53 protein-coding genes, 3 tRNA genes and 1 pseudogene are annotated in these 57,671 nt (G+C 62.7%); 31 read left to right on the plus strand and 26 right to left on the minus strand.

All coding sequences use genetic code 11. From position 1 onward, the window contains the following. Window positions 1-42: 42 nt before the first annotated feature. The gene (locus AC1DVN_RS07610; RefSeq protein ID WP_019746196.1) at window positions 43-759 is read left to right on the plus strand and encodes a hypothetical protein; all 717 of its coding nucleotides are present in this window, start codon (window positions 43-45) and stop codon (window positions 757-759) included. Window positions 760-768: 9 nt separating this feature from the next. On the opposite strand, the gene AC1DVN_RS07615 is transcribed toward AC1DVN_RS07610, so the two are convergent. After that, window positions 769-1,335 (minus strand): helix-turn-helix domain-containing protein, encoded by a 567-nt coding sequence (locus AC1DVN_RS07615; RefSeq protein WP_019746197.1) that lies wholly within the window; start codon window positions 1,333-1,335, stop codon window positions 769-771. A 98-nt stretch (window positions 1,336-1,433) separates the two neighbouring features. On the opposite strand from AC1DVN_RS07615, the gene nox reads away from it, so the two are divergent. The 4 genes from nox to AC1DVN_RS07635 all read left to right on the plus strand — a co-directional run bounded on the left by nox (window position 1,434) and on the right by AC1DVN_RS07635 (window position 5,465). Next, a complete protein-coding gene (gene nox, locus AC1DVN_RS07620) occupies window positions 1,434-2,645 on the plus strand; it encodes a 4,4'-dithiodibutanoate disulfide reductase (protein WP_019746198.1) in 1,212 nt (403 codons plus the stop codon). A gap of 131 nt (window positions 2,646-2,776) precedes the next feature. Then, a complete protein-coding gene (gene trxB / locus AC1DVN_RS07625) occupies window positions 2,777-3,784 on the plus strand; it encodes a thioredoxin-disulfide reductase (RefSeq protein ID WP_019746199.1) in 1,008 nt (335 codons plus the stop codon). 38 nt (window positions 3,785-3,822) lie between these two features. Then, window positions 3,823-4,146, plus strand: a complete 324-nt coding sequence (gene trxA / locus AC1DVN_RS07630) for a thioredoxin (RefSeq protein WP_003942530.1) — start codon at window positions 3,823-3,825, stop codon at window positions 4,144-4,146. A 128-nt stretch (window positions 4,147-4,274) separates the two neighbouring features. After that, window positions 4,275-5,465, plus strand: a complete 1,191-nt coding sequence (locus AC1DVN_RS07635) for an N-acetylmuramoyl-L-alanine amidase (RefSeq protein ID WP_020909860.1) — start codon at window positions 4,275-4,277, stop codon at window positions 5,463-5,465. A 20-nt stretch (window positions 5,466-5,485) separates the two neighbouring features. On the opposite strand, the gene AC1DVN_RS07640 is transcribed toward AC1DVN_RS07635, so the two are convergent. The 4 genes from AC1DVN_RS07640 to rsmG all read right to left on the minus strand — a co-directional run bounded on the left by AC1DVN_RS07640 (window position 5,486) and on the right by rsmG (window position 9,233). Next, window positions 5,486-6,169 carry a hypothetical protein gene (locus tag AC1DVN_RS07640; protein ID WP_019746201.1) on the minus strand — a complete coding sequence of 228 codons (684 nt, stop codon included), beginning with the start codon at window positions 6,167-6,169 and terminating at the stop codon, window positions 5,486-5,488. 255 nt (window positions 6,170-6,424) lie between these two features. Next, entirely contained in the window at window positions 6,425-7,465 is a 1,041-nt protein-coding gene (locus AC1DVN_RS07645; RefSeq protein WP_019746202.1) for a ParB/RepB/Spo0J family partition protein, read from the minus strand. Between the two features lies 1 nt (window position 7,466). Further along, window positions 7,467-8,471 carry a ParA family protein gene (locus AC1DVN_RS07650; protein ID WP_020909862.1) on the minus strand — a complete coding sequence of 335 codons (1,005 nt, stop codon included), beginning with the start codon at window positions 8,469-8,471 and terminating at the stop codon, window positions 7,467-7,469. An 81-nt stretch (window positions 8,472-8,552) separates the two neighbouring features. Continuing rightward, entirely contained in the window at window positions 8,553-9,233 is a 681-nt protein-coding gene (gene rsmG, locus AC1DVN_RS07655; RefSeq protein ID WP_019746204.1) for a 16S rRNA (guanine(527)-N(7))-methyltransferase RsmG, read from the minus strand. A gap of 716 nt (window positions 9,234-9,949) precedes the next feature. Here rsmG and AC1DVN_RS07660 point away from each other — a divergent pair. After that, complete coding sequence (locus AC1DVN_RS07660; RefSeq protein ID WP_019746205.1) at window positions 9,950-10,216, plus strand: hypothetical protein; 267 nt, start codon at window positions 9,950-9,952, stop codon at window positions 10,214-10,216. A gap of 176 nt (window positions 10,217-10,392) precedes the next feature. Here AC1DVN_RS07660 and AC1DVN_RS07665 read toward each other — a convergent pair whose 3' ends face one another. From AC1DVN_RS07665 to AC1DVN_RS07700, 8 genes are all read right to left on the minus strand, one after another. Then, window positions 10,393-10,884 carry a DUF6301 family protein gene (locus AC1DVN_RS07665; RefSeq protein ID WP_019746206.1) on the minus strand — a complete coding sequence of 164 codons (492 nt, stop codon included), beginning with the start codon at window positions 10,882-10,884 and terminating at the stop codon, window positions 10,393-10,395. A gap of 258 nt (window positions 10,885-11,142) precedes the next feature. After that, complete coding sequence (locus AC1DVN_RS07670) at window positions 11,143-11,469, minus strand: hypothetical protein (RefSeq protein WP_020971491.1); 327 nt, start codon at window positions 11,467-11,469, stop codon at window positions 11,143-11,145. 122 nt (window positions 11,470-11,591) lie between these two features. Continuing rightward, window positions 11,592-12,155, minus strand: coding sequence for a Jag family protein (locus AC1DVN_RS07675; RefSeq protein ID WP_003942504.1), 564 nt, complete (start codon window positions 12,153-12,155; stop codon window positions 11,592-11,594). A 20-nt stretch (window positions 12,156-12,175) separates the two neighbouring features. Further along, window positions 12,176-13,282, minus strand: coding sequence for a membrane protein insertase YidC (yidC, locus tag AC1DVN_RS07680; RefSeq protein ID WP_019746208.1), 1,107 nt, complete (start codon window positions 13,280-13,282; stop codon window positions 12,176-12,178). Window positions 13,283-13,286: 4 nt separating this feature from the next. Next, entirely contained in the window at window positions 13,287-13,667 is a 381-nt protein-coding gene (yidD, locus tag AC1DVN_RS07685) for a membrane protein insertion efficiency factor YidD (protein WP_007729147.1), read from the minus strand. Further along, window positions 13,664-14,044: a ribonuclease P protein component gene (gene rnpA, locus AC1DVN_RS07690; RefSeq protein ID WP_019746209.1), complete on the minus strand. Its 381-nt coding sequence runs from the start codon at window positions 14,042-14,044 to the stop codon at window positions 13,664-13,666. The genes yidD and rnpA overlap by 4 nt, the downstream gene beginning before the upstream one ends. Window positions 14,045-14,070: 26 nt before the next feature. Then, window positions 14,071-14,214 (minus strand): 50S ribosomal protein L34, encoded by a 144-nt coding sequence (rpmH, locus tag AC1DVN_RS07695; protein WP_003942540.1) that lies wholly within the window; start codon window positions 14,212-14,214, stop codon window positions 14,071-14,073. Between the two features lie 206 nt (window positions 14,215-14,420). Next, window positions 14,421-14,690, minus strand: coding sequence for a hypothetical protein (locus AC1DVN_RS07700; protein ID WP_128636487.1), 270 nt, complete (start codon window positions 14,688-14,690; stop codon window positions 14,421-14,423). Between the two features lie 304 nt (window positions 14,691-14,994). Between AC1DVN_RS07700 and dnaA the strand changes: the two genes are divergently transcribed. From dnaA to AC1DVN_RS07780, 16 genes are all read left to right on the plus strand, one after another. After that, on the plus strand, window positions 14,995-16,557 hold the full coding sequence (gene dnaA / locus AC1DVN_RS07705) for a chromosomal replication initiator protein DnaA (RefSeq protein WP_003942491.1): 1,563 nt from the start codon (window positions 14,995-14,997) through the stop codon (window positions 16,555-16,557). A gap of 585 nt (window positions 16,558-17,142) precedes the next feature. Beyond that, entirely contained in the window at window positions 17,143-18,327 is a 1,185-nt protein-coding gene (dnaN, locus tag AC1DVN_RS07710) for a DNA polymerase III subunit beta (RefSeq protein WP_007729165.1), read from the plus strand. A 44-nt stretch (window positions 18,328-18,371) separates the two neighbouring features. Then, the gene (gene gnd, locus AC1DVN_RS07715; RefSeq protein ID WP_019746211.1) at window positions 18,372-19,280 is read left to right on the plus strand and encodes a phosphogluconate dehydrogenase (NAD(+)-dependent, decarboxylating); all 909 of its coding nucleotides are present in this window, start codon (window positions 18,372-18,374) and stop codon (window positions 19,278-19,280) included. Next, entirely contained in the window at window positions 19,281-20,510 is a 1,230-nt protein-coding gene (recF, locus tag AC1DVN_RS07720) for a DNA replication/repair protein RecF (protein ID WP_019746212.1), read from the plus strand. Continuing rightward, window positions 20,503-21,048: a DUF721 family protein gene (locus AC1DVN_RS07725; RefSeq protein WP_003942471.1), complete on the plus strand. Its 546-nt coding sequence runs from the start codon at window positions 20,503-20,505 to the stop codon at window positions 21,046-21,048. Before recF ends, AC1DVN_RS07725 begins: the two co-directional genes overlap by 8 nt. Window positions 21,049-21,172: 124 nt before the next feature. Continuing rightward, window positions 21,173-22,084: a metal-dependent hydrolase gene (locus AC1DVN_RS07730; RefSeq protein WP_007729174.1), complete on the plus strand. Its 912-nt coding sequence runs from the start codon at window positions 21,173-21,175 to the stop codon at window positions 22,082-22,084. Beyond that, window positions 22,084-23,205: a PDR/VanB family oxidoreductase gene (locus tag AC1DVN_RS07735; protein ID WP_029537300.1), complete on the plus strand. Its 1,122-nt coding sequence runs from the start codon at window positions 22,084-22,086 to the stop codon at window positions 23,203-23,205. The genes AC1DVN_RS07730 and AC1DVN_RS07735 overlap by 1 nt, the downstream gene beginning before the upstream one ends. A 26-nt stretch (window positions 23,206-23,231) precedes the next feature. Next, on the plus strand, window positions 23,232-24,155 hold the full coding sequence (locus tag AC1DVN_RS07740; protein ID WP_020967979.1) for an alpha/beta fold hydrolase: 924 nt from the start codon (window positions 23,232-23,234) through the stop codon (window positions 24,153-24,155). Between the two features lie 197 nt (window positions 24,156-24,352). Continuing rightward, window positions 24,353-26,389 carry a DNA topoisomerase (ATP-hydrolyzing) subunit B gene (gene gyrB / locus AC1DVN_RS07745; protein WP_003942515.1) on the plus strand — a complete coding sequence of 679 codons (2,037 nt, stop codon included), beginning with the start codon at window positions 24,353-24,355 and terminating at the stop codon, window positions 26,387-26,389. Window positions 26,390-26,475: 86 nt separating this feature from the next. After that, complete coding sequence (gene gyrA, locus AC1DVN_RS07750; protein WP_019746215.1) at window positions 26,476-29,007, plus strand: DNA gyrase subunit A; 2,532 nt, start codon at window positions 26,476-26,478, stop codon at window positions 29,005-29,007. Further along, complete coding sequence (locus AC1DVN_RS07755; protein WP_019746216.1) at window positions 29,007-30,407, plus strand: DUF3566 domain-containing protein; 1,401 nt, start codon at window positions 29,007-29,009, stop codon at window positions 30,405-30,407. The genes gyrA and AC1DVN_RS07755 overlap by 1 nt, the downstream gene beginning before the upstream one ends. A gap of 75 nt (window positions 30,408-30,482) precedes the next feature. Next, window positions 30,483-30,556: transfer RNA gene (locus AC1DVN_RS07760), tRNA-Ile, on the plus strand. Between the two features lie 176 nt (window positions 30,557-30,732). Then, window positions 30,733-30,805: transfer RNA gene (locus tag AC1DVN_RS07765), tRNA-Ala, on the plus strand. A gap of 271 nt (window positions 30,806-31,076) precedes the next feature. Further along, on the plus strand, window positions 31,077-32,186 hold the full coding sequence (locus AC1DVN_RS07770) for a baeRF11 domain-containing protein (RefSeq protein WP_021332615.1): 1,110 nt from the start codon (window positions 31,077-31,079) through the stop codon (window positions 32,184-32,186). Window positions 32,187-32,248: 62 nt separating this feature from the next. Continuing rightward, complete coding sequence (locus tag AC1DVN_RS07775; RefSeq protein WP_477993668.1) at window positions 32,249-33,913, plus strand: alpha/beta hydrolase; 1,665 nt, start codon at window positions 32,249-32,251, stop codon at window positions 33,911-33,913. A 127-nt stretch (window positions 33,914-34,040) separates the two neighbouring features. Next, a complete protein-coding gene (locus AC1DVN_RS07780) occupies window positions 34,041-35,318 on the plus strand; it encodes a lipase family protein (RefSeq protein WP_019746220.1) in 1,278 nt (425 codons plus the stop codon). Between the two features lie 57 nt (window positions 35,319-35,375). On the opposite strand, the gene AC1DVN_RS07785 is transcribed toward AC1DVN_RS07780, so the two are convergent. Further along, a complete protein-coding gene (locus tag AC1DVN_RS07785) occupies window positions 35,376-35,828 on the minus strand; it encodes a hypothetical protein (RefSeq protein WP_019746221.1) in 453 nt (150 codons plus the stop codon). 90 nt (window positions 35,829-35,918) lie between these two features. On the opposite strand from AC1DVN_RS07785, the gene AC1DVN_RS07790 reads away from it, so the two are divergent. Together AC1DVN_RS07790 and AC1DVN_RS07795 are read left to right on the plus strand one after the other, a co-directional pair. After that, window positions 35,919-36,446 carry a peptidylprolyl isomerase gene (locus AC1DVN_RS07790; protein ID WP_007729190.1) on the plus strand — a complete coding sequence of 176 codons (528 nt, stop codon included), beginning with the start codon at window positions 35,919-35,921 and terminating at the stop codon, window positions 36,444-36,446. 17 nt (window positions 36,447-36,463) lie between these two features. Then, window positions 36,464-37,408: a rhomboid family intramembrane serine protease gene (locus AC1DVN_RS07795; protein ID WP_029256820.1), complete on the plus strand. Its 945-nt coding sequence runs from the start codon at window positions 36,464-36,466 to the stop codon at window positions 37,406-37,408. 27 nt (window positions 37,409-37,435) lie between these two features. Here the strand turns inward: AC1DVN_RS07795 and AC1DVN_RS07800 are convergent, their stop codons facing one another. Further along, window positions 37,436-37,963 carry a lipoprotein LpqH gene (locus AC1DVN_RS07800; RefSeq protein ID WP_019746224.1) on the minus strand — a complete coding sequence of 176 codons (528 nt, stop codon included), beginning with the start codon at window positions 37,961-37,963 and terminating at the stop codon, window positions 37,436-37,438. Between the two features lie 304 nt (window positions 37,964-38,267). On the opposite strand from AC1DVN_RS07800, the gene AC1DVN_RS07805 reads away from it, so the two are divergent. Next, window positions 38,268-39,611 carry an MFS transporter gene (locus tag AC1DVN_RS07805; protein WP_003942551.1) on the plus strand — a complete coding sequence of 448 codons (1,344 nt, stop codon included), beginning with the start codon at window positions 38,268-38,270 and terminating at the stop codon, window positions 39,609-39,611. Here the strand turns inward: AC1DVN_RS07805 and AC1DVN_RS07810 are convergent. Continuing rightward, a complete protein-coding gene (locus AC1DVN_RS07810; RefSeq protein WP_472795797.1) occupies window positions 39,602-41,467 on the minus strand; it encodes a helix-turn-helix domain-containing protein in 1,866 nt (621 codons plus the stop codon). The genes AC1DVN_RS07805 and AC1DVN_RS07810 overlap by 10 nt on opposite strands. 126 nt (window positions 41,468-41,593) lie before the next feature. Here AC1DVN_RS07810 and AC1DVN_RS07815 point away from each other — a divergent pair, with 126 nt between their 5' ends. Together AC1DVN_RS07815 and AC1DVN_RS07820 are read left to right on the plus strand one after the other, a co-directional pair. Then, window positions 41,594-42,961 (plus strand): FAD-binding oxidoreductase, encoded by a 1,368-nt coding sequence (locus AC1DVN_RS07815; protein WP_269577372.1) that lies wholly within the window; start codon window positions 41,594-41,596, stop codon window positions 42,959-42,961. Window positions 42,962-43,083: 122 nt separating this feature from the next. After that, window positions 43,084-43,932 carry a TauD/TfdA family dioxygenase gene (locus AC1DVN_RS07820; RefSeq protein WP_477993669.1) on the plus strand — a complete coding sequence of 283 codons (849 nt, stop codon included), beginning with the start codon at window positions 43,084-43,086 and terminating at the stop codon, window positions 43,930-43,932. Between the two features lie 7 nt (window positions 43,933-43,939). Here the strand turns inward: AC1DVN_RS07820 and AC1DVN_RS07825 are convergent, their stop codons facing one another. Both AC1DVN_RS07825 and crgA read right to left on the minus strand, forming a co-directional pair. Further along, complete coding sequence (locus AC1DVN_RS07825) at window positions 43,940-44,431, minus strand: PH domain-containing protein (protein WP_020905623.1); 492 nt, start codon at window positions 44,429-44,431, stop codon at window positions 43,940-43,942. 107 nt (window positions 44,432-44,538) lie between these two features. Beyond that, window positions 44,539-44,802, minus strand: a complete 264-nt coding sequence (crgA, locus tag AC1DVN_RS07830; protein ID WP_019746229.1) for a cell division protein CrgA — start codon at window positions 44,800-44,802, stop codon at window positions 44,539-44,541. Window positions 44,803-44,904: 102 nt separating this feature from the next. Here crgA and AC1DVN_RS07835 point away from each other — a divergent pair, with 102 nt between their 5' ends. After that, on the plus strand, window positions 44,905-45,618 hold the full coding sequence (locus AC1DVN_RS07835; RefSeq protein WP_020967993.1) for a DUF881 domain-containing protein: 714 nt from the start codon (window positions 44,905-44,907) through the stop codon (window positions 45,616-45,618). A 22-nt stretch (window positions 45,619-45,640) separates the two neighbouring features. Further along, the gene (locus AC1DVN_RS07840; protein ID WP_477993670.1) at window positions 45,641-46,306 is read left to right on the plus strand and encodes an aminodeoxychorismate/anthranilate synthase component II; all 666 of its coding nucleotides are present in this window, start codon (window positions 45,641-45,643) and stop codon (window positions 46,304-46,306) included. Window positions 46,307-46,363: 57 nt separating this feature from the next. On the opposite strand, the gene pknB is transcribed toward AC1DVN_RS07840, so the two are convergent. The 7 genes from pknB to AC1DVN_RS07875 all read right to left on the minus strand — a co-directional run bounded on the left by pknB (window position 46,364) and on the right by AC1DVN_RS07875 (window position 56,046). Further along, on the minus strand, window positions 46,364-48,289 hold the full coding sequence (gene pknB, locus AC1DVN_RS07845; RefSeq protein ID WP_019746231.1) for a Stk1 family PASTA domain-containing Ser/Thr kinase: 1,926 nt from the start codon (window positions 48,287-48,289) through the stop codon (window positions 46,364-46,366). Then, window positions 48,286-49,644: a protein kinase domain-containing protein gene (locus tag AC1DVN_RS07850; protein ID WP_019746232.1), complete on the minus strand. Its 1,359-nt coding sequence runs from the start codon at window positions 49,642-49,644 to the stop codon at window positions 48,286-48,288. The genes pknB and AC1DVN_RS07850 overlap by 4 nt, the downstream gene beginning before the upstream one ends. A gap of 3 nt (window positions 49,645-49,647) precedes the next feature. Continuing rightward, window positions 49,648-51,114 carry a peptidoglycan D,D-transpeptidase FtsI family protein gene (locus tag AC1DVN_RS07855; RefSeq protein ID WP_007735774.1) on the minus strand — a complete coding sequence of 489 codons (1,467 nt, stop codon included), beginning with the start codon at window positions 51,112-51,114 and terminating at the stop codon, window positions 49,648-49,650. Then, window positions 51,111-52,562: an FtsW/RodA/SpoVE family cell cycle protein gene (locus tag AC1DVN_RS07860; protein WP_003943414.1), complete on the minus strand. Its 1,452-nt coding sequence runs from the start codon at window positions 52,560-52,562 to the stop codon at window positions 51,111-51,113. Before AC1DVN_RS07860 ends, AC1DVN_RS07855 begins: the two co-directional genes overlap by 4 nt. Beyond that, a complete protein-coding gene (locus AC1DVN_RS07865) occupies window positions 52,562-53,980 on the minus strand; it encodes a PP2C family protein-serine/threonine phosphatase (protein ID WP_084325578.1) in 1,419 nt (472 codons plus the stop codon). The genes AC1DVN_RS07860 and AC1DVN_RS07865 overlap by 1 nt, the downstream gene beginning before the upstream one ends. After that, entirely contained in the window at window positions 53,977-54,441 is a 465-nt protein-coding gene (locus AC1DVN_RS07870) for an FHA domain-containing protein FhaB/FipA (protein WP_003943418.1), read from the minus strand. Before AC1DVN_RS07870 ends, AC1DVN_RS07865 begins: the two co-directional genes overlap by 4 nt. A gap of 186 nt (window positions 54,442-54,627) precedes the next feature. After that, window positions 54,628-56,046, minus strand: coding sequence for a DUF3662 and FHA domain-containing protein (locus AC1DVN_RS07875; protein WP_021332622.1), 1,419 nt, complete (start codon window positions 56,044-56,046; stop codon window positions 54,628-54,630). 254 nt (window positions 56,047-56,300) lie between these two features. Between AC1DVN_RS07875 and AC1DVN_RS07880 the strand changes: the two genes are divergently transcribed. Further along, window positions 56,301-56,386 (plus strand) — tRNA-Leu (locus AC1DVN_RS07880). Window positions 56,387-56,439: 53 nt separating this feature from the next. Here the strand turns inward: AC1DVN_RS07880 and AC1DVN_RS07885 are convergent. Next, window positions 56,440-56,781 carry a hypothetical protein gene (locus tag AC1DVN_RS07885; RefSeq protein WP_477993671.1) on the minus strand — a complete coding sequence of 114 codons (342 nt, stop codon included), beginning with the start codon at window positions 56,779-56,781 and terminating at the stop codon, window positions 56,440-56,442. Between the two features lie 281 nt (window positions 56,782-57,062). Here AC1DVN_RS07885 and AC1DVN_RS07890 point away from each other — a divergent pair. After that, a pseudogene (locus tag AC1DVN_RS07890) lies at window positions 57,063-57,536 on the plus strand (DUF2637 domain-containing protein); the annotation flags it as partial. Window positions 57,537-57,671 lie beyond the last annotated feature (135 nt).

A 57,671-nucleotide genomic window follows, 5' to 3' on the forward strand; every position in this document is an offset into this window, starting at 1 on the left:
CCTATCTTGTAAGCGTCCACACCGACTGCCGAGGGAGGGTTCATGACAGATCCGTCTGTTCGCGTTCCGTCGCCTCCGTTTTCGGAGGACCTCTTAGCGGATCTTCACGCCGGGGTTCTCGATCCCGAAACCAGTGCAGCTCTGTGGCCGCTGGTACACGCAGACGCCGACGCCCACGCATTTGTCACTACTCTAGACAGCGTCACAGCATCACTCGCGACACTGAACTCGCGCGAGGCCTCTCACGAACGGATTCCGAATTCGCTTGCCGAGCGAATCAATTCGGCACTGGATCTACAGTCCGGTCAGGTCGAGCCGTCAGCAGAGACAACCGTCGTGCCGTTCCGGCGACGCCCACAAGCGTGGGTGCTCGGTGCCGCAGCAGCCGTGTTGGTGGCCTTCGTGATCGTTGTGATCGGAACCCGAGATTCCGAACCTGCCGAAAGCGTTGTCGCTCAACCAAGCATACCGGTGACATCTGCTGTCGACGATCCGGATTCGGCGTCTCTGCTTTCACTCATCGGATCCAAAAACCTTGGACCGCTGGATGATCCGTCCAAGCTTGCCGGCTGCCTGAGCGCCAATGGCATCGACAAGGGCAGGCCTGTGCTCGGTTCGGGTGAGGTTCGCATCGACGGTGCACCGGCGATAGTCCTACTCTTCACAGGATCGCAGCCGCGTCAGATCACTGCACTCACTGTTGGCATCAACTGCAGCGACGGGAATCCGAATACGTTGTCGGTCAAGAACATCGGCTGACGTCGACGGTCAGCGCGGTGTTGCCGCGGGTAGCAGGAGCTCGAGAATCCTCCCACGCAATGCATCCGTATCGTCCTCGACCGCTATCAGACTCGAAAACATCGCTGCCCCGGCCGCCAATACCAGCACGGCCTTGGCATCGAGCCGTGCCGATTCGGGATCTTCGGCATTCTGAAGGAAGAGTTGCGTGCTCGGCCCACTGAAACCGCGCCACAATTCGTTGCGTAGGTCGTCATGGTCGCGCAGCGCAGCCAGCAGTCCCGGCGACGCAGCACGAACCTCGGGCCGCGAGAAGAGCTGAGCACTTCCCTCCACCACCCATCGGATCCAGCCGTCGCGATCGGTGCCCTCGAACGGTGTCAGGTCAGGTGTTGCACCCAGGATCGATCCGAGAACTAGATGTGCCTTCGACGGCCATCGTCGTGACATCGAGGCTCGGCTGACCCCTGCCCGTGCCGCGATCGCCCGGAGGCTGAGTTGCTCCCATCCGACCTCGAGCAGCATCGCTCGGGTGACCTCGAGGACTGTGTCGTCGATGCGTGGGTCTCGTGGGCGACCTGATCCTGTGGCGTTCATCGTGTCGAATTGTCGGACAGATTGGGAGTAGGCGCTATATCGTCGTAGTTACGAGTCCACTGGCATCGTAAAGATCAGGCCGTCGCAGGAAGTTGAAAATGACCACAGCGCCCACACCGTCGATATTCGAACCCGCACGTCTCGGCCCTCTGACCTTGCGCAACCGCATCGTCAAAGCTGCAACGTTCGAGGGCGTCATGCCCCGGGGAGCGGTCTCGGACGATCTGATCAACTTCCACGCCGAAGTCGCCCGGGGCGGGGCCGCAATGACCACCGTCGCCTACTGCGCCGTCTCACCAGGTGGACGAGTCCACCGCGACACCCTTGTCATGGACGAGCGCGCACTGCCGGGACTACGCAGACTGACCGACGCCGTCCACTCAGAAGGCGCGCTTGCCGCGGCGCAGATCGGCCACGCGGGACTGGTTGCCAACACGCTTTCCAACAAGACGAAGACCCTGGCGCCGTCGACCCGGCTGAGTCCGCCCGCAATGGGCCTCGTCAAAGGCGCGACACTTGCCGAACTCGACGGTGTTGTCTCCGACTTCGAACGGGCCGCCCGCGTCGCAGTGGACGCAGGATTCGACGCCATCGAGGTCCATCTCGGTCACAACTATCTACTCAGTTCGTTCATGAGCCCCAATCTGAACAAACGCCACGACCGATACGGTGGCAGCGTCGCCAAGCGCGCCGAGTATCCGCGTCGAGTCATCGAAGCGGTGCGAGTGGCCGCTGGATCCAGCGTGGCGGTCACCGCGAAATTCAACATGTCCGATGGGGTGCCGAAAGGTCTGTGGCTCGACCAGAGCCTGCCGATAGCCCAGATTCTCGAAGCCGACGGCCACCTGGACGCGATGCAATTGACCGGTGGCAGTTCACTTCTCAACGGAATGTACTTCTTCCGCGGCGAGGTCCCACTGGCTGAGTTTGTCGCCTCCCAACCCAAACTCGTCGGGTACGGGCTGAAGTTCTACGGTCCCAAAATCTTTCCGACGTACCCGTTCGAGGAGGGTTTCTTCCTGCCCTTCGCCCGTCAGTTCCGACAGGCGCTGAGGATGCCACTGATCCTGCTCGGCGGCATCAACCGCGTCGACACCATCGAGCACGCACTGGATGAAGGATTCGAGTTCGTCGCCATGGCGCGCGCACTGCTCAGGGACCCACAACTGGTCAACAAATTTCAGGCCGAGAGCGTCGACGAGGGTCTGTGTATCCACTGCAACAAGTGCATGCCCACCATCTACACCGGCACGCGCTGTGTGGTTCGGGACGCGCTGGTGGTTCGGGAGGCACCGCGCCCCGCCCAGTGAGTCCCGCGCTGTGAGCTGCCGGCTGTGAGCCACTTTCCAGCGGAGTGCGGGAACAACACCCCTTATCCTGGTGTTGATCGGTACGGCTCTCCAAGAAGCGGAGGGTCTGCACTCACTATTGGAAGGCTCGCATGACCACCCAGCTGGAAACCACGCCCGCGGTCCATGACGTCATCATTGTCGGTTCCGGACCGGCCGGCTACACCGCTGGTGTCTACACCGCGCGCGCTGAGCTCCAGCCCCTGCTCTTCGAGGGAACCCAGTTCGGTGGCGCCCTCATGACCACCACCGAGGTCGAGAACTTCCCCGGATTCCGCGAAGGAATCATGGGCCCCGATCTGATGGAACAGATGCGCGAGCAGGCACTGCGCTTCGACACCGACATCCGCACCGAGGACGTCGAGGAGATCGATCTCAGCGGCCCGATCAAGACGGTCGTCGCGAACGGCGAAACCTACGCCGCGCACGCGATCATCCTCGCCATGGGCGCAGCAGCCCGCTACCTGGGCATTCCCGGTGAAGAACGCCTCCTCGGCCGTGGCGTCAGCGCCTGCGCCACCTGCGACGGCTTCTTCTTCCGTGACCAGGACATCGTCGTGGTCGGCGGCGGCGACTCCGCGATGGAAGAAGCAACCTTCCTCACCCGCTTCGCTCGCTCGGTCACCCTGGTGCACCGCCGCGAGGAGTTCCGCGCCTCACGGATCATGCTCGAGCGCGCCAAGGCCAACGAGAAGATCCGCTTCCTGACCAATGCCGAGCCCGTCGAGGTGCTCGGTGAGAACAGCGTCACCGGCCTCGTCGTGCGCGACACCGTCACCGGTGAAACTTCCACACTCGAGATCACCGGCATGTTCGTCGCCATCGGCCACGACCCGCGCAGTGAACTCGTCAAGGGCCAGGTCGATCTCGACGACGCCGGATACGTGCGCGTCGCTCCCGGTTCCACCGCGACCTCCGTCGACGGCGTCTTCGCTGCCGGTGACCTGGTCGATCACACGTACCGTCAGGCGATCACCGCTGCCGGCACCGGATGCTCCGCAGCAATCGACGCCGAACGCTGGCTGGCCGACCGCGGCGACATCACCGCCAACACGCTCGACGCAGCCGGCCACACGGTCGACGTCGTCGGCGCTCCCTGATTCACCAAGCTGTCGTACCCAACCCTCGAGGAGTAACAGTGTCGAATACCGTCACCATCACCGACGATTCCTTCAAGCAGGACGTCCTGGGCAGCGACAAGCCCGTTCTGGTCGATTTCTGGGCAACCTGGTGCGGCCCGTGCAAGATGGTCGCCCCGGTCCTCGAGGAGATCGCCGGCGAGAACAGCGAGAAGCTGACCGTCGCCAAGCTCGACATCGATGCCAACCCCGCGGCCGCGCGCGATTTCCAGGTCATGTCGATCCCGACGATGATCCTGTTCAAGGACGGCAAGCCGATCAAGACGATCGTCGGCGCCAAGGGCAAGGCCGCGCTGCTCAAGGACCTCGCAGACGTTCTCTGACGGCTGGGTGAGCATCGTGGATTCTCGCAATCCACAGAATTTCTGAGATAATCGATCGATGTGCCTGATCGGGTCTACGACCAGGCACATCGATCGAATTCGTTAACCGATCCGAGAGGCTTTCACGCATGCACAGACTCCGACACGGCGATCACGGCCCGGCCGTCGCCGAGATTCGGGGCACATTGACGAAGCTGGGATACCTCCATCACGGAACTTCCGGCATTCGACGTGAAAGCGCCGACGGTGCCCACTGGGTTGCACCCGACGCCATCTTCGATCATCAACTCGACAGCGCCGTTCGTGCCTTCCAGCAGCAGCGTGGGCTTCTTGTCGACGGCATTGTGGGCCCGGCGACCTATCGGTCACTTCGTGAGGCCTCGTACCGCCTGGGTGCCCGTACGTTGATCTACCAGTTGTCCGCGCCGCTGTACGGCGACGACGTCGCAGCGCTGCAGGCAAAACTGCAAGATCTGGGCTTCTACGCAGGCCGGGTCGACGGTTTCTTCGGTCCGCAAACCCACGAATCTCTCTCGTCTTTCCAGCGTGAAATCGGGATCGCCGCCGACGGTATCTGCGGCCCGCAGACACTCCGTTCGCTGGAACTTCTGGGAACCCGCGTCACCGGTGGTTCCCCACATGCGATCAGCGAAGAGGAACTGGTGCGGCGCAAGGGCCCGCAACTGGGCGGTAAGCGCATCGTCATCGATCCCGGCCTCGGCGGGCCGTCGACGGGCAACATCGTCAACGGCATCTCCGAAGCTGACATCCTCTGGGATCTGGCCATGCGACTCGAGGGGCGGATGGCCGCAACCGGGATGGAAACTTTCCTCTCCCGCCCGCACAACGCCGATCCCACCGAGGCCGAGCGCGCACTGACATCCAATGCGTTCGACGCGGATCTGATGATCTCCCTGCGTTGCGACAGCAACTCGAGCCCGTCGGCAAACGGCGTCGCGAGCTTCCACTTCGGAAATTCGCACGGTTCGGTCTCGATGATCGGGCAGGTGTTGACCGGTTTCGTTCAGCGCGAGATCGTTGCGCGAACTCCGTTGCGGGACTGCAGAACTCACGGTCGGACGTGGGAGTTGTTGCGCCTCACCAACATGCCGACGGTGCAGATCGATCTCGGCTACCTGTCCAACGCGTCCGACGTTGCGGTACTGACGAATCCGCGGATGCGGGACACCATTGCCGAAGCCATCTTGATCTCGGTCAAGCGGCTGTACCTGCTGGGTCAAGACGATCAGCCGACCGGCACCTTCACCTTCGCCGAGCTTCTCGCTGAAGAACTTTCGGTAGCCGACCGCATTTCGTAGGTCCTGCGGTCGGCACCTGCTCACACTCTGGCGAGCTCGCTGATCTCCACCATTTCGAGAGCTGCGGCCTTCAGTAGACGGTCGAGGGCTTCTTCGACGTCGACTTTCCATTCGTGATCTCGATTGAGTTCGAGACGAAGCCGCGGATAGCGATGGTGCGGTGCCACGACCTCGAAACCGTAGTCCTCGAGGAACTCGGCACTGATCATGCATTCTGCGGGTGAACATTCCAGAGCGGCCGTTGCGCTGGCCACGTCGGAAGCAGGTCCCAAGTCGTCGCTACGGATACCGAATGCCTCGAGCGCACGAACTCCGCGTCGAACCAGATCTGTCACGACAGCGGCCATCAGGCTTGGTCCTAGTTCTTCCTCTATGCCCGAGGGCTCGAGGCGAAGGCTTGTCAGAAGCACTGCGTCCGAGCTGACCGGGCTGGTCGGAAACAGTTGCGCGCGCGGGATCATGCGGGGAGGGGCGTACAACGCACTTCCGAGCGGCTTTCCGTCGCGGACGGCGACCTGTCCGCACGAACCCCACTCGAGCATGACCATCGACAGCCAGGCTTCCTTCTCGAATTCCTGATCGCAGAATCCTCGGGCGTCGTGAAGCGCGCCCGGGTCCATCTCCCAGAACACGCATCGACGCGCATGGGCRGAAAGCTGATCGAGGCTGTCGAGCGTGAGAGAGGTGATGACGTGAGTCGACACTGACTAACTCACTCTCCGTAGGTCCCCGAAGCGGTTTTGATGTTCGCCCGCCGCTTTTTTCTTCTCCAGGATAGGCCAGCTGTACCGAGTCGGCAGTGGCGCGAGAGTTGATCGCTCTAATGTATTGCTGTTCAACATCTTTCGTCCCGGTTCAAGATTTCGAGAAGCTCGGACCACCTAAATTCGTCACAGTGACGAAAATAGGTGGTGTGCCCGGTCATCGTAATTACGTCACCAAACGGGCATCCGAGTTCACTACGTCGATTTCTGCGCTTCCATCATTCCGACGATGCGTTGTAGGTCGTCGACCGAGCCGAATTCGACCACAATCTTTCCCTTCCGCTTGCCCAGACTGACAGTCACCCGGGTGTCGAACGAGTCCGACAACCGCTCGGCTACATCCTGCAGACCCGGCATCACGATGGGCTTGCGCTTCTGCGGGGGAGCGATCTCGTTGTCCGCCCGGTTGGCAAGAGTGACGGCTTCCTCCGTCGCGCGAACCGACATTCCTTCGGCGACGATGCGTGCCGCCATGACTTCCTGAGCGTCGGCACCCGCCTCGAGGGACAGCAGTGCGCGAGCATGGCCGGCCGAAAGTACTCCAGCCGCAACGCGGCGCTGAACCGCCACCGGCAGCTTCAGCAGACGAATCATGTTGGTCACGACGGGACGCGAACGTCCGATCCGATTGGCCAATTCTTCGTGGGTTACTTCGAACTCCTCGAGCAACTGCTGATACGCCGCTGCCTCCTCGAGGGGGTTCAACTGCACTCGATGGATGTTCTCGAGGAGCGCGTCGCGCAACATCGAGTCGTCATCGGTTTCACGAATGATCGCCGGAATCTTCTCCAGCCCGGCTTCCTGGCTCGCGCGCCAGCGACGCTCACCCATGACAAGTTGGTACTTGTCACCGTGACGACGGACCACGATCGGCTGCATCAAACCGAATTCACGGATCGAGTGAACCAACTCCGCGAGTGCTTCCTCGTCGAAAACGCTGCGGGGCTGCTTCGGGTTCGTCTCGATCAGGCTCGGTTCGATCTCGAGATAGACCGCGCCGGTCGGCTCGAGTTCGGTCTCCGGCTCAGCTTCCACCGGAGCCTTCGCCGCCGTCGCCTTGGTGGCTTTCGGCGTTTTCGGAGCTGCCTTAGTCGGTGGGGGAGGGGAGGGGTTGCGCTTGTCGACGCCGATTACGACGTCCGCTGCAGCCGATCCCAAACCCGGTGCCGTGGCCGGCCCAGTGGGGATGAGAGCAGCCAAGCCGCGGCCCAATCCACCTTTGCGTGCTTGACTCATCTCACTGCTCCTGGGTCGTCGTGGTGGCAGAGCGGGCGGCAAGTTCGCGTCCGGCGTCGAGGTAACTCATGGCGCCGCGTGAACCGGGGTCGTAATCGAGAACTGTCATTCCGTATCCGGGAGCCTCGGAAACCTTCACACTGCGGGGAATCACAGCGCGCAGTACGGCCTCGCCGAAGTGCTTGCGTACTTCTTCGGCGACCTGGTCGGCCAGCTTGGTGCGCCCGTCGTACATCGTCAGAAGGACCGTGGAGACATGCAGATCCGGGTTCAGATGAGCCTGGACGAGTTCGATGTTGCGGAGCAACTGACCGACCCCCTCGAGGGCGTAGTACTCGCACTGGATCGGGATCAGGACTTCCTTGGCAGCGACCATCGCGTTGACGGTCAGCAGCCCCAGCGAGGGCGGGCAGTCGATGAGGACGAAGTCGACGTCGAGCTCTGCGAGCACCTTGTCGTTGAGCGCGCCTTTGAGTCGATTCTCGCGGGCAACCATGGAGACCAATTCGATCTCGGCGCCCGCCAGATCGATCGTTGCCGGGATGCAGAGAAGGCGCTCACTGTGCGGGCTGGTCTGGATCGCCTCCGGGGCCTTCACTTCGCCTATGAGCAACTCGTAACTGGAGGGGGTGCCCGAGGTATGGACGACGCCCAGAGCCGTGCTGGCGTTGCCCTGAGGGTCCAAATCGACCACGAGGACAGTGAGCCCTTGAAGAGCGAGCGCCGACGCAAGGTTCACCGTGGTCGTCGTCTTACCGACGCCGCCCTTCTGGTTCGCGATGGTGATCACGCGGCGGAACGCCGGCTTCGGCAGCGTCACCGAATGGGGGTGAAGCACCTGGCTCGCTCGATGCGCGGCCGCCCCGATGGGAGTCTCCTCCGAGGAGATCGCCGCGTAGGGGGCGGTGAAATTGTCGTCGTCGTCGTTGACGATCTGATCCGCACCCGCGCCCGTGTGCTGCTTCGGTGTTTCACGTGAAACGGCGGATTCAGATCGACCCGACATTGACTGCTCCTTCGATTGGGAATCGATCACTAGGTGCTCTCATCATCTGTACATTGCTCTCGATTGCATGCGTGTAAATCATCAACGCTGGCGACGCTTCGGGAGACGTTCGGCCTTCACCACCACGGTGGGGGTGCGGAGAATCTTGGCTCCACATTCGAGTATTTCCAACTTACCTGCGCCCAATTTGGTGAGCGCCGTACGGTCCCGCTCGATCTCCTCGGCGGCGCTCGAACCTTTGAGTGCCAACATCCGGCCGTGCTCGTGAATGAGTGGGAGGGACCAACGTGCGAGCTTCTCCAGAGGCGCCACGGCCCGCGAAGTGACCACGTCCGCACCGCCCGCTTCCTTCACAACACCCGATTCCTCGGCTCGCCCTCGGACAACCAATACGTCCAATCCGTTGGACTCGATGAACTCCGCGAGGTACACAGAGCGTCGAAGCAACGGTTCGACGAGAGTCACCTTCAAGTCCGGGCGGGCGATCGCGAGAGGGATTCCGGGTAGGCCGGCACCGCTTCCTACGTCCACAACCGACTCACCTTCGGCGATCAGTTCACCGATCACTGCGCAATTGAGAAGGTGACGCTCCCACAGTCGGGGAACCTCACGGGGACCAATGAGCCCGCGCTCGACACCATCCGTTGCCAGGGATTGGTAGTACCGTTCCGCGATCTCATATCTGTCACCGAACACTGCGCGCGCAGTCTCTTGTTCGTCCCAGTCAACCGACGCCGCACCATTCTGTTCCACGTGAAACATCCTCCCGCGTAAACCGCGAAATCAACAATCAAGACCGAAATCATTATCCGCTCTGGAGCCGACATGTGTTCGCTTCTGCACACCGACTCGCTGTGAGTCTGCCGACTCGTTCATTCTTTGGGAAGTATTCCGCCCAAAATTCAAGTGGGGGAGGGGAGGGGTTCACGTTCCACGTGAAACATTGCGCTGATAATTCGCCGAAATCTGACCCGTTTCACGTGAAACATAGCCGGAAGGTCGCATGGAGATAGTAGGTCGATTTTCAATATCATCACAGTGACGAAACTGCCGTAGGTAGTTACATGGATGGAATTCGGGCCCAAAATGGGCAATTTTTTACGAAAAGTGGTTGTAGAGAATTGCCGCCGTCGGACAGCCGAACGGACTCTGTCAGTCTGACGCAATCTGTTGTTAGACGCGGATGAGCTTCGAGTCCAAGTCCCGGACAGCATCGGTATCTCATCGCCGGTTGTTGCGAGCCATACATCCGTCGGCTTGACACTCCTGTTGCGGGACACCGGAGACTTGGCATCACAAACCGCGAATCAATCAAGGAGCTTCGCACCACAGGATGCGCATGGCGAGTTCGCCTTCGATGTGGATACCGGTGTCGGCGGGAAGATCAAAGTCGAGCAGGGGACCTGCCCGATGCGCAGGATGAATTCCTGCGCCTGGACTCGAAAGCGCTGCAGGCTCTGCGCGATTAAGATCCGCGCTTGGTGCAGGAGTTGTTGGACGGCAAAGACTACGACTACCCGTTGGTGCATACCGAACCCGGAACCAACAAGATCATCGCTTACGAGTTCGATCCGGGCACCGCGAAGTCCTTCCACCTCGTACAGCCCGGATCCGCCCTCATGACGAGACCAGGAGCGGGTGTGGGCGCGACGCCGATCGCGCACACCCCGCGAGTCAACCGAACTCAGGGCGGTCCCGTGATTACCCCGACGCGGTCCGCAGTCTATGAACCGGAGCCCGTGTAGATGAGGTCGATTCCGGTTTGCTTGGCAAAGTAGTCGCCGCCGATCTCACCCCGAAGCCCGCAACAGCATCATCGACTTTGCGTGGCGACGAAGCCCACTCGATGTGATTGGTCCGATTCCTGTGAGAGCGCGCAAACCTGTTCCCACACCGGATTCGATCTCGCCGACCTCGATCGCTAGTCCTCGTCCTCATACTCCGGTTCGGGCTCATCCACCCATGCCTGATACCCCGGACTCGTCAGTCGCAGGTGGATCGCGCTGGGGCTCATACTGAGTATGACGACCACTTTGGGCAGGTCCCACCGGATAGTTGCCTCAGGTCCGGGCTCGGAGTACGTGGGTATCGGAAGGACGGAAGTCAGTGCCGCAGTGAGATTCGCGAACCCTGCGTTCCGCAGCGGGCGCACCACTGTCATGGGCGTAGCATCATCTGCCACGTCCGTGACGAAGATCGAGATCCAATCCATTCTGTGTTGCCGCCCGAACATGTTCGCCTTCGGCCGGCAGACATGAAGGTTCGTTCGTATCGAGCCGCCACCTTGCCTGAGTTCGACGAGTTCCCATCCAGCTTGTGCGCAGAAGGGTTCGAGGTCGTCGACGGCCCAGGTCCAGTCGAATTCTGCGGCGAGGCGGGCGATCCGGGTGGCGCCTTCGATGTCGACGTGCATGTGTGGATGCTAATTCCTTGTTGATCGTTGTTGATGACGCCCCAATCCGGGGGCCGTCGAAGTGAGGGCTGGCGGGTTGTCGGTCATCGGATGCCAGCGCCGAAGGTGACGACCTTGCCAGCAGGCCTGACGACATCAGGTCGGTGATCCATTGTGGCGGCAATCTGGGGCGGAGATCGAGGGCTCGGGGCAACAACCATCGATCCGGTTTCACGTGAAACGAAGGCCGACTATTCCTCCTGAGGGGAGGGGAGGGGCTCACATGTAGTACGGCATGTTGTCGATCGAATATCCGAACATGCACAGTGCACCCCCGACGAACAAGAAGGCAATCGCGAAGCTGAGCATGACCGGTCTCCCGGATCGCCATGCCAGTGCAAGTGGAATGAATACGACGGCGACTACTCCCAGCGGCAACAACCAGCAGAGCCAATACTTCAGACCGCCCGGCGGAAAGGACTGGACTTCCATTTTCTGCTGTAGTTCGAAGACCACGGGCCAATAGCTCAGGCCGCACACGAGCATCCCTATCAAGGCCCCAAGGGTCATCAATCCGAGAGGGAATCCGGAGCGCTCGTTGGACATGTCGACAACGATAGGCACCGGACCTTCACCGTGCTGCCGGATTCGGTTTCACGTGAAACACCTCTCGGACACAAAAGCGGGCCCCGGAAAATCCGGGGCCCGCATTCGATCAGGGGGGAGTGTCAGTCCTTGAGGACAACCACTCGACGAGACGGCTCAGCGCCTTCGCTCTCGCTGGAAACACCGGCGACCTTGGCGACGGCGTCGTGCACGATCTTGCGTTCGAACGGCGTCATCGGAGCAAGCTCTTCGCGTTCGCCGGTCTCGAGAACACGCTGTGCAGCTTCCGCACCGAGAGCACTGAGTGCCTCACGCCGGCCCGCACGCCACCCGGCGATGTCGAGCATCAAGCGGCTGCGCTCTCCGGTCGACTGCTGAACAGCCAGACGAGTCAGCTCCTGGAGAGCATCCAGAACCTCACCCTTACGTCCCACAAGCTTGGTCAGGTCGTCGCCGCCGTCGATGCTGACGATTGCCCGATCGCCCTCGACGTCAAGGTCGATGTCTCCGTCGAAATCGAGCACGTCGAGCAACTGCTCGAGGTAGTCGCCGGCGATCTCGCCCTCTTCGATCAAATCGTCATCGGAATCGTCGATGTCTACATCCACATCGGTAACCGGCGCAGTGGTCTCGGTGCTCACGTCTGCGTTCTCTCCATCCACAACGATGTCAGCTTCACTGGACATTGGTCGTTCTCTTTCCTGGATCAGCGCCGTTTATTGCGCTTGGGGGAGTTGCCGCGGTTGCTCTGTGGCCGGTTCTGTTTCGGTTTCGACGTCGAACCACCACTGGAACCCGAGGGCTTCGGCTGAGGCTTCTTGAGCGAAACTTCCGGGGCGTCACCGTCGTCGTCGGCTGAATCCGCGGTCTTCAGCGCAGCCGGGGATCCCTTCTTCTTACCGGGATCGGGACGGGCACCGGGCTTGGGCGCATTGTCGTTGCGGCGAGTGATCGCTTCCTGCTTCTTCGCTTCTTCTTCGGCATCGATCTTGCGGAAGACGAGGTGCTGCTGACCGTAGGTCCAGATGTTGTTCGACACCCAGTACAGGAGGATCGCGATCGGAAGGAACGGTCCACCGACCAGAACACCGAGCGGGAAGACGTACAGCGCGAGCTTGTTCATGATCGCGGACTGCGGGTTCGCGGCAGCTGCTTCGCTCTGACGGGCAACCGAAGCGCGTGAGTTGAAGTGGGTCGCGATGCTGGCAATGATCATCAACGGAGCGGCCACGAGAATGATGTTCAGGCGTGACGGAAGCTCGGGAACGTTCTCGGTGACATAAGCCTGAAGCTGCGCAACCGGCGTCGTGATCGCGGCCGAGATAGGCGCGCCGAACAGACGAGCATCCAGGAACGACTGGACGTCAGTGGCCGAGAAGACGTAGTTCGGGGTGTTGAGGTTGTCCTCGGCGCTCATGCCCAGCTGGCCCATGCCGGTGCCGGTGCGGTTGAACGAGCGCAGGACGTGGAACAGACCGATGAACACCGGAGCCTGAGCCAAGACCGGAAGACAGCCCATGATCGGGTTGAATCCGTGCTCCTTCTGGAGCTTCTGCATCTCGACGGCCTGGCGCTGACGGTCGCCCGAATACTTCTTCTGCAATGCCTTGATCTGCGGCTGCAGTTCCTGCATCTGGCGGGTCGTGCGGACCTGCTTCACGAACGGCTTGTACAGAACCGCACGCAAGGTGAACACCAGGAACACCACGGAGAGCGCCCAGGCTATTCCGTTGTCCGGGCCGAGAATGAACCCGAAGACCTTGTGCCAGACCCACAGAATCGCGGATACCGGATAGTAAATGAAATTGAGCACGGCTCTAAGTACTCCTCTGTTCGTCCGTCGGACTGTGACACGCTGCGCGTGCTTCCGGACAGCTATGGCGGCTACCCGCATCACGGTCACGACGGGCAGGGACAGGGTCCCACCCTCCAGAATGCCAGGGGGCACACTTCGCCAACCGCACCACAGTCAAGAAAAGGCCTTTGATCGCCCCGTGAGTGCGCAGCGCTTCGACCGCGTATTCACTGCAGGTGGGGGTGAACCGGCAGGTCGGCATCCTCAAGGGCGACACATACGTCCGGTACAACTCGATACAGAAGATGAGAACAGTGGCGGGAGCGCGACGCACAGCCTTCAACACCGTGATGACACGGGAGGCTCTGGGAGTCTCGATCTGCTCAGAGAGCGGAGTACTCATGGCTCTTCACTTACCGACACCAATAGGTTCATTTTGGTCAGGCCACCACGCAACTGCTTGGCCAGTTCGGCTGAACTGGCGGTAGCTGCGCCCGGAAGTGCGCGGATAACCACGTCCGTCTCCGGCGAAACCTGCCCGACGAAATCTGCACAGATATGACGAAGCCGGCGTGCGACTCGATGTCGAATCACCGCCGGCCCGACAGCCTTGCTCACGATCAGCCCGAAACGGGGACCGTGATTTGTTACTACCAGCGCCTCTACTTGCTCGCGATCGAACGCGTGCACGACAAGGTCGCGTCTTCCCATACGACGCCCGCGTCGCACCGCCACGGAGAAATCCGCGTGGCGACGCAACCGAGACGGCTCAGGCAACACCCCGAGCTCCTGAACTCGAAATCAGATCAGGCGGTGAGGGAATCGCGGCCCTTACGGCGACGCGCCGAAACGATTGCACGACCCGCACGGGTACGCATACGAAGACGGAAGCCGTGAACACGCGCGCGGCGGCGATTATTCGGCTGGAACGTCCGCTTGCCCTTGGCCACGGTCAACACTCCTCGAAGTTCATTGACGCCTCCCGGCGTCATTCAGTGATCGACGCCTTACGGCGCCTTTGGATCCAACAGGTACAGAACAATCAACTTCACTCGTTGTGGCTTGGAAGACCGATCCGACCTGACATATGTAGCCAGCACGAAGCGATCACCACCAGCGGGTGACCGTTCGAGGTTACTTACCACCGTTGCCAAGGTCAAACCAGCCCGATTCGGAGCCCTCCCGCGGCAACCGCGGCGACACGCCGATACTTCCATAATTCCGCAGATTCCATTCGCGGTGTGCATACGTCCGTGACCTCGAGCGCGGCGGCAAGTGTGACCTTGGCAACAGTTCCGCTACGGACTGCAGGTGACCCGAAGGCAACCCGGACAGTTCCACCGGCGCATGCTCCCGACAAGGCCTCATCAGCACATACGCGCACGAGCGCCGGACGCGACCCCGAATCCCGAGTTTCCACATTCATCCACAGGGCTGTGAGTGTTGACGCATCCCTGACACCAAGTGGCGAACGCCTCGAGTTCCAACAAAGTTGCAGGTAGATCAATTTCTCGATCACTTTGACGAATTTGGTTGACGAAAAAACCGACTCAGTGCAGGTTTGTCCACATCTGTGGATAATTGTGTGGAAACACAGCCCAGGTGGCATATTCGTAGCCTGTTACGGGGTTCTCACCCCGGGTGGTAATCCACCGAATCATTCGACGCCGCAGCCATACGCTCGGCAGCTGCAGCACACCCACTGTCGGCGAAACACGGGAAGGAACCACGTGAACGACGATCCCAACGCGCTCGCACGGGTCTGGGTCGACGTGGTTGCAGAACTCACGAGTGATGACCCCGGAAGTAATCTTCCGGCTTTGAGCAGCAAGCAGAAGGCATTTGTCCGTCTGGTGAGGCCTCTCACACTTGCTCAGGGTTTTGCACTCCTCTCGGTTCCATCGCCATTTGCTCAAGAGACGATCGAGCGCGATCTACGCGAGCCGATCCTGCAGGCACTCGGACGCCACCTCGGCGGCCAGGTCGAGGGACTCGGTGTCCGCATCGCACTCGAAGACGATGCCGACGCACCCGCCGAACCGGTCGAGGAGCGCACGGGCAGCCGTCAGTTCGAGTCGGTCAACTCATCGGGCGCATACCGTCGGCGCAGATTCACCGAAGGCGACGGAGAACCTTCGGACTCCGAGACTGCCGAGACCGAAGAAGTCGACGACGACCGCGAAGCACTCGCGAGCGTTCACGAATCGTGGCCGTCGTACTTCACGAAGCCGCCCGCTACTCCTTCTGCTTCTGGGTCCGGCGCGAACAGTCTCAACGCTAAGTACACCTTCGACACTTTTGTGATCGGATCGTCCAACCGATTCGCTCATGCCGCTGCCGTCGCGATCGCGGAGGCGCCGGCGCGTGCGTACAACCCCTTGTTCATCTGGGGAGCTTCGGGCCTGGGCAAGACGCACCTTCTTCACGCCGCCGGCCACTACGCACAGCGACTGTTCCCCGGCATGCGGGTCAAGTACGTCTCGACCGAAGAATTCACCAACGACTTCATCAACAGTCTTCGTGACGACCGCAAGGTCGCGTTCAAACGTCGATACCGGGAAACGGACGTCCTGCTGGTCGACGATATCCAGTTCATCGAAGGCAAGGAAGGTATCCAGGAGGAGTTCTTCCATACCTTCAACACCTTGCACAACGCGAACAAGCAGATCGTCGTCTCCTCGGACCGTCCGCCCAAGCAGTTGGCAACCCTCGAGGAGCGTCTGCGGACGCGCTTCGAATGGGGCCTGATCACCGACGTTCAGCCGCCTGAGCTCGAGACGCGTATCGCGATTCTGAGCAAGAAGGCGAGGATGGATCGCCTCGAGGTCCCGCACGACGTCCTCGAGTTGATCGCCAGCCGTATCGAGCGCAACATTCGTGAACTCGAGGGCGCGTTGATCCGCGTCACCGCTTTTGCCTCGCTCAACCGCCAGCCGTTGGATCTGACGTTGGCCGAGGTGGTCCTGCGCGATCTGATGCCCGATTCGTCGAGCCTCGAGATCAACGCGGCGACGATCATGGCGGTGACGGCCGAATACTTCAACATGTCGATCGACGACCTGTGTGGGCCGGGTAAGGCCCGGCCACTCGCTCAGGCCCGTCAGATCTCGATGTATTTGTGCCGTGAGCTCACTGATTTGTCATTGCCGAAGATCGGTCAGACGTTCGGCCGTGACCACACGACGGTCATGTACGCCGACAAGAAGATCCGTAAGGAAATGACGGAACGCCGCAAGGTGTACGACCAGGTTCAGGAGTTGACCGCAAGGATCAAGCAGCGCTCCAAGCGTTGACCTGCACTTATTTCGATCGATGCCGCTCGAGGCAGAGGTTTCCCTCGAGCGGCATCGGTGTATTCGAAGGGTTACACGTGCGGTCCCCTCGAGGGCGGTTGTCCACCTCGAGGGACGACACGCCGGAGTCGGACACGCCGATGAGAACAAACTCTTCGTTTCTTGTGAAAAGTATTCACATCTGTGGATAACTGTGTTGATAACTCCGAAAGTCTGTGGAGTTCTCGAGGAGGAATCCGAAAACTTTCAGAGAGTGCACAGAGGGGGTCGATTGGTCCTCGAGTCTGTCCTCGAGAAGTGCACAGGCCCTCGAGGGGACCTACCAGCGTCGACAACCGTTGCTCCACAGATTGCACAGGACTTATTACTACTACTGAGAATTTCCTAGGAAAAGCTCTTTGAAAATAGTTCTGGGGACAACTCCTGTTGAGAACCTCGCCTCAAGCTGCGCTCGTCCCGGCTTCGGCTTTCCACTTGCGCCCTCGAGGGCATACGGTGGGCATCGCTTGGTCTGTGTCAGAATTCAAGTGAGCTGATGCAGATCCGCAGCAGACGAACATGCCTACCGAGAGGAATAACCCGGCGATGGAGCTTGGAAGCCTGAAGTTTCGCGTTTCCCGGGAAGAGTTCGCTGATTCAGTAGCGTGGGTTGCTCGTAGCCTGCCCTCGAGGCCGCCTGTGCCGGTTCTCGGCGGAGTTCTTCTCGACGCAACCGAAGCCGGCCTCACCGTTTCCGGGTTCGACTACGAGGTATCTGCGCAGGTCCGCGTCTCCGCAGATGTCACGACTGCAGGTCAGGCACTCGTCTCCGGACGCCTCCTTGCCGATATCACCAAGTCGCTTCCCAACAAGCCGGTCGATGTGACCCTCGAGGGCACTCGCGTGCTCATCTCCTGTGGAAGCGCCAAGTTCTCCCTGCCCACGATGCCGGTCGAGGACTACCCCCAGCTTCCGACGCTTCCGCAGCAGTCCGGGTCCATTCCCGTCGACCTGTTCTCCGAAGCCATCAGCCAGGTAGCTGTTGCAGCGGGCAAAGACGACACCCTTCCGATGCTCACGGGTATCCGTGTCGAGATCGAACAGAATTCGATCGTCCTCGCCGCTACCGACCGCTTCCGTCTCGCCGTTCGTGAACTCGAGTGGACTCCGGCAAACCCTGACGTCCAGGCTGCTGTTCTCATCCCTGCGAAGACTCTGTCCGAGTCCGCGAAAACGCTTGCCGGCAATGCAAATTCGCCGGTCGAGTTGGCTCTCGGTTCCGGTACGACCATCGGAAACGACGGACTCCTCGGCATCGTCAACGACGGACGCCGCACCACGACGCGCCTCCTCGACGCCGAGTTCCCGAAGTTCCGTCAGTTGCTGCCTGCTCAGCACACCGCGATGGCAACGGTCGAGGTCACGCCTCTCATCGAGGCCATCAAGCGTGTAGCACTCGTCGCCGAGCGTGGCGCACAGGTTCGCATGCAGTTCTCCGCTGACGGTCTGCTCCTCTCTGCGGGTGGCGACGACGCCGGCCGCGCAGAAGAGACACTCAACGCGTCGTTCCAGGGCGAAGCACTCACCATTGCGTTCAACCCCGGTTACCTGATCGACGGGTTGAACTCGCTTCACAGCGAAAACGTTCTGTTCGGCTTCACCACTCCCAGCCGTCCGGCTGTTCTTCGCCCCGCGGCCGAGGAAGAGCCCACGGCAGACGAGTCCGGTAACTTCGCTGCGCCCTCGAGCGAGTACACGTACCTGCTGATGCCGGTTCGCCTCCCGGGCTGAGTGGTACCCCGCACTTCAGTTCGCGCCTGACCAGGGAGAACAGTATGAAGATCGGACTCGTAGGTCTCGGCAAGATGGGTTTCAACATGCGTGAGCGCTTACGCGCGCATGGCCTCGAGGTGATCGGATACGACCCTCGACCGGAAGTCACCGATGTCGGGTCACTTGCCGAACTCGCTGCTTCCCTCGAGGGACCTCGAGTCGTCTGGGTCATGGTTCCGGCCGGTGAAATCACCCAGAGCACCATTGCCGAACTGGCTGATGCCCTCGAGGGCGGCGATCTGGTCATCGACGGTGGGAACTCGCGCTACACCGACGACGCTGTCCATGCCGAGCTTCTGGGCGCCCGTGGGATCGGTTTCCTCGACTGCGGTGTCTCCGGTGGTATCTGGGGCCGTGAGAACGGCTACGGCCTGATGGTGGGCGGATCCGAGCCCGACGTGGCGAAGGCAATGCCGATCTTCGACGCCCTTCGCCCCGACGGCGACGCTGCAGACGGTTTTGTCCACGCCGGCCCCGTCGGTGCTGGTCATTACGCGAAGATGGTGCACAACGGCATCGAATACGGCCTGATGCAGGCGTATGCCGAGGGGTACGAGCTCCTCGAGGCGGAAAGCCTGATCGCGGACGTTCCGGGCGTGCTCCGAGCTTGGTCGAAGGGAACCGTCGTACGTTCGTGGTTGCTCGATCTGCTTGTCGACGCCCTCGAGGAGGATCCGGAGCTTGCGCAGATCACGGGCTATACCGAGGATTCCGGTGAGGGCCGCTGGACGGTCGAGGAAGCTATCAAGCACGCTGTCCCCGCTCCCGTCATCTCCGCTGCTCTGTTCGCGAGATTTGCTTCACGACAGGATGATTCACCGGCCATGAAGGCGGTGTCGGCCTTGCGTAATCAGTTCGGTGGTCACGCGGTCAAGAGCGCTTCGCCCAAGAATTCGGCTTCTGGAAGCTAAGTGTTCGTTCGTAGATTTTCGTTGCGGGACTTCCGATCCTGGGATTCGCTGACGCTGGACCTCACGCCGGGAACAACTGTCTTCCTCGGTTCGAACGGGCACGGTAAAACCAACGTCCTCGAGTCACTGGGGTATCTGTCCACGCTGTCCTCTCATCGGGTGTCCACGGATGCACCGATGATCCGCAGCGGTTCCGCCAGTGCTTTTGCCGGTGCAACGGTGGTCAACAATGGGCGCGAACTGACCATCGACGTCGAACTGATCGAGGGAAAGTCCAACCGCGCCAGGATAAATCAGTCGCCGACGCGTCGTCCGCGGGAAGTACTGGGAATTCTGCAGTCGGTGATGTTCGCGCCGGAAGATCTGTCGTTGGTTCGCGGAGATCCTGGCGATCGTCGACGCTATCTCGACGAGTTGTTGACGTCGCGGATTCCCCGAATGGCTGCCGTCCGTGCGGATTACGACAAAGTGCTGCGTCAGCGCTCAGCCCTACTCAAAACTGCTGGTGCGGCTTTGCGCCGCGGTTCTCGTGGTGGCGAGTCCGACAACGTCCTCTCCACCCTCGAGGTGTGGGACGGGCATCTGGCCGCTCACGGCGCACAATTGTTGGCCGGGCGCCTCGAGTTGGTCCATGATCTGGCGCCCCACCTGGCGGAGTCGTATCGTTCCATCGCACCCGAGTCCCGGCCGGCGTCGATTCGATACAAGAGCAGCCTGGGTTCGTCGTTGGATCCCGAATTCACTGATCCTGCAAGGATTTCCGGTATCGACGACGTTGCATACCTCGAGGAGAGATTCCATCTCGAGTTGGCACAGATGAGGTCGAAGGAAATCGATCGCGGAGTGTGTCTGGTCGGTCCGCATCGGGACGACCTGGAGCTGGTTCTCGGCGACAGTCCGGCGAAAGGTTTTGCCAGTCATGGTGAATCGTGGTCGTTCGCGCTTTCGCTGAGACTGGCAGGTTTTGCCCTGTTGCGCGCGGACGGCAGCGACCCGGTCCTGATGCTCGACGACGTATTCGCGGAATTGGACCGTCGTCGGCGTCGTGCGCTCGCCACCGTTGCGGCTACCGCAGAACAGGTGCTGATCACGGCCGCCGTTCCCGAGGATGTACCGGAGGAACTCGAGGCGGCCAAGTTCGGCGTCGAAGCCTCCGATACCGGAGACGGTCGGATATCCCGGATAGTGCCCGTAGGCTCGACGGATCAGGAGGTCGAGTTCGATGACTGAAGACAGCAGCGCGGCCCCGGAGCCCGAGCTCAAGGGGATCGATCTGGCGCGCCGTGCCCTCGAGGAGGCACGCGCGACAGCCAAAGCCAACGGCAAGGCCGTCGGGCAGGGGCGCTCGTCGCCCAAATACGGAAGTGGCCGCCCGCGTCGACGCAGCGGTTGGTCCGGCCCCGGCCCGGATGCGCGGGACCCTCAGCCGTTCGGCGCTCTCACCAGCGCTATCTCCAAATCGCGTGGGTGGTCCCCCAAGGTGTCCGAGGGCACGGTCCTCGGTCGGTGGCCGCAGGTCGTCGGTGAAGACATCTCCGCGCACGCCGAGCCGATCTCTCTGAAAGAAGGTGTTCTCAGCATCTCCGCCGAGTCGACGGCTTGGGCTACCCAGTTGCGCATGATGCAGTCCCAGATTCTGGCCAAGATCGCTGCTGCCGTCGGTGACGGCGTCGTGAAGACACTGCGCATCACCGGTCCGAGTGCGCCTAGCTGGCGCAAGGGTGAAAGGCATGTGAAAGGCCGCGGACCTCGCGATACGTACGGCTGAGGAAAACTCAACCAGGACCTGGTTCTACCTATTACTTCGTGTTACAGTTAAAACTCGCTAGTGAGTGAACTGTGTCACAAGGCTGTCGTTCCCTACCGATCGGCAGGCATGAAGGAGTAGCTAGATGTCGCAGAAGATATCGACACCCGCTTCGTCGTTCGCCGAGCCGGATCACATCCTGTTGCAGGCTCGCAATGTCGAGTTCGACTGGTCCGATCTGCCTATGCACTGGATTCCGGGCGATCCGTTCAGCACACACGTTCTCAACGTGCTTCACCTCCTCCTCCCAGCCGGTGAGGAGTGGTTTGTCGAGACCTTCAAGGAAGCTCTTCCTCTGATCGAGGACGAGAAACTCCGTGAAGACGTCGTCGGATTCATCGGCCAAGAGGCGATGCACTCCAACGCGCACTCGGGTGTCCTCGTCCATCTGAAGGAAAACGGCCTGGATCCGACGCCGTACACCCAGCAGATGGAGTGGGCATTCTCGAAACTGCTCGGACCGCGCCCGATGACGGGACTGCGCGCCGAGAATCACCTGGTGGAGCGCTTGGCGATCATCGCGGCCATCGAACACATCACTGCTTTCCTCGGCGACTGGGTGCTCAACGCCAAGGGGCTCGACAAAGCCGGCATGCACCCGACCATGCTTGATCTTCTTCGCTGGCACGGCGCCGAAGAAGTCGAACACCGCGCCGTCGCGTACGACGTGATGCGCTACTTCGACAAGCGTGAGACCCGGCGGATCCGTACCCAGATCCTCGTCACGCCCGCAATCGTGTGGCTGTGGATTCGCGGTACCCGGTTCTTGATGCGCAACGATCCCGAGCTTGCCGCTCAGGCTCCCAGCCGTCGACGACCCCACCTGTCCGATTTCATCGCGGCCGGAAAGCGTGGCACAGTTCCCACGTCGTTCGAGCTGGTCAAGCGGATGTCGACGTACTTCAGCAAGTCCTATCACCCCAGTAACGAGGGCTCGACCGCCCAGGCGGTGCAGTACCTGGCGTCGTCACCCGCAGCTCAGGCGGCTGCACGGTGATTTCACTCTCGAGGGTCAAGGACGTCATCTCCGGGCACGACGGGTTGCCGCGTTTTCCGGCGCCACCCGATTTGTCCGGAAAGAACCGTCCCGACCGTGCCATGCGCATCACGGAGTTATTGGCGGACAAGTACCTTCGGGTGTTGACGGCCTACGACTACAACCCCGAGATCGCTGGCCACAACCCCGACACGGCCATGAACATGGTGGTCAGTACGCGTGAGGTGGTGGCGACCGACGAGAACGTCGTTCGCCTGCGCTTCGAATCCGCCGACGGTTCACCGATTCCGCCGTGGCATCCAGGTTCGCACCTGGACTTCCATCTACCTTCGGGTCTGCGGCGTCAGTATTCGCTGTGCGGCGACCCTGCCGATCGCACGGGATACAGCGTCGCGGTTCGTCGGATCCCCGACGGCGGTGGCGGTTCCATCGAGATGCACGCTCTCAAGCCGGGTGAGCACGTCACGGTACGCGGCCCTCGCAACGGATTTCCCTTTGTGGGTGAAGGCAGTGCACTGTTTGTTGCCGGCGGTATCGGTATCACGCCGATCATCGCAATGGTCCGTGCGGCAAGAGAATTGGGAATGGACTGGTACTTCGTGTACTCGGGCCGCTCTCGTGAATCCATGCCGTTCCTCGACGAGATCGCGAGCTGGGAACCCGAGCGTGTCTTCGTGCGCCCGGACGACGAGTTCGGATTGCCCACCACCGCAGACCTTCTCGGACGAGCGCCGGTCGGCGGCGCCGTGTACTGCTGCGGCCCGACGCCGATGCTCGACGCCGTCCGCCGCGGATTCCGCGATACACCCTCCACTGCTTTGCATTTCGAGCGGTTCGGGGCTCCGCCGGTGATCGACGGCAAGGAATTCGAAGTGCAGCTGGTCAATTCGGGTCAGGTGCTCACCGTGCCCGCCGACGAGTCCGCGCTCGACGTCATCAAGAAGACATTGCCCGGTGTCGGGTACTCGTGTCAGCAGGGTTTCTGCGGAACCTGTCGTGTGAAGGTACTCGCGGGCAAGCCCGATCACCGCGAAAGGCGTCTGACCGACACCGAACAGGAAACGGAGATGCTCATCTGCGTATCCCGTTCCGAGGGTGGACGTCTCGTTCTCGATCTCTAGATATTCCGACTCCGAAGGGTTCGACAATGTCCAAGCACTCTCCTGTCCATGCCGTGACCGCGCGTCGCGTGACCAACGGTTCCGTCAGCCTGGCAGTGTTCGAGCAGGGCAAGGCAGACGGCGAGACCATCGTCCTGGTGCATGGTTGGCCCGACACCCATGAATTGTGGAACCGCATCGTGCCTTTGCTGGCAGACGACTTCCGCGTCGTCAGCTACGACAGCCGCGGGGCCGGTGAGAGCACGATCCCCTCGAGGGTGCAGGACTACCAACTGAGCGCACTGGCCGGCGATCTTTTTGCCGTCATCGACGCGGTCAGCCCGGGCAAGCCGGTGCACGTCCTGGCACATGACTGGGGATCCGTGGAAACGTGGGAAGCGGTCTGCGAGCCGGGTGCCGAAGAGAAGATCGCGTCGTTCTCGTCCATCTCGGGCCCCAATCTCGATCATCTCGGGAAGTGGATCCGGGCGAGCGTGTCCAAGCGTCGTTTCCTCGGCCCGGCGGCGCAGGGAATTGCGTCGGCCTACACCGTTCTGTTCCAGATTCCCGGGCTGTGCACCCTCCCGTTGCGTCTGTGGTTCTCCAAGCACTGGCCGGCATTTCTGGGCTTCTTCGACGGTCTGGACCCTCGTGTGGTCAACACCGCGCCCACCATCGCCGACGACATGGTGAACGGACTCAAGCTTTATCGCGCGAACATCCGGCCGTCTCTCGGCAAGCCGCGGGATCGGTACACGGACGTGCCTGTTCAGCTCATTCTGAACAAGTACGACAAAGCCGTTCGTCCGGTGGGATACGAAGACACCGAAAAATGGGTCTCCGACCTGCAGCGACGTGAAATTGCCGCGGGACACTGGTCGCCGTTTTCACATCCGAGCGAGGTTGCCGAACATGCGCGGGCATTTATCGCGAGCCTGAGAGAGCGTCGCTCGGAGAAGCAAAGTTCCTAGCGTTTCACCTTCAGGGGATCGTAAAAATTCGTCTGCGGCGCAGCCAGGGGTGTCATTGGCCGCTTCTAGTCGGTGCTTACCAGTAAGATGGTCAACGGTAACTAGCGGCAACATTCTCGAACCCGCTCCGACGACACCCGCAAGGGCTTGCTGACGGCTGCGCTCGAGTATTGACGGAGAAGGAGAGCTACCCACCCGTGGCTGCCCAGAAGTCAGATACAAGCACTTCCAGCAAGGACTACAACGCGTCGTCCATCACCGTCCTCGAAGGACTCGAGGCGGTACGTAAGCGTCCAGGCATGTACATCGGTTCCACCGGTGAACGCGGCTTGCACCACCTCATTTGGGAGGTCGTCGACAACTCGGTCGACGAGGCGATGGCCGGACACGCCACCAAGGTCGAGGTCACCCTCCTCGAAGACGGCGGAATCCGCGTCATCGACGACGGCCGTGGCATCCCGGTCGGCATGCACGCCTCCGGAGTACCCACCGTCGAGGTCGTGCTGACCCAGCTGCACGCCGGCGGCAAGTTCGACTCCGACTCCTACGCCGTCTCAGGTGGTCTGCACGGCGTCGGTATCTCGGTGGTCAACGCGCTCTCCACCCGGCTCGACGTCGACATCAAGGTCGACGGCTACCGGTGGCAGCAGACGTACACCGATTCCAAGCCGGGAGAGCTCGTACAGGGCGACCCGACGAAGGAGACCGGCACCACCGTCAGTTTCTGGGCTGATCCCGAGATCTTCGAGACCACCCGCTACAACTTCGAGACCGTTGCGCGTCGTCTGCAGGAAATGGCCTTCCTCAACAAGGGCCTGACCATCACGCTGACCGACGAGCGCGCCGAGGTCATCGACGACGAAGCTGCCGAGGTAGCCGAGGCTCCCAAGTCTGCTGCCGAAGAAGCCGAAGAAGCTGCCCAGGCAGCGCCGCGTAAGTCCAAGACCCGTATCTACCACTACCCCGGTGGACTCGAGGACTACGTCCGGCACATCAACAAGAGCAAGACCCCGATCCACAACTCGGTCGTGGGATTCACCGCCAAGGGCACCGGCCACGAGCTCGAGGTCGCAATGCAGTGGAACTCCGGCTACTCGGAGTCCGTGCACACCTTCGCCAACACGATCAACACCCACGAGGGTGGTACCCACGAAGAGGGCTTCCGCGCCGCACTGACCGCAACGGTCAACAAGTACGCGCTCGAAAAGAAGCTGCTCAAGGACAAGGATCCCAAGCTCACCGGTGACGACATCCGTGAAGGACTTGCGGCCATCATCTCGGTGAAGGTCGGTGAACCCCAGTTCGAGGGTCAGACCAAGACCAAGCTCGGCAACACCGAGGTCAAGTCCTTCGTACAGAAGGCGTGCAACGAGCACCTCGCGCACTGGTTCGAGGCGAACCCCGCCGACGCGAAAACCATTGTGAACAAGGCTGTTTCGTCGGCGCAGGCCCGCGTTGCCGCGCGTAAGGCGCGTGAGCTGGTCCGTCGTAAGAGTGCGACCGACCTCGGTGGCCTGCCAGGCAAGCTCGCCGATTGCCGCTCCAACGATCCGGAGAAGTCCGAGATCTACATCGTGGAGGGCGACTCCGCAGGCGGCTCGGCCAAGTCCGGCCGAGACTCGATGTACCAGGCGATCCTCCCGCTTCGCGGAAAGATCATCAACGTGGAGAAGGCGCGTATCGATCGCGTCCTCAAGAACACCGAAGTCCAGTCGATCATCACCGCGTTCGGCACGGGCATCCACGACGAGTTCGACATCGCCAAGTTGCGCTATCACAAGATCGTGCTCATGGCCGACGCCGACGTCGACGGTCAGCACATCGCAACGCTGCTGCTCACGCTGCTGTTCCGCTTCATGCGGCCGCTCGTCGAGCACGGCAAGGTCTACCTCGCGCAGCCGCCGCTGTACAAGCTCAAGTGGCAGAAGGGTGCGCAGCCGGAATTCGCGTACTCCGACCGCGAGCGCGACGCGATGGTCAAGGCAGGCCTCGAGTCCGGCAAGAAGATCAACAAGGACGACGGCATCCAGCGCTACAAAGGCCTCGGCGAGATGAACGCCAAGGAGCTGTGGGAAACCACGATGGACCCGACGGTGCGCGTTCTGCGTCTCGTCACGCTCGACGACGCGGCTGCTGCCGACGAGCTGTTCAGCGTGCTGATGGGCGAAGACGTCGAAGCACGACGCAGCTTCATCACCCGCAATGCCCGGGACGTTCGTTTCCTCGACGTGTAGGCCTGCGGCCCTGTGAGCGGTTGCGGAGTCCCCGGACTCCTTTTCCGCGCACAGGGGCTTGCCCCCTCTTTTAAGAAAGTGAGCTCATGACCGACACCACGTTGCCACCGGACGGTCCGCAACACGACCGGATCGAACCGGTCGACATCCAGCAGGAAATGCAGAACAGCTACATCGACTACGCCATGAGCGTCATCGTCGGTCGCGCTCTGCCGGATGTCCGCGACGGACTCAAGCCGGTGCACCGCCGCGTGCTCTACGCGATGTACGACAACGGATATCGCCCAGACCGCGGATACGTGAAGTCTGCCCGACCGGTCGCCGAGACCATGGGTAACTACCACCCCCACGGCGACTCCTCGATCTACGACACGTTGGTCCGTATGGCCCAGCCGTGGTCGCTCCGTTACCCGCTCGTCGACGGTCAGGGAAACTTCGGATCCCGCGGCAACGACGGCGCAGCCGCCATGCGTTACACCGAGTGCAGGCTCACGCCGCTCGCGATGGAAATGCTGCGCGAAATCGACCACGAGACAGTCGATTTCACCCCGAACTACGACGGCAAGACGCAGGAACCGACGGTTCTGCCCAGCCGTATCCCGAACCTTCTGATCAACGGTTCCAACGGCATCGCCGTCGGTATGGCCACCAACATTCCGCCGCACAACCTGCGTGAAGTTGCCGAGGCCATCTACTGGGCGCTCGAGAACTTCGAGGCGGACGAGGAAGCCACCCTCGCGGCCGTCATGGAGCGCATCAAGGGACCCGACTTCCCGACGCACGGGCTCATCGTCGGTGGACAGGGCATCCAGGATGCCTACACCACCGGTCGTGGCTCCGTTCGTATGCGCGGCGTCGTCGAGATCGAAGAAGATGCCAAGGGCCGCACCACGATCGTCATCACCGAGCTGCCCTACCAGGTCAACCCGGACAACCTGATCACCTCCATCGCGGAGCAGGTTCGTGACGCCAAGATCGGTGGTATCTCCGACATCCACGACGAGTCCTCGGACCGCGTCGGCATGCGCATCGTCGTCACCGTCAAGCGTGACGCCGTTGCCAAGGTCGTGCTGAACAACCTTTACAAGCACACCCAGCTGCAGACCAGTTTCGGCTGCAACATGCTCTCCATCGTCGACGGAGTGCCGCGCACGCTGCGCCTCGACCAGATGATCCGTCTGTACACGACGCATCAGCTCGAGGTCATCGTTCGTCGTACCAGGTACCTGCTTCGCAAGGCACAGGAGCGCGCCCACATCCTGCGCGGTCTGGTCAAGGCCCTCGACGCTCTGGACGAGGTCATCGCCTTGATCCGTGCGTCGCAGACCGTCGACATCGCTCGCGCCGGATTGATGGAACTCCTCGACGTCGACGAGATCCAGGCCGACGCCATCCTCGGCATGCAGCTGCGTCGTCTGGCCGCCCTCGAGCGTCAGAAGATCGTCGACGAGTTGGCCGAGATCGAACTCGAAATCGCGGACCTCGAAGACATTCTGGCTCGCCCGGAGCGTCAGCGCGCGATCGTTCGTGACGAGCTCAAGGAAATCGTCGACAAGTACGGCGACGACCGTCGTACCCGCATCATCGCCGCCGACGGAGACGTCAACGACGAGGATCTGATCGCCCGCGAAGACGTCGTCGTCACGATCACCGAGACCGGCTACGCCAAGCGCACCAAGACTGATCTCTACCGATCGCAGAAGCGCGGCGGCAAGGGTGTTCAGGGTGCCGGCCTCAAGCAGGACGACATCGTCTCGCACTTCTTCGTCACCTCGACGCACGACTGGCTGCTGTTCTTCACCACGAAGGGCCGCGTCTACCGCGCGAAGGCTTACGAGCTGCCCGAGGCGAGCCGTACCGCTCGCGGTCAGCACGTTGCCAACCTCCTGGCCTTCCAGCCGGATGAGCGCATCCAGTCCGTCATCCAGATCAAGACGTACGAAGACGCGCCATACCTGGTGCTCGCCACACGCAACGGTCTGGTCAAGAAGTCCAAGCTCACCGACTTCGACTCCAACCGCAGCGGTGGCATCGTCGCCATCAACCTGCGCGGTGAAGACGAACTGGTCGGCGCTGTTCTCTGCTCCGCCGACGACGACCTGCTCCTTGTCTCGGCACAGGGCCAGTCGATCCGCTTCTCGGCCACCGACGAGGCACTGCGTCCGATGGGCCGCGCCACGTCCGGTGTCCAGGGCATGCGTTTCAACGGTGACGACGAGCTGCTCTCGCTCAACGTCGTTCGTGAAGGAACGTTCCTCCTGGTCGCCACCTCGGGCGGTTACTCCAAGCGAACCGGCATGGAGGATTACCCGGTGCAGGGTCGCGGCGGCAAGGGCGTGCTCACGATTCAGTACGACAAGAAACGTGGCACTCTGGTCGGTGCGCTCATCGTCGACGACGACGACGAGCTGTACGCGATCACCTCGGGCGGCGGCGTCATCAGGACGGCTGCCAAGCAGGTTCGTAAGGCGGGACGCCAGACCAAGGGCGTGCGTCTGATGAACCTCGGCGAAGGCGACACATTGCTCGCGATTGCGCGCAACGCCGACGAGCCCGAAGAGCTCGCTGCAGAGACCACCGACAACGCAGACAATGCCGATGGAGCTAAGGAGTCCTAGTGAGCACTCCCAACCAGCCGGGCAGTGACCAGAAGAGTGAAAGCACTTCAGGTTCGACGCCACCGAAGCCGGAGCAGGCAACTGCTCCGACGGGGCCGCAGACCTCGAAACCTGCAGCTCCAGCGGACGGCGGACCCAAAGCTTCCGAGGCAGCTCCGGCGCCCAAGGCACCGGAGCCGTCTCGCGGCCCGTCGGATTCGGCCCAGAAACCGGCGGCTGCGGCTCCCGACGCCGCGGGTGCGGCCAAGGGTCAGGCTCCTTCCGCTCCTTCTGTGGCTCCGGCTGCGCCGGTAACCCCGGCGAAGGGTGATGGTCAGGCTCCGCCGCAACCGGTCGCCAATCAGGCTCGTGGCAGCCAGGCACCGCCGTGGCAGCGGGGACCCCAGCCGTCAGGCCAGCCTCAGGGTCAGCCAGCTCAGAACCCCGCTGCTCAGAATCCGGCGTCCAAGGCCCCGGCGTCGAAGGCTCAGCCACCGCAGAATCAGGCTCCGCAAAGTCAGCCGCAGACCAACATCACGCGCCCGGCCGGCGCTGGTGCTCCTGCAGGTCGACCGGCAGCTCCTGCTGGGGGTAAGCCGCCTGCGGGTCCGCAGCGTCCTGCAGCGGCAGGCCCGGCACAGGGTGGTCCGGCACAGGGTGGTCCGGCCAAAAACCCAGCGCAGGGTGGTGCGCCGAAGGGACAGCCGCAGGCGGGTCGCCCTGCTGCCGGTGCACAGACAGGTCGTCCTGCCGGCAACCCGTCGGCGCGTCCTGTCGTGACAGGAACGGCAGCTGCCGCAGCTACCGGTGGCGTCGCCGGCGCAGCGGCAGCCAAGGCTGTTGCACCCTCGGGCGCAAATCCCAAGGCTGCAAATGCCACGGTCGCCAATCCCACCGTCGCTAATCCGAAAGCAAAAGCCGCCGCGATCGACGGGCCGACTCGGCACATCGATCGCAAGGATCTGCCGAAGGACATGCCTGACCTCTCCGAGGCCAAGCATCCGTTGCCTGCTGCGGTGAAGGGTGAGAAAACTCACGCCGTATCGGCTTCGGTCGTGGACGGTGCGCCACTGCGCGCAACGGTCCAGATCCGTCGTATCGACCCGTGGTCCACGCTCAAGATCACGTCGGTGATCTCGGTGTCGCTGTTCTTCGTGTGGATGGTGGCCGTCGGACTGCTCTACGTCGTTCTCGACGGCATGGGCGTCTGGGATCGCCTGAACAACGCGTTCACCGACATCGTTGCCGACGGCGGCTCCGACGGACTGGTGACGGCCGGCCAGGTGTTCGGCTACGCCGCGCTGATCGGTATCGCGAACATGGTGCTTTTCACGGCACTCGTCACGATCGGATCGTTCATCTACAACCTCTGCAGCGACCTGGTTGGCGGCGTCGAGGTAACTCTCGCCGACCGCGACTGACCTGCGAAAACATTGCTCCGCCGGGCCCGTTTTGGTGTCAGCGGCCCGGTGGGGTAATCTTTGGAATCGGTTCAGGGGCCTATAGCTCAGGTGGTTAGAGCGCTTTACTGATAATGAAGAGGTCGGAGGTTCAAGTCCTCCTAGGCCCACTCCCATGTGCCGAAGAAGGGTTGCTGGAATGAAGGTTTTCCTGCTTGTCGGGGCCGGAATTCTGGTAGCTCTCGGGGTCACCAAGCTGATCAAAAGTCAGCGCGGAGACAAGGTTTGGCACGATTTGGAAACAGGATAGAACCTAGGTACTCTGACTCCGGTCAGAAAACCGAACGGGGCCTTAGCTCAGTTGGTAGAGCGCTGCCTTTGCAAGGCAGATGTCAGGAGTTCGAATCTCCTAGGCTCCACAGTAGGAAAACACCCTCCCGGGATCCGGGAGGGTGTTTTTGTATGCCGATGTGCGGATGGCCGGCCGGCCGGTGCCCGACTCGTGGCCCTCCCCTTCTTGAGCGAACGGTACTTTCGGCGCACTGAAGGCGATGAACATGCCGTTCGCTCGGAGTGGGGTGGCCAGAACAGCGCCCACTATGGACCGTTCGTCCCGAATTCTCCGGAAAGTCTAGTGGTCATAACCAGCCGGGCGTAGCGTGAGGAGAACCCAATTTCAGGAGGTTCGTAGTGCTTCACAACGACATTCCCAGCCACGGTGAAATTGCCGCACTCGCGGAGGTGGAAGGGCCCACCTGCATCACCATCGTGACTCCGACTGAAGATGCGCCGCAGGATCATGACAAAGCGCGCATCGCCTTCAAGGACCAGGTCCGCTCGGCACTCGCATCGGTGGAGGATCCGGCTGAGCGCAAGCTGTTCGAGGTCGAATACGCAGAGCTCGACGACGACGACGATTTCTGGCGCTTCCAGTCGCGCTCATTGGTCACGTACGCGACGCCGGAGCGTCTGGTGACCTTCCGCCTCCCCAACCGTCTGCAGGCGCTCGAAACGGTCAGCGATCGGTTTCATCTCAAGCCACTGCTCCGTTCGGTGACCTTCCCCCAGACGGCGTTTGTTCTCGCTCTCGCCGAAGGTTCGGTGCGATTGATCGAGATCGCCGCCGATCAACCGGCCGACGAGGTTCGTGTTCAGGGAATGCCGAAGAACGCTGCCGATCACGCGGGTAAGTCCTCGATCAACAGCCGAACTGAAGCCGGTCGGCTCTCGGGTTCGGACAGCCGAAAGCTGCGCGTCAATCAGTACGCCCGCGCAGTCGATCACGAGGTCCGTGGTGTCCTCGCCGGCCGTGACGTCCCCTTGATCCTGGCCGCTGCGGAACCCATCGCGTCGGTGTATCGCTCCGTGAATTCGTACCGCCACCTGGTCGACAAAACCGTCGAGGGAAACCCGGAAGCCTTGTCGACGCAGGAGGTGGCGGACGGTTCGCGACCGGCGCTCGACGATTTCCACGCCGAGCAGTTGGCGGCGGTACGGGACACCTTCAATGTGCGCACCGAACAGGGACGTACTCAAACCGACGTCGCCGACGTGGCAACGGCCGCGACGTACGGACAGGTCGACACCGTTTTCATCGACATCGATTCCGTCGTACCTGGAAGTCTCGATCCCCAGACGGGCGCTCTCACGACCGGTGAGTCGACCAACGGAAGTACATACGGGGTCGTCGACGAGATCGCTCGTCGTGCGCTCCTGACGGGTGCTCGGGTCCTCGCTGTTCGCGCCGAGGACATTCCGGGCGGCGGCGCAGTTGCCGCGATTTTGCGCTTCGCCCCGTAAACAGACTGGACGCGTGTGCGCTTCGTGACCTGATTCGGGCACGGGGCGCATACGATTCCGGCATGAAACGTGTGTGGGAACGGCTGCGCCTCTACTGCAAGACGCTGCACCCGGTCGGGCTTGCCTTTGCTCTGGTCTTCTTCACCTGGTCGATGAGTCCTTCCCTGTTGCCGCGCGCGTGGTACTTGCAGGGCGTTGCGACGGGCATCTCGCTCGCGATGGGATACGGCGTCGGCGTGACGGTTGCCTGGATGATCCGCAAGTGCGGCGTCGAACCGCAGTGGTCGGATCGCACCAAGAAGATCGGCTGGCGAATCCTGTTGGTCGCGGCCGTCATTCTGGTTCCGACGTTCTTGGTCCTCGGTTCGTGGTGGCAGCAGATCGTGCGTGACCTTGTCGAAGCTCCTCGCACCAATCAGGCGAATTACCTTCTGGTGCTGCTCATTTCGCTCGGAATCTGGTTCATCCTGCTCGAGGCGGGCTGTGGTCTTCGTTTCACCACCAACAAGCTCACCGCCGTCGCACTTCGGTTCGTTCCCCTCGAAGCGGCGAAGGTCGGCAGCTTGATCGTCATCTTCGCCCTCGGCATCTTCATCGTGAACGGTGCGCTGTACAACGGGTTGATTGCCTTCGCGAACTGGAGTTTCTCCGGTGCGGATCACGAAACACCGGACGGCATCGAACAACCCTTGATCGCTGAGCGCAGTGGTTCACCGATGTCCGCCGAAGCCTGGGATTCGCTCGGCCAGGAGGGGCGCACCTTCATGGGCAGCGGTCCCACCGCGGCCGAGATCACCGCATTGACCGGACGTGAAGCGAAGCAACCGATCCGGGTGTACGCCGGACGTGAATCCTCGGACTCGATCAACGGTGTCGCACAGCGGGTCGTCGACGAGTTGGAGCGCACCGGCGGATTCGACCGCGGAACCCTCGCAGTTGTCACGACCACCGGCCGCGGTTGGGTGAACGAGGACGTCGCGTCGGCGTTCGAGTACGTCGAGGGCGGGGACACGGCGATCGCGTCGATGCAGTACTCGTTCCTTCCGAGTCCGTTGGCCTTCATCGCCGATCGTGAGACGCCGATGATTGCGGGTCGCGCACTGTTCAACGCGGTGTACGCCAAGTGGATCGACCTGCCCGTGGAGACGCGACCCGAACTGGTTGTCTTCGGTGAGAGCCTCGGCTCCTACGGTGGCCAGGCCGCATTTGCCGGCGCTCAGGACATGATGACGCGCGTCGACGGCGCGCTGTGGGTCGGAACCCCCAACTTCACTGCTCAGTGGCAGGAAATCACGGACAGCCGCGACTCGGGCTCACCGGAGATCCTGCCGGTGATCGATGGTGGCCAGGCAATTCGGTTTGCCGGCGATCCGGAAGATCTGGAGCTGAAGTCCGACTGGGACGACGATCGCATCGTGTACTGGCAGCACGCCAGCGACCCGATCACATGGTGGTCCTTCGACCTGCTGCTCAACAAGCCGGATTGGCTCAAGGAACCGCTGGGTCGCGACGTGGATCCGGGAATGACGTGGGTACCTCTCGTGACCTTCTGGCAGGTAACCCTCGACATGGTCTTCTCGGCTGACGTCCCGTCCGGGCACGGTCACAATTACGGCGAGGATGCAGCGGACATGTGGGCCAAGATCCTGCACCCCGAGGCGTGGACCTCGGCTGATACCGACAAGCTTCGTTCGCTGCTGACCTCCAATCTGGAGCCCACGAAGTAGTCGTAAACGGTTGTAAGTCAGCCTGTTAAGGCGAAAACCTCACGAAAAAGTGTTACGTGAGGTATGTGTTACTCTGCGTTCGCTGTGTGCCAAGCCACAGCGCAGGCGAGCGTGGGGAGATCGAAACGTGAAGAGCAGAGCATGGTGGGCGGCCGGGGTTTCCGTCGCGGCACTGGTCATGGGTGCTGTGACGGCCCCTGCCGCAATGGCGGACCCGGCGGATTTCTACACGCCGCCGTCGGAGCTTCCGGCAGGTGCCAACGGAGATCTCATCAAGAGTGAGCCGTCACCACTGCTGCTGAGCGTGCCCGGATCGAACGGTGCGTGGCCGGCAACCGCCACCAAGATCATGTACCGAAGCGAGGACGCCAAGGGTGCTCCCGTTGCCGTGACGGGGACCTACCTCGAACCGTCGAACCCGTGGACCGGGCAGGGGGCGCGTCCACTGGTTGCCGCAGCGGTAGGAACGCATGGGCAGGGCGATCAATGCGCTCCGTCCAAACTGTTCAACACCGGTATCGAGTACCAGTTCCCGACGGACGTCATGGTCGGCTACGAGTCCATCTGGGTGAACACGTTGCTGCTCAACGGCATCGCCGTCGTAGTCACCGATTACGAAGGCCTCGGAACTCCTGGCGATCACACCTACGTCAACCGCGAAGCCGAAGCGCATGCGGTTCTGGACTCGGTGCGTGCCGCTCAGCAGCTCCCGAACACGGGCATTCCCGCCGACGGCCCCGTCGGACTGTGGGGTTACTCGCAAGGTGGTGGAGCTGCCGCTGCCGCAACGGAATTGAAGCCGTCGTATGCTCCCGAGCTTGATCTCAAGGGCACGTATGCAGGCGCTCCGCCCGCCGATCTGGCGGCGACGCTGCAGCAGGTCGACGGCACGTTCCTCACCGGAGTGATCGGCTACGCGCTCAACGGGATCCTTGCGCAGTACCCCGAGGTTCAGCCGCTGCTCGACGCCGAGATCAACGATCGCGGCCGACAGATGTTGGCCGCCACCAAGAACCAGTGCGTCGCCGAAAGTGGATTGCAGTTCGGCTTCCAGCAGTCGTCGAGCTTCACCAATTCCGGTGAATCACTCTCCGCAGTTCTGGCGCGTCTACCCATGGCGCAGGCGATCCTCGACGAGCAGAAGATCGGCAAGCTGACGCCGGAGTCGCCCGTGCTCATTCAGCATGGCCGCTCCGATGACATCGTTCCGTTCGGTCAGGGACAGCAACTGGCCCGTGACTGGTGCGGCAAGGGCGCGACGGTGCAGTTCTCCGTCAACGAACTGCCCCCGATCATTCCGGGCATGGCAATCAATCATGCGACGCCGTACCTGGTGGGTACACCCGAATCCGTCGGGTACATGATCGATCGCTTCAACAACGTCCCGGCACCGTCCAACTGCTGAACGTGAACATCGAAAAGCCCCGGAACACAATCTGTTCCGGGGCTTTTCGTGTGTCGACTAAGCGGTCTTCTCGGCCGAGTTCTCTTCGAGCCGAGGGGGTGCGGAAGCGACCGGCGGATGCTCGCGTCGGCGGCTCTTGAAGAACACCGCGCCACCGATCACCGCAACACCGGCGATGACGAACACGGCGACGCGCTTGCGGCCGCGAGGCTTCTCGGTGCGTTCCGCGGACTTCGTGGGGATAGCCTTTGCGCGCTCGACGCCCTTCTTGGCGAGGACCTTGCCCTGACGACCCAGGAACAACCCGACCTGCCCGGCACCGCGAGCGACCGACGTCGCGACCACCGCGGCGATGCGGCGAGCGTTGTCGGCTGCCTCGGACTCCTTGATACGAGCCGCTGTCTCTTCGAGGTAGGCGGCAGTCTCGTCGAAGGTGTCCTCGACGCGGGCGCGCGCGTGATCGAAGGTGTCGGGCAACTGCGTGCTGAGGGACTCGGTCACTCGTGTCATGACTTCACTGTGCCATAACAGTGAGGCGGGGACAGGGAGAGTTTTGCGGGGCGACATCCGCGAGAACGCCGGCAATGGCACGATGGTGGTGTGACTTCAACTCATCAGACCGCAACCGCAACGCTGCACACGAACCGCGGCGACATCAAGATCGCTCTGTTCGGCAACCATGCGCCGAAGACCGTCGAGAACTTCGTCGGCCTCGCCGACGGCTCGAAGGAGTACACCACCGCAAACGCCGCCGGCACCAAGACCGGCCCGTTCTACGACGGTGCCATCTTCCACCGCGTCATCGACGGCTTCATGATCCAGGGTGGCGACCCCACCGGAACCGGCACCGGCGGCCCGGGCTACAAGTTCGGTGACGAGTTCCACCCGGAACTGCAGTTCGACCGCTCCTACCTGCTGGCCATGGCCAACGCAGGCCCGGGAACCAACGGCTCGCAGTTCTTCATCACCACCGGCCCGACGCCGCACCTGAACCGTCGCCACACCATCTTCGGTGAGGTTCTCGACGACGATTCCAAGAAGGTTGTCGACGCTATCTCCTCCACCGCCGTCGATCGTGGCGATCGTCCGGTCGAGCCCGTCGTGATCAACAGCATCACCATCTCCTGAACAGGTAAAACAAGCAGATGACGAACCCCGGTTGGGGCGGCGGTGCGAGTGAGGGCATCCCGCCCCAACCGCGGTGCGTCCGCCATCCAGATCGACCCACCGCACTTTCCTGCAATCGTTGTGGACGTCCGGCGTGCCCGGACTGCCTCCGCGAGGCGGCGGTGGGATACCAATGTGTTGACTGTGTAGCTGCCGGCCAACGCGATGTCCGCCCCGTTCGGGGCGTCGCCGGAAACACCGTGAGCCCCGCCCGTGCGGTCCCGATCGTGACGTACACCTTGATGGGGCTCAACGTCCTGGCGTTCCTCGCCACCTTCGCGCAGTCGCGAAGCATCATGAACAATCAGGTCGGCTCGTCGATCTTCGCGAACTGGGCACTCAATCCGGGTCTGGTCGCCAGCGGTGACTGGTTCCGGCTCATCGGCTCCGGGTTCCTGCACTTCGGCATCTTGCACCTCGCGGTCAACATGTACGCCCTCTACATCCTGGGGCGCGACACCGAAATCGTGATGGGCCGCTCCCGGTACGTCGGCATCTACCTGGTTTCGCTCCTCGGCGGTTCCGCCTCGGTGATGGCGTTCCAGCCGGTGTTCTCCTCGCTCACGGCCCTGTCCTGGACCGCTGGAGCGTCTGGTGCAATCTTCGGCATCATGGGCGCACAGGCCGTCCTTCTACTGCGTTTGCGTCGAAGCCCGGTCCCGATCATCTCGGTGATCGCGATCAATGTGATCATCAGCATTTCGCTGCCCGGGATCTCGTTCTGGGGTCACGCGGGAGGTCTGGTGGCAGGTGCCGCAACGGCCGCTGCCTTCCTGTACGCCCCGCAGTGGTTGGGCGCCGGTGAGAACCGTGTGAAAGCAGTGCGGATCGGCTGGATCGCTTTTGGTGCCGTCACCGTGGTGACGTTGGGAGTCATCGTGCTCCGCGTCGTCCAACTGCGCGAACAGCTGGGAATCAGCTAGCAAGAATCCTAGGGCCCAGCCGTTGGCTCAGCCGCCGATGATGGACTCGCAGGCGAACGTGATCTCGAAGCTCGACGTCTCCATCGGGTTGCCCTTGTCCCGGGCGCCGATTCCCTCGCCCGTCACCACGAAGGTATTGCCGTCCTGCTTGGCACTGGCAGATCCGCCAGGCAGTCCCGGTGCGAATCCGGCGGTGTACGGCAGACCGTTCGATCCACCCTCACTTCCGGCGATTCCAGCAGTCTGAACCGTGCCGGATTCATCGATGATGGCTGTGACGGTCAACATGCCGTAGGTGGCATTCTCCGCGTCGAGCAGTGTCATAACTGTCGTGCCGCCGTCCTTTGCGCACTTCGTCTCGAATTCGGCGTCGAGCGTCTTCCCGCCGACGGTGGCCGAGGATGTAGCGGACGAGGCGCCGGCAGCGCTCTTGTCGGAGTCGGTCTTGTCGGAGTCGCTGCCGCAGGCGGAGGCGAATAGTGCGACCGCCGCGATGGTGGCAGCGACTGCGGTGGAGGACCGGCGGGTCATCGTGGTCCGAACCATCTTCGTCATGTTCTGTCCTTCAAGTCACGCGGTGCATCCGCACTCGCTCTGGCTATTTCGCCGATAACACTAGCCAGTGACTCAGTGCTCGTAGCGCTAAACCCCCAGCTCAGGCGGGTTTGTCGCCTTCGACTGTTCAGGGACGTTCGTCAGGCTGCTGCGGGTCATTCGCCGGATCGTCGGGAGTAAATGCACATGCAGGGACGGTTTCTATAGAGATTGTCCACATAGGTTGGGCTCGGTGGTGCTTCTACTGTGGCTTGAGTCACTTCGTAGATAGCAACGCTGACCTTTTCCGAGGAGTACCCCTGCCATGACCTCCACCGATAGCACCACCACTGACGGTGGGGTTGCGCCGAGCGAGATCGAATCTCGCGTGGTGAAGAAGGTAGCGCGCCGGCTGATTCCCTTCCTGATCCTGCTCTATTTCGTGAACTATCTGGATCGTACGAACATCGCCTTCGCGAAGCTCACCATGAGCGCCGACCTCGGGATGACCGAGACGATGTTCGGCCTCGCCTCCGGACTCTTCTTTGTCGGCTATCTGTTGTTCGAGGTGCCGAGCAACCTGGCCCTGCACCGCTTCGGCGCCCGGCTGTGGATCGCGCGCATCATGCTCACCTGGGGCATCCTCGCCGCTGCGCTGGCATTCGTGCCCAACGTGGGCAGCCTCTATTTCCTCCGCATTCTGCTGGGAATCGCCGAGGCCGGCTTCTTCCCCGGAGTTCTTCTCTACCTGACCTTCTGGTTCCCGAAGAAGTACCGCGTACGCCTGATGGGCTTGTTCCTGCTGACGCTTCCGCTCTCGTCGGCGCTCGGTGCCCCGCTCTCGGCTGCCATCATCCAGTACGGCGACGGCCTGTTCGGGTTGGCCGGATGGCGCGTGATGTACCTGATCGAGGGTCTGCCCGCCGTGATCTTGGCGTTTGTCGTCTGGTTCTACCTCACCGACCGTCCCGCCGACGCGAAGTGGTTGACCCTCGAGGAGCGCACCTGGCTGATGAAGTCCATGGCCGACGAGGAGAAAGAACTCGGCGACGCCGGTCACCAGTCCGCCGGCAAGACCCTGCGCGATCCCCGCGTCATCGGTTTCGGTCTGGTCTACTTCGGAATCACCTACGGCCTTTACGCTTTGAGCTTCTTCCTGCCCAGCATCGTCGCGGGATTCAAGCAGACGTTCAACACCGATTTCTCGCTCGTCGAGACAGGCCTGATCGTGGCCGTCCCCTACGCGATCGGCGCTGTCGCGATGGTGCTGTGGAGCCGCCATTCCGACAAGACCGGTGAACGAATGTGGCACGTTGCTGCCCCGACGCTCCTGGGTGCGGTATCCATTCCGATTGCGCTGTACCTGGATTCGCCGTTCACCGTCATGATCGCGGTCTCGCTCACCGCTGTCGGTGTCCTCTGTGCGCTCCCCGTCTTCTGGTACCTGCCCACCACGTTCCTGACGGGTGCCAGCGCGGCCGCGGGTATCGCCATGATCAACTCGATCGGCAATGCGTCGGGCTTCGGTGCTCCGTACATCACCGGCTGGCTCACCGATGTGACCGGAAATGCCAAGGCAGGCCTGTGGGTGGTGGGTGCCGTGATGCTCTGTGCCGCAATTCTTGTGGTGGCACTGGCCAAGCGATCGAGCAAGCCCGCTCAGATCTGACCGAGTTTCCCCGCACTGGCACGCAGCCGGATCAGGAGCGCAAGATCGAGCGCCTGGTCCGGCTGACGCCACTGCGTACCGATCAATCGGTCGATCGATTCGAGGCGTTGATACAGAGTGTTGGCGTGAATCGCGAGCGCGGCGGCGGTCGCAGAATGTTTGCAATTGTGCGACAGGTACGACGCCAGGGTGTCCAAGAGCGGAACGCCGCGTCGTTGCTCCTCCTCGAGGAGAGGACCGAGGGACCGCAGCGTCAGCGCTTCGAGTTCTTCGCGGCCGGTGCGGCTGAGGAGAATTCGGTAAATGCCGAGGGAACTTGCCGGTTCCACGTGGGAGGCCCGCCCGAGAGTCTCGAGGACGTCGACGGTGTGTTGTGCCTCGACATAGGCTCGCGCCAGACCTTCCGCTCCCACCGCGGGATCGGCGATTCCCACTGTCGGGTTCTCCGCCGGCTGCACCCACGCCGCCGCAACCTCTACTGGTGACATTCCCGGAATCAGAGCGATGACCCGTGAACCATGCTCGGCAACAACAGTTCCTGACGGGAATGCAATTTCCTCGATACTGCGACGCGTACGGTCTACGGCGTCGGCCGGGCGGGCCACCACGACGGTGTACGAGCGGTCGGGGTTGAGTCCAGCCAGGCGGAACTGACCAGTGACTTCGGCCGGCGTCGGCGCTGGCCTGGTGATCAGATCGACCAGAAATGCGTCGCGTGCTCGGCGAGTGGCTTCCCTGGCCGCCCGTTCGCCTACCAGGGCAAGCGCAATGGCCGGGGCTGACCTTTCGAGTGCCAACCTCATTGCGGCGGTGGGTTCATGACGCGAGAGTAGGAACAGAACTCCGAGTTGGTCACCGGCACTGCGTACTTCGGTGGCGAACAGGAACTGCTCACCGACGATGAGCGTCACCTCCTGCTCGCGTCTGTCAGCGACAAAGATGTCGAAGACCCGATGCACGCTCTCGCTCACCCGTTGCAGTCCCGGTGGGATCTCCGACGTTCCGGTCACGAAGAACACCGGTGAACCCGTCGACGCGGAGGTTTCTTCCACGAGTTCGCGAACACCGCCGCCGCGCAGGACAACTTGTGTGAGCGATCGGTCCCAGGTCAGTGTCTGTTCGAGAAGTGCTGTGCGCTCGGCAAGTTCGGTATTCGCTGCATTCACTTCTGCAACCGTCGCGCGATATCGTTCGAGAGAGCGGGCATTCTCGATCGCCACCGAGGCATGAGCTGCGAGAGCGGACAGCAACGCAACTTCCTCGTTGCCGAATCGGCGCTCCTGACGCTTGCACGCGCAGAGTGCACCCAGGATCTTGCCGTTCAATGTCAGCGGCACTGCCAACAAACCGCGCATGTTCTCGGCTCGCGCTGCGTCGTCGGCGGGTCCGATATGTGCAAACGAGGGATCGTTGCGGTAGTCGGGAGACCAAGCAGGAGAGGAGTTCTCGACCACGCGACCGATGAGGCCTTCTCGGAACGGAACCGTCAGGCCGAGCAGTTGCGACGTATACGCCCCGCTCGTGACTTCGATGATCAAGATGTCGTCGTGAATGAGAGCAAGGTACGAAAGGTCTACGCCGAGTAGCCGTTTGGCCTGATCCACGATCTCCTGCAGAAGGGCGTGATGATCGTGCATCGTGGTCAGCAGCGACGCGATGTCGTTGAGTGCGCCCAGCTCGGTGGCGCGTTGTCGGCGCTGAGCCAGGAGACTACGCAGTTGGAGTGCGGATCGGGCTTCTCGCTCGATCTCGGCTGCGACCTCGGGGCCTGACCCGGCGGCCAACTGATCGCGGTGTTCGATCAGTTCCTCGGTGGATGCCTCGGCCAGGAGAAGCTGTAGCCAGTTCTCGTGCATCGGCACTCCCTTGTCAGGCCAAATTGTCAGGCCAACGATGAGTATGGAGAGAATGTCCATACGGTTTCCGGTTTCTCGGAGTAAATCTACATGGGGTGGTGTAGCCGCCGTCACTATCGTGGAGGCATGACACTCCTCGAGGCGCTCGGCTCGCAGATCGATGCGGATCGACTGATCACCGACCCCGACATCATGGCGAGCTACATCCACGACGACGCCGAGTGGGCTCCCTACGAGATGCCCGTCGCCGTGGTCCGCCCGCGTACAGCCGAGCAGGTACAGACAGTTGTGCTGGCGTGCATCGCCCACGGTGCGCCCGTCGTCACGCGCGGCGCCGGCACCGGTCTGTCGGGTGGAGCCAACGCAGTCGCCGGCGGCGTCGTGATCGCCTTCGACGCGATGAACGCCATCAAGGAGATCAACACCCTCGAGCGTTTGGCCGTGGTCGAACCCGGAGTGGTCAACGATCACCTCCGCGACGCGTGCGCCGAGCACGGCCTCTGGTATCCGCCCGATCCGGCGAGCGCACCCTGGTCGACGATCGGCGGCAACGTCGCGACCAATGCCGGGGGCCTGTGTTGCGTCAAGTACGGCGTCACCAAGGACTACGTGCTGGGCATGCAGGTAGTTACCGGAACCGGTGAGCTGGTTCGGCTCGGGCGCCGAACTGCCAAGGGAGTGGCTGGGTTTGATCTCTCCGCGCTCATGGTCGGCTCCGAAGGCACTCTCGGGGTGATCACCGAGGTGACCGTCAAGCTACGTCCTCAGCGCGATCCCGAGCGCACCATCGTCGGATACTTCGACTCCATCGTTGCTGCGGGCAAGGCCGTCGAGGCCGTCGCCGCAGACGGGCTCACGCCGTCTGCCCTCGAGCTGATCGATCGACAGTGTCTGCTTGCCGTCGACGCCTGGAAGAACATGGGTCTCTCGGCCGACGCCGAGGTGGTCCTGCTCGGCCGCATCGACACACCTGGTGAGATCGGCGACGCCGAAGCCGAGCGAATGTTGGCCTGTTTCAACCGTTCCGGGGCAACCTGGAGCGCCAGATCCACCGACCAGGAGGAAGCCGACGCCCTGTTCTCCGCCCGACGTCTGGCGTACCCCGCCCTCGAGCGGCTCGGCCCGGTGCTCACCGAGGACATCTGTGTCCCCAAGGCAGCGGTCCCGGAGATGTTGGCACGGATCGAGGCCATTTCGGCCCGTCACGACACTCACATCGCGAACATCGCGCACGCGGGTGACGGCAACCTGCATCCGCTGCTGATCACGCCACATGACGACGAAGCGGCGCGGAGGCGTGCTCAGGCGGCTTTTGCCGAGATCATCGACAATGCCCTCGAGTTGGGCGGAACCGTCACCGGTGAACACGGCGTCGGCCTACTGAAGATGGGTGGCCTGGCACAGGAACTGTCACCGGCCGTCGTCGCGATGCATCATGCAATCAAGGGCGCACTCGACCCTCACGGAATCATGAACCCGGGCAAGGTGATTTGAAAGGCTGGGTGATCTGAAGGCTGGCTCCGTAACCGAATCGGTTTCCGGGGTTACGCCGTCGAAATGACGAGTTCCTACGCTCGAGTTGAACCGTTTGGCGAACTCGACGTATGGAGTGATGAATGTTCTCTTCCGATTTGACGCTGGCAAGTGTTGTTCCGCGGCGCGTGGAGACGGTCGAGGCCGTCCGGGCGGCAATCGCGCTGGACGGCGCCGCGGTCTTCGGTGGGCTGCACACCGAGGATGACGCCATTGCTTTCGCGTCGAAGTTGCTCGGTGAGAAGTGCATTCGCGTCGGCCGCCAGTTCGAGGCGAGCGCCAGAAGTCAGGATGCCGAAGCCGCTGTCGTCGACACGCAACCGGTGGACGAACGCGGCCGCAAGCGCTCGTTCGGTATCTCCGGCGAGCGGATGACCGCCCACAACGACGGTTTTGCGTTCGGCGATTACGCTCCCGATTACCTGTTTCTGTGGTGCAAGCGCCCGGCGTACCCGAGTGGCGGCGACTCGTTTCTCATCGACGCGGTCAAACTGACGCGATTGCTCGCCTTCGATCCCGCAACAGCGGAGCTGGCCGAATTCTGTTGGAGCACAGACATCGACCATTCGGAACCGAATTTCCCGCAGAACACATTTGCGCCGATCGCCCGGACGGTGCCGAGTGGACGCAACCAGGTTCGCTATCACCCGTACCTCGCGCCGATCGCCGGTGAATCGGAAGAAGCGCAGTGGCCGCTGGTGAAGCAGTGGAGTGAGGCCGTGATTCACGTGCGAGACAGCGGGCCGATGTTCCGTGCCGAAGCCGGCGAGATGATCTGCATCGACAACTACCGGGTGCTTCACGGCCGCGACGGGTACACCGACCCCGGCCGTGAGCTGTACTCGATCTGGGGATGGTCGAGCGACGCCGTCGCGGTGCCGCAGCAGGCACTCGACATCGTGCAGCCGGACCTCGCTGCACTGGCCATGTAACCCGCGCTTACTTCTCTGGCGGCACCAAGCCGTGGACGGTCAGCACGTCCAGGACATCCTCCGGCGTCGTACCGAGATCCCAGCGTCCGAAGATCAACAGCTTCTCCGTGTCGGTGGGCCGGTCGACGATGTCGATCTCGAGCATCGGCACGCGTCGACCCAGACGCGGGTAGCGGACGAGACGCACGCGGTCGATCTGTTCGCGGGTGAACGTGTGGCGGGCGCGCAATCGCTGCACCGCGATCGACTTGGTTCCAGCGTTGTCGATCACCGCCAGGCGGGGGCGCTGACGCAGGGCGAGGCCGCCCATCACGAACAGCCCGATCACCGCGAGGGCGAGCAGGAAGCGTCCGGCAGGCTCCGTGGGCGCGATTATCGAGGCGATCGCGAGGGCAATTCCGCCGCCGAACATCGCGTAGACAACACCCATCGGAGTGGCCCACGAGACGACCTCGGTGGCGTTGTCACGAGGCTGTGGATGAAATTCATCCTCGAGCATGTGGATAACTTCCTAGGTTGTCCACAGGAGTTATCCACAATGGGGATGAATGACACCCATGTAATTGAGAGACGGTCACGATCCGAGCCGAATCAGATAATCGCTGGTCAGCGCCATCTCATGGTCATCACAAGGCCCACAACCATGAAGCCGAAGCCGACGAGGAAGTTATAGTTTCCCAAGTCGTTCATCCACGTGATCGAATCCGCGGCCAAGTAGTACACAATCAACCACGCCAGGCCGAGAAGCATGAATCCGAGCATCACGGAGACGTACAGCGTGCTCGACGGACCCATCTTCACCTTCACCGGAGTGCGGTTTGCTGGGTTGACTGTGTAGTCGTTCTTCTTACGGACCTTCGACTTGGGCATGGCGTCCTCGCTCTACGGTGTGACCTGCATGTGTTACCTACACGCTAACGTAGCTGTGTCCAGTTGGTCACCGGCCGACCTGCACAATCCGGGAGGAGCCACGTGTCTTCGGGTGAATCTTCACGCACCGTCTGGCACATCGGTGTACTTGCCGTCTGCCTGGTAGCCGGTCTGATGGTCGCTACGGCGCAGAGATCCGCCGAGGAAAATCAGCTGCAGGTCACCGAAAGCACCAGGCTCTCCGATCTGGTCCGCAGCGCCCAGGCCAATGCCGAAAAAGTTTCGGCCGACCGGGACGAACTTGCCGCTCAGCTCGATTCGCTGCAGGAAGACGCCGCTCGGTCCGACGCCGGCGTGGCCGCCGCTCTCGGTGACATCAAGAACATCTCCGCCGACGCGGGACTGACGGAGATGACCGGCCCCGGCGTCGTGGTCACCATGACGGACGCCCCGCGCAACGCCGACGGCAAGTATCCGGTCGACGCCACCCCGGACGACCTCGTCGTGCATCAGCAGGACGTCCAGAGCGTGCTGAACGCACTGTGGGCCGGCGGGGCCGAAGCGGTGGGCATGCAGGACCAACGGATCATCAGTACGTCGGCGCCGCGGTGCATCGGAAACACCCTCCTTCTTCACGGCCGTACCTACAGTCCGCCGTACGTGATGAGCGCGATCGGCGATGTTGCGCGCCTCGAGGCGGCACTCGCTGCCGAACCGGGCATTCGGATCTACAAGCAGTACGCGACCCGCTTCGGCCTCGGGTACACGCAGGCGACGCCGTCGCAGATCACGGTCCCCGCCTATACCGGCGGATAGCACGGGCGTTTACCCTGCTCTCATGAGGATTCTCGTCGTCGACAACTACGACAGCTTTGTGTTCAACCTGGTGCAGTACCTCGGCCAGCTCGGAACCGAAGCCGTGGTCTGGCGCAACGACGATCCACAACTGACGGCAGACCTCGAGGGTGCAGTAGCTCAGTTCGACGGCATTCTCCTGAGCCCTGGCCCCGGAACTCCGGAGCGCGCGGGAGCGACGATGGATCTGGTGAAGGTCTGCGCCGACACCAAGACCCCGCTGCTCGGCGTCTGCCTCGGACACCAGGCGATCGGTGCGGCTTTCGGCGGAACCGTCGACCGCGCGCCCGAACTGCTTCACGGCAAGACGAGTCTGGTTCACCACAAGGACGTCGGCGTCCTGGCCGGGCTGCCCGATCCGTTCACCGCTACCCGCTACCACTCGCTGACGGTTCTCGAGGACACCATTCCCGAGGAACTCGAGGTGACCGCACACACCGAGAGCGGCGTCGTGATGGCGATGCGTCACCGCGAACTGCCGATTCACGGCGTCCAGTTCCACCCCGAGTCCGTTCTCACCCAGGGTGGGCACCGGATGCTCGCGAACTGGCTCGCAGTCTGCGGTGAGGCGCCCCCGGAAGGGCTCGTCGCAGCCCTCGAGGCCGAGGTCGCGTCGGCGCTCGGCGGCGCATTGCCCGCAATTCTCTGACACCTGTCCACAAAAAAGTGCCTCCCGGAAATCTCCGGGAGGCACTTTTTCAGTTTGCTAGCGGCCGGGGATTCCGAGCGCTCCGACGCTGACGGTGATGACCGCGTCCTTGGAGATCTCCGAGCCCGGAGGCTGCGTCTGCGAGACGATCTTGCCCACCATTTCCGGGGTGAGCGTCGTGCTCTGGTTCTGCACCAGCTGCGATGCAGTTCCCGCCCAACCGGCTGCGCGAAGCGTGGTCAACGCCTCGGACACCGTCTTGTTGGTCAGATCAGGCATCGCGACCTGGTTGCCGTTGGAAACCCGCAGCGTCACGGTCGAACCCTTGGTGGCCGACGTGCCACCGGTCGGGTCGGTCGAAACGACCTGTCCCTTCGGCAGTCCCGAATCGATCTCCGTGATCTGGACGACGAACCCGGCACCTTCGATGTTGGGCCTCGCCACCTCTTCACGCTGACCGGTCACATCCGGGACCCGAACCTGCTCCGGACCGGTGCCGACGGTGATCGAGACCGCGGAATCGAGAACAACCGACACTCCGACGGCCGGATCCTGATTGACGATCTTGTCGACCTCGGCAATGGTCGACGCGGCCTTGCCGATGGTCGGATCGAGTCGGAGACCGACGGAGTTGAGCTTCTTCTCGGCGTCGTCCTGGCTCAGGCCGGTCAGGCGCGGGATCGCGACCTGCTCGGGGCCGGTGGACACGTCGATGGTGACGGTGCTGCCCTTCTCGATGCGCACCCCGGCAACCGGACGCGTCGTGATGACGTTTCCGGCGGCGATCACCTTGTCCGTCTTCTGCTGACGCTCCACCTGGAATCCGGCGTTGGTCAGCGTCGCCTCGGCGACGTCGGCGGGCTGGTTGGTCAGGTCACCCGGAACGGTCACCATCTCGACCTTCGGCGAGTTCACCCGAATGAGGAAGAACGTCACCAGACCGATCACCAGAAGCGCCGCGATGCCCATCAGGGCGTAGCGTCCGCCCTTCTTCTTGGCAGGCGGCTCGGCAGCGCGAGTTGTCCGTGCAGGAACCGGCTCGACCGGATCAGGAGCAGTGCGGTAGTTCCCGGTGTCGGAGCCGACGGCGCCGAGGATGGTGGTGCGGTCCTCGTCGTTCATCACCATCGGCGCACTCGGACGCTGACCGCCCAGAACGCGTACCAAGTCGCTGCGCATGTCGCCGGCGCTCTGGTAGCGGTTGGCCGGGTTCTTGCTCATCGCCTTGAGAATGATCGAATCCAGCTCGCGCGGAATGTCGGGATTGATCTCCGACGGCGTCTGCGGATCCTCACGAACATGCTGGTACGCCACGGCGACCGGTGAATCACCCTTGAACGGCGGCTCGCCCGTCAGAATCTCGAACAGCACACAACCGAGCGAGTAGACGTCCGAACGTGCGTCCACCTGCTCACCTCGCGCCTGCTCCGGCGAGAGGTACTGAGCGGTGCCGATCACGGCGGCCGTCTGCGTCATCGGGCTCGACGCGTCGGAAATGGCACGGGCGATACCGAAGTCCATCACCTTCACGGCGCCGGCACGGTTGATCATGATGTTGGCGGGCTTGACGTCGCGGTGCACGATGCCGTTGCGGTGGCTGAAGTCCAAAGCGGCGCACACGTCCGCGATCACTTCCATCGCCTTGCGCGGAGTCATCGGCCCGGTGCTGCGCACGATGTCACGCAACGTGTCGCCGTCGACGTACTCCATGACGATGTACGGCAGCGGTCCGGCGTCGGTCTCGGCTTCACCGGTGTCGTAGACGGCCACGATCGCCGGATGGTTCAGCGCGGCAGCGTTCTGCGCCTCACGACGGAACCGCAAGTAGAACGTGGGATCGCGCGCGAGGTCTGCACGCAGCACCTTGATCGCGACGTCGCGGCTGAGTCGGAGGTCGCGCGCCAGGTGAACCTCGGACATTCCGCCGAAGCCGAGAATCTCACCCAGCTCGTAGCGGGAGGAGAGATTGCGGGGTGTCGTCATTGGTCTTGTCCTAGCGGTTCTTCAGCGTCTCCGGGATCCGCCAACGGCTCAGTGGTCGTTGTGGTCGTCGTTGTCGTCGTGGTGGTGGTTGTGGTCGTCGGAGTTGTTGTTGTCGTGGTCGGAGTTGTCGTGGTGGTTGTCGGCTCGGTCGTGGTTGTCGTCGGCCGAGTCGTCGTTGTTGTCGGCTCGGTGGTCGTCGTCGTCGGCCGAGTCGTCGTCGTGGTGGGCTTGGTCGTCGTCGTGGTCGGCAATGTCGTGGACGTGACGACGGGCGGCGTCGGGTCGCTCGGACCGTCGGTCGCGATCCAGACTCCGCCGATGATCAACGCCAACAAGATCAACCCGCCGCCGGCCCATGCCACGGCCTTCTGCCCACTGGTCATTCCGCCGGCTGCCGCGTCGTCCGCAACAGCTGCGCCCGTCACCGGGCCCGCGTACGTCGGCGGCATGACCTGCGTGGCACCCGTAGCCGGCAACGCGCTCGCGGCACCGGTGGCGAGCAGACCGGGCGGCGGTGGACGCCTCCCTGCCCGAACGGCTGCAACGGCGTCGGCAAACTCACCGCCACTGGCGTAACGGCCGGCCGGATCCTTGGTCAACGTGATGTCGATGAGCTCGCGGATGTTCGGCGGCAGGTCGGCCGGCATCGGCGCCGGGGTTTCCTGCACGTGCTTCATCGCGACGGTGAGCGCGCCGTCACCGGTGAACGGGCGTCGACCCGAAAGTGCTTCGTATCCGACGATTCCCAGCGAGTACACGTCACTCGCCGCGGTCGCGTCCTGACCGAGAGCCTGCTCGGGCGCGATGTACTGGGCGGTGCCCATCACCATTCCCGTGCGCGTGACAGGGGAGTTCTCGACGGCCTTGGCGATGCCGAAGTCCGTGATCTTCACCTGGCCCGTCGGCGTGATGAGGATGTTGCCCGGCTTCACGTCGCGGTGCACGACACCGGCGTCGTGTGCGACCTGCAGGGCGCGGCCGGTCTGCTCGAGCATGTCGAGGGCATGCGGAACCGCCAGGCGGCCGACGCGTGCCAGGACGGCGTTGAGCGGCTCACCGTTGACGAGTTCCATGACCAGGTACGCCGTGGAATCGCCCGAGCTGTCGCGGGTCTCGCCGTAGTCGTAGATTCCGGCGATACCGGGATGGTTGAGCTGCGCGGTGGTGCGGGCCTCGAAGCGGAAGCGCTCCAAGAACTCCGGATCGGAAGAGAACTCGGACTTGAGTACCTTGACGGCGACGCGACGGTTGAGCCGGGAGTCCGTGGCTTCCCACACCTGACCCATCCCACCGGTGGCGATGAGACGGATCAATCGGTAACGATCGGCGATCAAAGCGCCGTTGTTCAACGCCACGGTTCAGCCCCCTTGGATTCCGGCTGCGATGACTGCACGACCGATCGGCGCAGCAACCGAGCCACCGGTAGCGGCAAGTCCGCGGTCACCACCGTTCTCGACGATGACGGCCACGGCGACCGTCGGATTCTGCGCCGGTGCAAAAGCGATGTACCAGGCGTGCGGCGGAGTTTCCCGCGGGTTCACGCCGTGCTCGGCGGTACCGGTCTTGGACGCGATCTGAACCCCGGGGATCTTGCCGTCGCCGCCGGTGAAGTTCTCCGAGCCGATCATCAGATCGGTCAGCGTTGCCGCCACTGCCGGCGAGATCGCCTGACCCATCGACACCGGTGACGGCGTACTGAGATCGGTCAGATCCGGTGCCTGCAACTGGGAGATCAGGTTGGGCTGCATCCGCACACCACCGTTGGCGACGGTAGCGGCGATCACTGCGTTCTCGAGCGGGGTCACCGCGACGTCGCGCTGGCCGATACTGGTCTGGCCGAGAGCCGCGTCGTCGGAGATGTCGCCGACGGTGCTGTCAGCGACCGGCAGCGGGATCGCCGGAGTGTTGGGCCCGATGCCGAAAGCGCTGGCCTCGTCCTTGATGGCGTCCGCGCCGTCCTTGATGCCCAGTTCGACGAAAGCCGTGTTGCACGAGCGCGCAAACGCGTCGCGCAACGACGCCGTCGGGTTGGGGCCGCAGGTGCTGCCGTTGTAGTTCTCGAGGGTCGTGCTGGTGCCGGGCAGCGTGATCTGCGGAGCCGCGGTCAGCTGGTCGTCCGGCGTCGCACCGTTGCCAAGAGCTGCGGCCGTGGTGAGCACCTTGAACGTCGAGCCAGGAGGGTAGGTCTGCGAAATAGCGCGGTTGACCAATGGATCGTTGGGATCGGCATTGAGCTCGTCCCACGCCTTGGTGGTCTCGGCACCGTCGTGGCTGGCAAGCAGGTTCGGGTCGTAGCTCGGAGTGCTGACCATCGTCAGGATGCGTCCGGTGCTCGGCTCGATGGCGACGACGGAACCGGTGTAACCCTTGCTGGTCAGCTGGTCGTACGCCACCTGCTGCATGGCCGGATTGAGCGTCGTGACGACGTTGCCGCCGCGCGGATCGCGTCCGGACACCAGGTCGAAGAAGCGCTGACTGAACAACCGGTTGTCCGAGCCGTTGAGAATCGGATCCTCGGTGCGCTCGAGGCCGGCGCTGCCGTACTGCATCGAGTAAAAGCCCGTGACCGGTGCGTACGGGTACGGATTCGGATACTCGCGCAGGTACTTGTACCGGTCGTCGGTGGCGCGGGAGGCGGCAAGCACCTGACCGGAAGCCGAGATCTGACCTCGCTGGCGTGAGTACTCGTCGAGCAGCACCCGCGAGTTGCGCGGGTCGGCTCGCAGGTCGTCAGCCTTGATGACCTGTACGTACGTGGCGTTGGCGAGGAGCGCGACGACCATCACCATGACGGCCATCGCGACGCGGCGCAGTGGAGTGTTCATACGCGCGGCATCATCTCGGTATTGGCGTCAGCGATTGGGGGCGGACCTTTCTTCTTCGTCACTACCGGCGCACGAGCCGCGTCCGAGATCCGGACGAGGATGGCCAGCAGTAGGTAGTTCGCGAGCAGCGACGAGCCGCCGTACGACATGAACGGTGTAGTCAGACCCGTCAGCGGGATCAGCTTGGTGACGCCGCCGACGACGACAAAGATCTGGATCGCGATGGTGAACGACAGACCGGCGGCCAGCAGTTTGCCGAAGCTGTCGCGCACCGCCAACGCCGTACGCAGGCCGCGCACGATCAGAAGCAGGAACAGCATCAGCACAGCGGCCAGGCCGATCAGACCGAGCTCTTCGCCGATGGTCGCGATGATGAAGTCCGTCTTCGCGAACGGAACCTGGTTGGGCCGGCCACTGCCCAGACCTGTTCCGGCGATACCACCGGTGGCCAGGCCGAAGAGCGATTGTGAGATCTGATACCCGGTATTGGCGTAGTCGCCGAGCGGGTCCAGCCAGGTGTCGACGCGAACGCGCACGTGTCCGAACATCTTGTAGGCGAAGAAGAATCCGATGGCGAGCAGTCCGCCGCCGATCACCAGCCAGCCCACACGCTCGGTCGCGATGTAGAGCATCACCAGCACGGTGCTGAAGAGCAGCAGCGACGTACCGAGGTCGGTTTCGAAGACGAGCACGCCCACCGAGACGATCCAGGCGAGCAGGATCGGGCCGAGGTCGCGGGCACGCGGAAAGTCCATGCCCAGGAAGTGTTTACCGGCCGAGGTGAACAGGTCGCGCTTGGCGACGAGCACGGACGCGAAGAAGATGATGAGCAGGATCTTCGCGAACTCACCTGGCTGAATGCTGAATCCGGGCAGGCGAATCCAGATCTTCGCGCCGTTCACGCTCGAGAACTTCGCCGGCAGGATCGCGGGAATCGCCAGGAACACCAGGCCTGCGAGGCCGAGCGTGTAGCTGAACCGCGCCATCAGGCGGTAGTCCTTCAAGAACACGAGCAGCAGCACGAAACCGGTGATCGCCAGTGCAGTCCACATGACCTGCTGGTTCGCATCCGGTGACGGTGCCTCGACGCCGTTGTAGAGCGCTGTCTGTTCGTCGGCGAGGTCGAGTCGGTGGATGAGCACCAACCCGAGGCCGTTGAGCAGGGCGACGATCGGCAGCAGCAGCGGATCGGCGTACGGCGCATACCGCCGAATTGCCAAGTGCGCGATCAGGAACAAGCCCGTGTACGCAAGCGCGTACTTGGCCAGATCGAGAGTGATCTTCTGTTCCTGGCTCGCCTCGACGAGCAGAAGCGAGACCGTCGTGATGATGACGGCAAAGCCGAGGAGCAGCAGCTCCACATTTCGGCGGGTCGACTGGACCGGCGCCGGGGCAAAACCTCCGGGCGGACTCGGAAAAGCCGTCCCCGCAGCTGCGTTGGACGACATCAGTTGACCGTCCTGCAAGTCTGACCGGGAACTTCGGTCGGCGTCGGCGTAGTCGTGGGTGCTGCCGTCGTCGGCGCAGCAGGCTCCGGTGCGGGGGGCGGCGTGGTCTCCGGTGCCGGCGGGGGAGTGGGCGTGGCCGTCGTCGTCGGCACCGGCTCACAACGAGGCAGCAGATCGCCGCCGATCAGACGGATCATCTGGCTCTGCGCATCTTCACGCTTGCCGGACGGCAGCCCGGCGCGCACCTGCTCCTGCGCCGACGGCTGCAGATCGGTGACCTCGAGGATGTTGCAGTCGCTGGGAATCGCGTCGGGGGAGACGAGGGTAAGGACGTCGTCGTCGCCGACGCAACCCACCAGATCCGCGTCTTGCAGCGAGTAACCGAGCACCGAACCGGGGATTCCGCGCAGCACCGTCACGCGGCCGTTGTCTTCGCCGACGTAGTAGTTGTTGCGGATGACGGCGCGGCCGATCACGGCGCCGACGCCGACCAGCGCGATCAGCACCACGGCAAGGACCACCCACCACAACCGGTTCCGCTTCTTCTTCGGTTCCGGTTCGGGCTGGGAGACAACTCGCTTGGGCGTCGCGCGCGGCGGACGCATGGCAGCGGCGCGGCCGGCAGCGGTGTTGGGGGGAGGGGCGTCCTCTTCCTCTTCCGTCGACGCGGCGCCCGCGACGATGGGATGCGACTGGCCGTAGTCGAGGTCGATGACATCGGCGACGACGACAGTGACGTTGTCGGGACCGCCGCTGCGCAGCGCCAATTCGATGAGACGGTCGGCGCACTGCTCCTGCGAGCCCTCGCGCATCGTGTTCTCGATGGTCTCGTCGCTGACCACGTCGGAGAGGCCGTCGGAGCAGAGCAGGTAACGATCGCCGGCGCGGGCTTCGCGCACAGTGAGCGTCGGCTCGATCTCGTTGCCGGTCAACGCCCGCATGATCAGGGATCGCTGCGGGTGAGTGTGTGCCTGTTCGGCGGTGATCCTGCCCTCGTCGACCAGCGACTGAACGAACGTGTCGTCGCGGGTGATCTGCGTCAGGTGATCGTCACGCAGCAGGTAGGCGCGCGAGTCGCCGATGTGCACGAGTCCGAGCTTGCTGCCGGAGAAGAGGATCGCGGTGAGCGTGGTGCCCATGCCGTCGAGTTCGGGTTCTTCCTCGACGTGATCGGCGATGGAATCGTTGCCCTCGCGGGTGGCTGCCTCGAGCTTGCCGAGCAGATCCTCGCCGGGCTCGTCGTCGTCGAGATGCGCCAGAGCGGCAATCATCAACTGCGACGCGACCTCACCGGCCGCGTGTCCGCCCATACCGTCGGCCAAGGCCAGCAGGCGTGCACCGGCGTAGACGGAATCTTCGTTGTTGGAGCGCACGAGACCGCGGTCGCTGCGCGCCGCGTAGCGGAGAACAAGGGTCACGGGCGTAGCTCGATTACCGTCTTGCCGACGCGAACCGGAGTGCCCAGAGGCACGCGCACCGCAGTGGTGACCTTGGCGCGGTCCAGATAGGTGCCATTGGTCGAACCGAGATCCTCGACGTACCAATCAGCGCCGCGCTGCGAGAGCCGCGCATGGCGCGTCGACGCGTAATCGTCGGTGAGAACGAGCGTCGAATCGTCGGCGCGGCCGATCATCACCGGCTGTGAGCCCAGGGTGATGCGGGTACCGGCGAGGGCGCCCTGCGTGACCACCAGGTACCGAGGCACCTTCGCCTTGCCCAGCGAGGGCAGGACCTTTCCGGCGCGGGTGTACCGCGGCGGAACCCTGACCCCGGAGCCGGCATAGATGTCGGAGCGGAGAGTGCGGAGGACTGCCCAGACGAACAGCCACAGTAGGAGCAGGAAGCCCGCCCGTGTGAGTTGCAGAATCAGGCCCTGCACGGCTGTCCACCTCCTTCTATGGCTCGAGCCCCGCCGCAGCGGGGTTCGAGCATTGTCGACTGGCAGCATCATAGGGGGCTCTGGGCCCCGAAGATCACGATACTGACAGCCGCGTGACGGCGGCGCGCCGACGGACCGCCGAATGTTCGATTGTTATCGGAAAAATCCTGGCGTCCGTTTCTCAGCTCAGAGAATGCGAACCAGAATCTCCGAGTGACCTGCACGAATGATGTCGCCGTCCGCCAGCTGCCAGTCCTGGACCGGTGCTCCGTTGACGGTGGTGCCGTTCGTGGATCCCAAATCGGACAGCATCGCGGTGCGGCCGTCCCAACGGATGTCGATGTGGCGACGTGAGACGCCGGTGTCCGGGAGGCGGAACTGAGCTTCCTGGCCGCGGCCGATGACATTGCTGCCGTCGCGAAGCTGGAAGTGGCGTCCGCTGCCGTCCTCGAGCTGCAGGGTTGCCGTCAGGCTCTGGGCCGTCGGTGCGTAACCGCCCTGCGGCTGGGCGTAACCCTGCTGCGGGTAGGCCTGCGTCTGCTCGAAGTTGCCGCCCTGCTCGTAGCCGGCCTGCTCGTACGGCTGCTGTGTGTACGCCTGCTGGTCGTAGCCGCCCTGCTGATAGCTCTGCTGGTCGTAGCCCGGCTGATCGTAGGACTGGCCGTTGTACGGCTGCTGGTAACCCTGCTGGTCGTAGCCGCCCTGCTGGTAGCCCTGCTGGTCGTACCCACCCTGGTACGCCTGCTGGCCGTAGCCCTGCTGGTCGTACGGCTGCTGCTGGTAACCCTGCTGGTCGTAACCGCCGCCCTGCTGGTCATAGCTCTGCTGGTCGTAACCGGCCTGCTCGTACGGCTGCTGCTGGTTCGGGTACGCCTGCTGGTCGTAGCCACCCTGCTGCTGGTTGTAGCCCTGCTGGTCGTCGCCCGTGCGGTAACCGTCGCCGCGGTCGTAACCGTTCTGGTACGGCGCTTCCTGGCCCTGCGGAGCGGCGTAACCGCCGTCGTCGTGGGAGTACCCGTTCCGTGCCGGCTGCTGCGGTTCGGGCTGGCGACCCGCCGGTTCGCGGCTTGGTTCGTAGCCTGAGTTCTGCGTCATGGGGCCGGCTCCTGGTTGTGACGGGACTGGATTGGAAACAGGGGGAACAATCGGTGCGGGTCGCTGAGGCGGCCGTTGTGGAGGCCGCGACGAAACCTGCGGAACATGCGACGGCGGCGATGCCTGTTCGGCATCACCATCCGGGTCGACGGTTCCGCGGGTGCGGAACTGACCGGTGTGGAGCGTAGGCGAAGGCTCGAAGGTGACCGAGATGTCGCCGTACGTCTGCCAACCCTGATCGCGGATGAAATCCTGCAGGTGTCGGCTGAAAGCCTTTGTCGTCAGTTCGCGATCTGCTGCCAACTCTTCGTGATCGGAGTTGTTGATGGTGATCACGTAGTTGTTGGGGGCGAGAAGGATTCCGCCGCCGAGGTGCTCGACGCGGTCACGTGCCTCCTGCTGGAGCGCCGCCTCTACTTCCTGCGGCACAACACCACCACCGAAGACCCGCGCGAATGCGTCGCCGACAGCTCCTTGGAGCTTTCGTTCGAAACGCTGCACGATGCCCATCGGGCCCTCCTCTCGCCTCGCATCTACGACGGCAAAATGCTCGGCAAGTAGCGCCGGCACCGCCTTGTCGCGTGTCGTCCAAACTGCTGTACAGGTTCCACGGTACTGTCAAATGTCGCTTCGGCAGTACCTGGCCGCTGTTTCAGCATGGTATCGGTTCTGGGCTTTCGGGTGCTCGGTGTTCATCGATTCGTGCCCTGAGCTGCACGAATAGAACTTTCAAAGTTTGTCGTGATAATGTTTCGGCGTTGCTCGGGCGAGTGGCGGAATGGCAGACGCGCTGGCTTCAGGTGCCAGTGTCCTTCGGGACGTGGGGGTTCAAGTCCCCCTTCGCCCACCACAAGACGAGGCCACGAACTCACAAGAGTTGGTGGCCTCGTTTTTTGTTGTCGGCTATCTGGCCGCAGCCTGAATGAAGCTCAGAACGAAGTCCAATGCGGTGCCTGCAAACGAGTCGTTGACTGTTTGAGGGGCCGCGGCGGGCGCAGTGATCTGAGGGTTCATCATCCCTGGCGGCAGTGTGCCGGGTGGGAGATTGATGATGGCGTTGATGTCGTAGATGGTGTTGTCGGGACCGTTGGTCACCGCGAAAGAGATACTGCCGAAGTCGGCGACCGGGCCATCGGCTGATGCAGTACCAACTGCACTGCCGAAGGTGATCGCGGCAGCGAGCGCGCCGACGCCGAGGGCCGCGGTGGTCCGGGACAAACGAGTAGTCGTTTCGGGTCCATTCACAGATGTGCTCCCTTTCGTGGTGACAGCATCCGTGCGCGGGATGCCAAGCAGCCAGGAGATTGCAACCACTATCGAGGAAGATAACGGACATTCACCCCATGGTGGAGTGGTTCGGCACGAAGTGCTTCGTCGTTCCCAGCAGTCAGAGACTTGGGAGTTGCCCGGGTGACTGCCCAGGAGATTCTTGTCGTCTTGGTTGTAACGTCTGTTGGCCGACGGAACCCTCAGTAACCGGGTGGAACGTGACGTTCTCGCTCGACGCTGACCCTTCGTATTTACGTATATCCGTAGATGCGGACATACGCGAAATTGCACTCGACATCACCACCGGCGCATTCGTACTTTCCTTCGCCGTACAACGCGACCTCGCACGGCAAGCACTGATCCCCGAACACCTGACCTGGATCTTCCCTGCGTTCGTCGACAGTGCAATCCTCGGCTCCACCATCGCCATCGTCATCATCAGCAAGCTCAACCTGAACAAACGCGACCGAGGCTTCTACATCGCACTCGCCGTCAGCGTCGTCGTGATCAGCATTTTCGGAAACGCCTATCACGCAGCAATTGCTGCACAGGAGTCGATCGATGGTGGGGGAGACTTTGGGTTCATTCCACTGGCGCCGGCCATTGCGATCATTCCGCCGGCCCTGGTCTTGGCGTTCACGCACGGAATCACAATCCTGGTGAAGGCAGTCGGAATGGCCTACGCCGCGTACCGTGCGATCGTCGAAAATGCCGCCGACAGTGAGGATGCACAGCGCCGCCGATTACAAGCTGTACGACCCTGAAACCCTCGAAGCGGACACCCTCGGCGACGCCACCACAGGGCCCGAGACTTGCGAAGCCGTACTCCGCGAGCTCGACCTCGTTGACACCGCGCTCAAGGCAAC

The sequence above is a fragment of the Rhodococcus sp. P4_E4 genome (assembly GCF_056401575.1).

Bases quoted from the DNA above. Each gene is read 5' to 3' on its own strand.
- AC1DVN_RS07610 (WP_019746196.1), top strand. From the start codon at position 43: ATGACAGATCCGTCTGTTCGCGTTCCGTCGCCTCCGTTTTCGGAGGAC.
- AC1DVN_RS07615 (WP_019746197.1), bottom strand. From the start codon at position 1,335: ATGAACGCCACAGGATCAGGTCGCCCACGAGACCCACGCATCGACGAC.
- nox (WP_019746198.1), top strand. From the start codon at position 1,434: ATGACCACAGCGCCCACACCGTCGATATTCGAACCCGCACGTCTCGGC.
- trxB (WP_019746199.1), top strand. From the start codon at position 2,777: ATGACCACCCAGCTGGAAACCACGCCCGCGGTCCATGACGTCATCATT.
- AC1DVN_RS07635 (WP_020909860.1), top strand. From the start codon at position 4,275: ATGCACAGACTCCGACACGGCGATCACGGCCCGGCCGTCGCCGAGATT.
- AC1DVN_RS07645 (WP_019746202.1), bottom strand. From the start codon at position 7,465: ATGAGTCAAGCACGCAAAGGTGGATTGGGCCGCGGCTTGGCTGCTCTC.
- AC1DVN_RS07650 (WP_020909862.1), bottom strand. From the start codon at position 8,471: ATGTCGGGTCGATCTGAATCCGCCGTTTCACGTGAAACACCGAAGCAG.
- rsmG (WP_019746204.1), bottom strand. From the start codon at position 9,233: ATGTTTCACGTGGAACAGAATGGTGCGGCGTCGGTTGACTGGGACGAA.
- AC1DVN_RS07665 (WP_019746206.1), bottom strand. From the start codon at position 10,884: ATGCACGTCGACATCGAAGGCGCCACCCGGATCGCCCGCCTCGCCGCA.
- AC1DVN_RS07670 (WP_020971491.1), bottom strand. From the start codon at position 11,469: ATGTCCAACGAGCGCTCCGGATTCCCTCTCGGATTGATGACCCTTGGG.
- AC1DVN_RS07675 (WP_003942504.1), bottom strand. From the start codon at position 12,155: ATGTCCAGTGAAGCTGACATCGTTGTGGATGGAGAGAACGCAGACGTG.
- yidD (WP_007729147.1), bottom strand. From the start codon at position 13,667: ATGAGTACTCCGCTCTCTGAGCAGATCGAGACTCCCAGAGCCTCCCGT.
- AC1DVN_RS07700 (WP_128636487.1), bottom strand. From the start codon at position 14,690: ATGAATGTGGAAACTCGGGATTCGGGGTCGCGTCCGGCGCTCGTGCGC.
- dnaN (WP_007729165.1), top strand. From the start codon at position 17,143: ATGGAGCTTGGAAGCCTGAAGTTTCGCGTTTCCCGGGAAGAGTTCGCT.
- gnd (WP_019746211.1), top strand. From the start codon at position 18,372: ATGAAGATCGGACTCGTAGGTCTCGGCAAGATGGGTTTCAACATGCGT.
- AC1DVN_RS07725 (WP_003942471.1), top strand. From the start codon at position 20,503: ATGACTGAAGACAGCAGCGCGGCCCCGGAGCCCGAGCTCAAGGGGATC.
- AC1DVN_RS07730 (WP_007729174.1), top strand. From the start codon at position 21,173: ATGTCGCAGAAGATATCGACACCCGCTTCGTCGTTCGCCGAGCCGGAT.
- AC1DVN_RS07740 (WP_020967979.1), top strand. From the start codon at position 23,232: ATGTCCAAGCACTCTCCTGTCCATGCCGTGACCGCGCGTCGCGTGACC.
- gyrA (WP_019746215.1), top strand. From the start codon at position 26,476: ATGACCGACACCACGTTGCCACCGGACGGTCCGCAACACGACCGGATC.
- AC1DVN_RS07775 (WP_477993668.1), top strand. From the start codon at position 32,249: ATGAAACGTGTGTGGGAACGGCTGCGCCTCTACTGCAAGACGCTGCAC.
- AC1DVN_RS07785 (WP_019746221.1), bottom strand. From the start codon at position 35,828: ATGACACGAGTGACCGAGTCCCTCAGCACGCAGTTGCCCGACACCTTC.
- AC1DVN_RS07795 (WP_029256820.1), top strand. From the start codon at position 36,464: ATGACGAACCCCGGTTGGGGCGGCGGTGCGAGTGAGGGCATCCCGCCC.
- AC1DVN_RS07800 (WP_019746224.1), bottom strand. From the start codon at position 37,963: ATGACGAAGATGGTTCGGACCACGATGACCCGCCGGTCCTCCACCGCA.
- AC1DVN_RS07805 (WP_003942551.1), top strand. From the start codon at position 38,268: ATGACCTCCACCGATAGCACCACCACTGACGGTGGGGTTGCGCCGAGC.
- AC1DVN_RS07810 (WP_472795797.1), bottom strand. From the start codon at position 41,467: ATGCACGAGAACTGGCTACAGCTTCTCCTGGCCGAGGCATCCACCGAG.
- AC1DVN_RS07815 (WP_269577372.1), top strand. From the start codon at position 41,594: ATGACACTCCTCGAGGCGCTCGGCTCGCAGATCGATGCGGATCGACTG.
- AC1DVN_RS07820 (WP_477993669.1), top strand. From the start codon at position 43,084: ATGTTCTCTTCCGATTTGACGCTGGCAAGTGTTGTTCCGCGGCGCGTG.
- AC1DVN_RS07825 (WP_020905623.1), bottom strand. From the start codon at position 44,431: ATGCTCGAGGATGAATTTCATCCACAGCCTCGTGACAACGCCACCGAG.
- crgA (WP_019746229.1), bottom strand. From the start codon at position 44,802: ATGCCCAAGTCGAAGGTCCGTAAGAAGAACGACTACACAGTCAACCCA.
- AC1DVN_RS07840 (WP_477993670.1), top strand. From the start codon at position 45,641: ATGAGGATTCTCGTCGTCGACAACTACGACAGCTTTGTGTTCAACCTG.
- pknB (WP_019746231.1), bottom strand. From the start codon at position 48,289: ATGACGACACCCCGCAATCTCTCCTCCCGCTACGAGCTGGGTGAGATT.
- AC1DVN_RS07855 (WP_007735774.1), bottom strand. From the start codon at position 51,114: ATGAACACTCCACTGCGCCGCGTCGCGATGGCCGTCATGGTGATGGTC.
- AC1DVN_RS07860 (WP_003943414.1), bottom strand. From the start codon at position 52,562: ATGTCGTCCAACGCAGCTGCGGGGACGGCTTTTCCGAGTCCGCCCGGA.
- AC1DVN_RS07875 (WP_021332622.1), bottom strand. From the start codon at position 56,046: ATGGGCATCGTGCAGCGTTTCGAACGAAAGCTCCAAGGAGCTGTCGGC.